50 protein-coding genes (1 of these 50 cut by a window edge) are annotated in these 56,665 nt (G+C 63.9%); 25 read left to right on the top strand and 25 right to left on the bottom strand.

Features of this window, described 5'->3' with window-relative positions; all coding sequences use genetic code 11:
* Window positions 1–149: 149 nt before the first annotated feature.
* Window positions 150–1,025 (top strand): carboxylate/amino acid/amine transporter, encoded by an 876-nt coding sequence (locus tag PPL01S_RS05275; RefSeq protein ID WP_016391846.1) that lies wholly within the window; start codon window positions 150–152, stop codon window positions 1,023–1,025.
* 1 nt (window position 1,026) lies between these two features.
* Entirely contained in the window at window positions 1,027–1,962 is a 936-nt protein-coding gene (locus PPL01S_RS05280) for an AEC family transporter (protein ID WP_016391845.1), read from the top strand.
* Window positions 1,963–2,080: 118 nt separating this feature from the next.
* On the opposite strand, the gene PPL01S_RS05285 is transcribed toward PPL01S_RS05280, so the two are convergent.
* Complete coding sequence (locus PPL01S_RS05285) at window positions 2,081–3,367, bottom strand: mechanosensitive ion channel family protein (protein ID WP_016391844.1); 1,287 nt, start codon at window positions 3,365–3,367, stop codon at window positions 2,081–2,083.
* A 145-nt stretch (window positions 3,368–3,512) separates the two neighbouring features.
* Here PPL01S_RS05285 and PPL01S_RS05290 point away from each other — a divergent pair, with 145 nt between their 5' ends.
* Window positions 3,513–4,835 (top strand): DEAD/DEAH box helicase, encoded by a 1,323-nt coding sequence (locus PPL01S_RS05290; protein ID WP_016391843.1) that lies wholly within the window; start codon window positions 3,513–3,515, stop codon window positions 4,833–4,835.
* An 82-nt stretch (window positions 4,836–4,917) separates the two neighbouring features.
* Here the strand turns inward: PPL01S_RS05290 and PPL01S_RS05295 are convergent, their stop codons facing one another.
* Window positions 4,918–5,190: a hypothetical protein gene (locus PPL01S_RS05295; RefSeq protein WP_016391842.1), complete on the bottom strand. Its 273-nt coding sequence runs from the start codon at window positions 5,188–5,190 to the stop codon at window positions 4,918–4,920.
* 188 nt (window positions 5,191–5,378) lie between these two features.
* Here PPL01S_RS05295 and PPL01S_RS05300 point away from each other — a divergent pair, with 188 nt between their 5' ends.
* The gene (locus tag PPL01S_RS05300) at window positions 5,379–5,774 is read left to right on the top strand and encodes a hypothetical protein (protein WP_016391841.1); all 396 of its coding nucleotides are present in this window, start codon (window positions 5,379–5,381) and stop codon (window positions 5,772–5,774) included.
* A 106-nt stretch (window positions 5,775–5,880) separates the two neighbouring features.
* Entirely contained in the window at window positions 5,881–6,807 is a 927-nt protein-coding gene (locus PPL01S_RS05305; protein WP_016391840.1) for a DMT family transporter, read from the top strand.
* Between the two features lie 110 nt (window positions 6,808–6,917).
* Here PPL01S_RS05305 and PPL01S_RS05310 read toward each other — a convergent pair whose 3' ends face one another.
* Window positions 6,918–8,075 (bottom strand): YbfB/YjiJ family MFS transporter, encoded by a 1,158-nt coding sequence (locus tag PPL01S_RS05310; RefSeq protein ID WP_028625169.1) that lies wholly within the window; start codon window positions 8,073–8,075, stop codon window positions 6,918–6,920.
* 107 nt (window positions 8,076–8,182) lie between these two features.
* On the opposite strand from PPL01S_RS05310, the gene ptrR reads away from it, so the two are divergent.
* Together ptrR and PPL01S_RS25865 are read left to right on the top strand one after the other, a co-directional pair.
* The gene (gene ptrR, locus PPL01S_RS05315; RefSeq protein WP_028625168.1) at window positions 8,183–9,076 is read left to right on the top strand and encodes a putrescine utilization regulator PtrR; all 894 of its coding nucleotides are present in this window, start codon (window positions 8,183–8,185) and stop codon (window positions 9,074–9,076) included.
* A 124-nt stretch (window positions 9,077–9,200) separates the two neighbouring features.
* Complete coding sequence (locus PPL01S_RS25865) at window positions 9,201–9,329, top strand: PA1414 family protein (protein ID WP_008090807.1); 129 nt, start codon at window positions 9,201–9,203, stop codon at window positions 9,327–9,329.
* A gap of 137 nt (window positions 9,330–9,466) precedes the next feature.
* Here PPL01S_RS25865 and PPL01S_RS05320 read toward each other — a convergent pair whose 3' ends face one another.
* Both PPL01S_RS05320 and speB read right to left on the bottom strand, forming a co-directional pair.
* The gene (locus tag PPL01S_RS05320) at window positions 9,467–10,846 is read right to left on the bottom strand and encodes a sodium:solute symporter family protein (protein WP_016391837.1); all 1,380 of its coding nucleotides are present in this window, start codon (window positions 10,844–10,846) and stop codon (window positions 9,467–9,469) included.
* A gap of 187 nt (window positions 10,847–11,033) precedes the next feature.
* Window positions 11,034–11,984, bottom strand: coding sequence for an agmatinase (speB, locus tag PPL01S_RS05325; protein ID WP_016391836.1), 951 nt, complete (start codon window positions 11,982–11,984; stop codon window positions 11,034–11,036).
* 222 nt (window positions 11,985–12,206) lie between these two features.
* Here speB and PPL01S_RS05330 point away from each other — a divergent pair, with 222 nt between their 5' ends.
* From PPL01S_RS05330 to PPL01S_RS05340, 3 genes are all read left to right on the top strand, one after another.
* Window positions 12,207–13,100 carry a LysR family transcriptional regulator gene (locus PPL01S_RS05330; RefSeq protein WP_016391835.1) on the top strand — a complete coding sequence of 298 codons (894 nt, stop codon included), beginning with the start codon at window positions 12,207–12,209 and terminating at the stop codon, window positions 13,098–13,100.
* A 55-nt stretch (window positions 13,101–13,155) separates the two neighbouring features.
* Window positions 13,156–13,755: a tRNA-uridine aminocarboxypropyltransferase gene (locus tag PPL01S_RS05335; protein ID WP_016391834.1), complete on the top strand. Its 600-nt coding sequence runs from the start codon at window positions 13,156–13,158 to the stop codon at window positions 13,753–13,755.
* Between the two features lie 105 nt (window positions 13,756–13,860).
* Window positions 13,861–14,460 (top strand): tRNA-uridine aminocarboxypropyltransferase, encoded by a 600-nt coding sequence (locus PPL01S_RS05340; RefSeq protein ID WP_016391833.1) that lies wholly within the window; start codon window positions 13,861–13,863, stop codon window positions 14,458–14,460.
* Between the two features lie 44 nt (window positions 14,461–14,504).
* On the opposite strand, the gene PPL01S_RS05345 is transcribed toward PPL01S_RS05340, so the two are convergent.
* The 3 genes from PPL01S_RS05345 to PPL01S_RS05355 form a co-directional block, all read right to left on the bottom strand.
* The gene (locus PPL01S_RS05345) at window positions 14,505–15,860 is read right to left on the bottom strand and encodes an HlyD family type I secretion periplasmic adaptor subunit (protein WP_016391832.1); all 1,356 of its coding nucleotides are present in this window, start codon (window positions 15,858–15,860) and stop codon (window positions 14,505–14,507) included.
* Between the two features lie 156 nt (window positions 15,861–16,016).
* Window positions 16,017–18,152 (bottom strand): type I secretion system permease/ATPase, encoded by a 2,136-nt coding sequence (locus PPL01S_RS05350; protein ID WP_156042657.1) that lies wholly within the window; start codon window positions 18,150–18,152, stop codon window positions 16,017–16,019.
* A gap of 75 nt (window positions 18,153–18,227) precedes the next feature.
* Window positions 18,228–19,601, bottom strand: a complete 1,374-nt coding sequence (locus PPL01S_RS05355) for a TolC family outer membrane protein (protein ID WP_016391830.1) — start codon at window positions 19,599–19,601, stop codon at window positions 18,228–18,230.
* A 466-nt stretch (window positions 19,602–20,067) separates the two neighbouring features.
* Between PPL01S_RS05355 and PPL01S_RS05360 the strand changes: the two genes are divergently transcribed.
* On the top strand, window positions 20,068–24,834 hold the full coding sequence (locus PPL01S_RS05360; RefSeq protein WP_028625166.1) for a retention module-containing protein: 4,767 nt from the start codon (window positions 20,068–20,070) through the stop codon (window positions 24,832–24,834).
* A gap of 37 nt (window positions 24,835–24,871) precedes the next feature.
* Here PPL01S_RS05360 and PPL01S_RS05365 read toward each other — a convergent pair whose 3' ends face one another.
* Together PPL01S_RS05365 and PPL01S_RS05370 are read right to left on the bottom strand one after the other, a co-directional pair.
* Window positions 24,872–25,237 carry a YbaN family protein gene (locus PPL01S_RS05365; RefSeq protein WP_016391094.1) on the bottom strand — a complete coding sequence of 122 codons (366 nt, stop codon included), beginning with the start codon at window positions 25,235–25,237 and terminating at the stop codon, window positions 24,872–24,874.
* Between the two features lie 7 nt (window positions 25,238–25,244).
* The gene (locus PPL01S_RS05370) at window positions 25,245–25,832 is read right to left on the bottom strand and encodes a YecA/YgfB family protein (protein WP_016391095.1); all 588 of its coding nucleotides are present in this window, start codon (window positions 25,830–25,832) and stop codon (window positions 25,245–25,247) included.
* Between the two features lie 244 nt (window positions 25,833–26,076).
* Here PPL01S_RS05370 and recQ point away from each other — a divergent pair, with 244 nt between their 5' ends.
* Window positions 26,077–28,221: a DNA helicase RecQ gene (gene recQ, locus PPL01S_RS05375; protein ID WP_016391096.1), complete on the top strand. Its 2,145-nt coding sequence runs from the start codon at window positions 26,077–26,079 to the stop codon at window positions 28,219–28,221.
* A 138-nt stretch (window positions 28,222–28,359) separates the two neighbouring features.
* Window positions 28,360–28,797: a MarR family transcriptional regulator gene (locus PPL01S_RS05380; RefSeq protein ID WP_016391097.1), complete on the top strand. Its 438-nt coding sequence runs from the start codon at window positions 28,360–28,362 to the stop codon at window positions 28,795–28,797.
* A gap of 105 nt (window positions 28,798–28,902) precedes the next feature.
* Here PPL01S_RS05380 and PPL01S_RS05385 read toward each other — a convergent pair whose 3' ends face one another.
* Entirely contained in the window at window positions 28,903–31,089 is a 2,187-nt protein-coding gene (locus PPL01S_RS05385) for a patatin-like phospholipase family protein (protein WP_016391098.1), read from the bottom strand.
* Window positions 31,090–31,156: 67 nt separating this feature from the next.
* On the opposite strand from PPL01S_RS05385, the gene PPL01S_RS05390 reads away from it, so the two are divergent.
* Window positions 31,157–31,438, top strand: coding sequence for an Rdx family protein (locus PPL01S_RS05390; protein WP_028625165.1), 282 nt, complete (start codon window positions 31,157–31,159; stop codon window positions 31,436–31,438).
* On the opposite strand, the gene PPL01S_RS05395 is transcribed toward PPL01S_RS05390, so the two are convergent.
* Both PPL01S_RS05395 and PPL01S_RS05400 read right to left on the bottom strand, forming a co-directional pair.
* On the bottom strand, window positions 31,439–32,329 hold the full coding sequence (locus PPL01S_RS05395) for a DMT family transporter (RefSeq protein ID WP_016391100.1): 891 nt from the start codon (window positions 32,327–32,329) through the stop codon (window positions 31,439–31,441).
* 91 nt (window positions 32,330–32,420) lie between these two features.
* The gene (locus tag PPL01S_RS05400; RefSeq protein ID WP_028625164.1) at window positions 32,421–33,194 is read right to left on the bottom strand and encodes an AraC family transcriptional regulator; all 774 of its coding nucleotides are present in this window, start codon (window positions 33,192–33,194) and stop codon (window positions 32,421–32,423) included.
* 126 nt (window positions 33,195–33,320) lie between these two features.
* On the opposite strand from PPL01S_RS05400, the gene PPL01S_RS05405 reads away from it, so the two are divergent.
* Entirely contained in the window at window positions 33,321–34,127 is an 807-nt protein-coding gene (locus PPL01S_RS05405) for a UDP-2,3-diacylglucosamine diphosphatase (RefSeq protein ID WP_028625163.1), read from the top strand.
* Between the two features lie 3 nt (window positions 34,128–34,130).
* Here PPL01S_RS05405 and PPL01S_RS05410 read toward each other — a convergent pair whose 3' ends face one another.
* Window positions 34,131–34,442 (bottom strand): Mpo1-like protein, encoded by a 312-nt coding sequence (locus PPL01S_RS05410; protein WP_016391103.1) that lies wholly within the window; start codon window positions 34,440–34,442, stop codon window positions 34,131–34,133.
* A gap of 153 nt (window positions 34,443–34,595) precedes the next feature.
* Here PPL01S_RS05410 and PPL01S_RS05415 point away from each other — a divergent pair, with 153 nt between their 5' ends.
* On the top strand, window positions 34,596–35,660 hold the full coding sequence (locus PPL01S_RS05415) for an AraC family transcriptional regulator (RefSeq protein ID WP_028625162.1): 1,065 nt from the start codon (window positions 34,596–34,598) through the stop codon (window positions 35,658–35,660).
* On the opposite strand, the gene PPL01S_RS05420 is transcribed toward PPL01S_RS05415, so the two are convergent.
* Window positions 35,617–37,071 (bottom strand): TrkH family potassium uptake protein, encoded by a 1,455-nt coding sequence (locus tag PPL01S_RS05420; protein WP_016391105.1) that lies wholly within the window; start codon window positions 37,069–37,071, stop codon window positions 35,617–35,619. The two genes, PPL01S_RS05415 and PPL01S_RS05420, sit on opposite strands and share 44 nt — an antisense overlap.
* Window positions 37,072–37,253: 182 nt before the next feature.
* Here PPL01S_RS05420 and PPL01S_RS05425 point away from each other — a divergent pair, with 182 nt between their 5' ends.
* A complete protein-coding gene (locus tag PPL01S_RS05425; protein WP_016391106.1) occupies window positions 37,254–37,811 on the top strand; it encodes an NAD(P)H nitroreductase in 558 nt (185 codons plus the stop codon).
* Window positions 37,812–37,933: 122 nt separating this feature from the next.
* On the opposite strand, the gene PPL01S_RS05430 is transcribed toward PPL01S_RS05425, so the two are convergent.
* The 5 genes from PPL01S_RS05430 to PPL01S_RS05450 all read right to left on the bottom strand — a co-directional run bounded on the left by PPL01S_RS05430 (window position 37,934) and on the right by PPL01S_RS05450 (window position 41,589).
* Complete coding sequence (locus tag PPL01S_RS05430) at window positions 37,934–39,271, bottom strand: sensor histidine kinase (protein ID WP_028625161.1); 1,338 nt, start codon at window positions 39,269–39,271, stop codon at window positions 37,934–37,936.
* Between the two features lie 62 nt (window positions 39,272–39,333).
* Complete coding sequence (locus tag PPL01S_RS05435) at window positions 39,334–39,750, bottom strand: Spy/CpxP family protein refolding chaperone (protein ID WP_016391662.1); 417 nt, start codon at window positions 39,748–39,750, stop codon at window positions 39,334–39,336.
* 188 nt (window positions 39,751–39,938) lie between these two features.
* Window positions 39,939–40,616 (bottom strand): response regulator transcription factor, encoded by a 678-nt coding sequence (locus PPL01S_RS05440; RefSeq protein ID WP_028625160.1) that lies wholly within the window; start codon window positions 40,614–40,616, stop codon window positions 39,939–39,941.
* Between the two features lie 78 nt (window positions 40,617–40,694).
* Entirely contained in the window at window positions 40,695–40,994 is a 300-nt protein-coding gene (locus PPL01S_RS05445) for a YciI family protein (RefSeq protein ID WP_008091826.1), read from the bottom strand.
* Between the two features lies 1 nt (window position 40,995).
* Window positions 40,996–41,589, bottom strand: coding sequence for a septation protein A (locus PPL01S_RS05450; RefSeq protein WP_016391664.1), 594 nt, complete (start codon window positions 41,587–41,589; stop codon window positions 40,996–40,998).
* 67 nt (window positions 41,590–41,656) lie between these two features.
* On the opposite strand from PPL01S_RS05450, the gene PPL01S_RS05455 reads away from it, so the two are divergent.
* The 6 genes from PPL01S_RS05455 (at window position 41,657) to PPL01S_RS05480 (ending at window position 48,177) form a co-directional block, all read left to right on the top strand.
* Window positions 41,657–42,517 carry a PHP domain-containing protein gene (locus tag PPL01S_RS05455; protein ID WP_016391665.1) on the top strand — a complete coding sequence of 287 codons (861 nt, stop codon included), beginning with the start codon at window positions 41,657–41,659 and terminating at the stop codon, window positions 42,515–42,517.
* Between the two features lie 13 nt (window positions 42,518–42,530).
* On the top strand, window positions 42,531–43,160 hold the full coding sequence (locus tag PPL01S_RS05460; RefSeq protein ID WP_016391666.1) for an L-threonylcarbamoyladenylate synthase: 630 nt from the start codon (window positions 42,531–42,533) through the stop codon (window positions 43,158–43,160).
* Window positions 43,157–44,011, top strand: a complete 855-nt coding sequence (locus PPL01S_RS05465; RefSeq protein WP_028625158.1) for a segregation and condensation protein A — start codon at window positions 43,157–43,159, stop codon at window positions 44,009–44,011. The genes PPL01S_RS05460 and PPL01S_RS05465 overlap by 4 nt, the downstream gene beginning before the upstream one ends.
* Window positions 43,998–44,768 carry an SMC-Scp complex subunit ScpB gene (gene scpB, locus PPL01S_RS05470; protein ID WP_016391668.1) on the top strand — a complete coding sequence of 257 codons (771 nt, stop codon included), beginning with the start codon at window positions 43,998–44,000 and terminating at the stop codon, window positions 44,766–44,768. Before PPL01S_RS05465 ends, scpB begins: the two co-directional genes overlap by 14 nt.
* A gap of 253 nt (window positions 44,769–45,021) precedes the next feature.
* A complete protein-coding gene (rluB, locus tag PPL01S_RS05475; protein WP_016391669.1) occupies window positions 45,022–46,086 on the top strand; it encodes a 23S rRNA pseudouridine(2605) synthase RluB in 1,065 nt (354 codons plus the stop codon).
* 672 nt (window positions 46,087–46,758) lie between these two features.
* Complete coding sequence (locus PPL01S_RS05480; protein WP_162176844.1) at window positions 46,759–48,177, top strand: amino acid permease; 1,419 nt, start codon at window positions 46,759–46,761, stop codon at window positions 48,175–48,177.
* A gap of 162 nt (window positions 48,178–48,339) precedes the next feature.
* Here the strand turns inward: PPL01S_RS05480 and PPL01S_RS05485 are convergent, their stop codons facing one another.
* Window positions 48,340–49,224: a LysR substrate-binding domain-containing protein gene (locus PPL01S_RS05485; RefSeq protein ID WP_028625157.1), complete on the bottom strand. Its 885-nt coding sequence runs from the start codon at window positions 49,222–49,224 to the stop codon at window positions 48,340–48,342.
* Window positions 49,225–49,376: 152 nt separating this feature from the next.
* Here PPL01S_RS05485 and ydiJ point away from each other — a divergent pair, with 152 nt between their 5' ends.
* Window positions 49,377–52,397, top strand: a complete 3,021-nt coding sequence (gene ydiJ / locus PPL01S_RS05490; protein WP_028625156.1) for a D-2-hydroxyglutarate dehydrogenase YdiJ — start codon at window positions 49,377–49,379, stop codon at window positions 52,395–52,397.
* A 58-nt stretch (window positions 52,398–52,455) separates the two neighbouring features.
* Here the strand turns inward: ydiJ and PPL01S_RS05495 are convergent, their stop codons facing one another.
* From PPL01S_RS05495 to phhA, 4 genes are all read right to left on the bottom strand, one after another.
* The gene (locus PPL01S_RS05495) at window positions 52,456–53,658 is read right to left on the bottom strand and encodes an MFS transporter (protein WP_028625155.1); all 1,203 of its coding nucleotides are present in this window, start codon (window positions 53,656–53,658) and stop codon (window positions 52,456–52,458) included.
* A gap of 179 nt (window positions 53,659–53,837) precedes the next feature.
* Window positions 53,838–53,963, bottom strand: a complete 126-nt coding sequence (locus PPL01S_RS25600) for a hypothetical protein (protein WP_255212384.1) — start codon at window positions 53,961–53,963, stop codon at window positions 53,838–53,840.
* 199 nt (window positions 53,964–54,162) lie between these two features.
* On the bottom strand, window positions 54,163–54,519 hold the full coding sequence (locus PPL01S_RS05505) for a 4a-hydroxytetrahydrobiopterin dehydratase (protein ID WP_016391573.1): 357 nt from the start codon (window positions 54,517–54,519) through the stop codon (window positions 54,163–54,165).
* Between the two features lie 36 nt (window positions 54,520–54,555).
* On the bottom strand, window positions 54,556–55,344 hold the full coding sequence (phhA, locus tag PPL01S_RS05510; RefSeq protein ID WP_016391574.1) for a phenylalanine 4-monooxygenase: 789 nt from the start codon (window positions 55,342–55,344) through the stop codon (window positions 54,556–54,558).
* A 254-nt stretch (window positions 55,345–55,598) separates the two neighbouring features.
* On the opposite strand from phhA, the gene PPL01S_RS05515 reads away from it, so the two are divergent.
* Window positions 55,599–56,665 carry the 5' portion of a sigma-54-dependent phenylalanine hydroxylase transcriptional regulator PhhR gene (locus PPL01S_RS05515; RefSeq protein WP_028625153.1) on the top strand. Its footprint extends 493 nt past the window's final position, so 1,067 of the gene's 1,560 nt are visible here — the first part of the coding sequence; it begins with the start codon at window positions 55,599–55,601; the stop codon falls past the right edge of the window.

A 56,665-nucleotide genomic window follows, 5' to 3' on the forward strand; every position in this document is an offset into this window, starting at 1 on the left:
GCTCGCGATGCGCCGCGCGGGCGGCGCTCGATCTGCGCACCACCGCAATGCTCAAGACAGGCACCCGGTACCTCACCCCACATTCCCCATGGTTGAACACACCGCCCCCAACCCGCTAAGGTCGCCGCCTTGATTCACGAGAGGCAACCATGGGCTACCTGATTATCGTCGCGCTGATCCAGGCGTTTTCCTTCAGCTTGATCGGCGAGTACCTGGCAGGGCACGTCGACAGCTACTTCGCCGTGCTCGCACGGGTGCTGCTGGCCGGCCTGGTGTTTCTGCCGCTGACCCGCTGGCGCCAGGTGGAGCCACGCTTCATGCGCTCGATGCTGCTGATCGGCGCGCTGCAGTACGGCATCACCTATGTCTGCCTGTACCTGAGCTTCCGCGTGCTGACGGTGCCGGAAGTGCTGCTGTTCACCATCCTCACGCCCTTGCACGTGACGCTGATCGAGGATGCGCTGAACCGGCGCTTCAACCCCTGGGCGCTGCTGGCCGCCCTGGTAGCGGTCGCAGGCGCCGCAGTGATCCGCTTCGACAGCATCAGTGGCGATTTCTTCATCGGCTTCCTGCTGCTGCAACTGGCCAACTTCACCTATGCCGCCGGCCAGGTGTTGTACCGCCATCTGGTCGCTCGCCATCCCAGCGATTTGCCGCACTACAAGCGTTTCGGCTACTTCTACCTGGGGGCCTTGATTGTCGTGCTGCCGGCCTTCCTGCTGTTCGGCAACGCCCAGCACCTGCCGAGCACCGAGGTGCAGTGGCTGGTGCTGTTGTTCCTCGGCCTGTGCCCGACGGCGCTGGGCCTGTACTGGTGGAACAAGGGCGCCTGCATGGTCTCCGGCGGCACGCTGGCGGTGATGAACAACCTGCATGTGCCGGTAGGCTTGTTGCTCAACCTGATGATCTGGAACCAGCACGAGCCACTGGGGCGCCTGTTCATCGGTGGCGCGATCATCCTGGCATCGGTATGGCTGAGCCGAATCGGCAGCCGCGCTGAAGCGTCGCTGATTCGCAAGGCCTGACATGCATACCATTTTCGTCATCGTCGCGCCGATCTTTGCCTTGATCCTCGCCGGTTACCTGTGCCGCAAGAGCAACAAGCTCGGCGACAAGGCCGCCGCCGAAATCAACAAGATGGTGGTCTGGCTGTGCCTGCCGGCCTTGCTGTTCAAGGTCACGGCCACTGCGACCTGGAGCGAGATCTGGCACCCTGGCTTCATCGTGGCGTTCGGTGCGGGGGCGCTGGCGATGTTCGTGGTCACGCTGGCCTGGCGCCTGAAGGGCGGCCACGGTCTGGTCGCGGCGAGCATTGATGGGCTGAGCGCGGGGTATGCCAATACCGGTTACATCGGCATTCCACTGTGCCTGTTGCTGTTCGGTCAGCCGGGCCTGCAGCCGGCGCTGATCTCGTCGTTGCTCGTGGTCTGCCTGGTGTTTGCGATTTCATTGACGCTGATCGAGATCGGCCTGCAGGAGGAGCGTCAGATTGGCCGCGCGATCCTGGTGGTAGGCAAGGCGCTGGCGAAGAACCCGCTGGTGATCTCGCCGCTGGCAGGGGCGGCCTGGGCCGTGTCCGGGCTGGGGCTGGCGGAGCCGGTGATGCATTTTCTCGAGATGCTGGCGTTGGCCACCACGCCTTGCGCGCTGGTGTCGCTGGGGGCATTTCTGGCCGAGAAGCGCACAGGCACGCAGGCCAGCCCGTGGCCGTTGGTGGCATTGAAGCTGGTGGGGCAGCCGGCGTTGACCTGGGTGCTGGCGTTCAAGGTGTTCAGCCTGCCGACGATGTGGGCGGCGTCGGCGGTGTTGCTGGCGGCGCTGCCGACCGGGACCGGGCCGTTCATGTTGGCGGAGTACTACAACCGCGAGGCCGGGCTGATTTCGCGGACGATCCTGTTGTCGACCGTGGCCTCCTTGGTGACCTTGACCGGGTTGTTGTACCTGCTGGGGTATGCGGGGTAGTCGAGGGCCCTATCGCCGGCAAGCCCGCTCCTACAGGTACACCACATTGTTCGAAACTGGTGGTGTACCTGTAGGAGCTGGCTTGCCGGCGATGGGCCGCAAAGCGGCCCCGGCTGTCTCAAGCCTCGCTCAATTCCTCAAGGCGGCGCGGCACCCGCCCCGCCAACCCCACGCGCATGTCATTGCCACTCGGCTGCTGATACAGGCTCAAGCCAAACTCCGGCAACACCGCCAGCAGGTAGTCGAAAATATCCCCCTGGATCCGCTCGTAATCCGCCCACACCGTGGTGGTGGTGAAGCAGTAGATCTCCAGCGGCACCCCTTCGGCGGTGGTCTGCATCTGCCGGACCATGCAGGTCATGCCCGCATGCACATTGGGATGGTTCTTCAGGTAAGCCAGGGCGAAGGCGCGGAAGGTGCCGATATTGGTCAGCTTGCGGCGGTTGGCCGCCAGTTCCGGCAGCGGCCCCAGCGCTTCGTTCCAGGCTTGCAGCTCCTGGCGCTTGGTGGCCAGGTAGTCGCCCAGCAGGCGTACCTGGCCCAGGCGATGTTCCTCTTCCTGGGTCAGGAAACGGATGCCCGCCGCGTCGATGAACAGGCTGCGCTTGATCCGCCGCCCGCCCGACTGCTGCATGCCGCGGTAGTTGCGAAACGACTCGCTCATCAGACGCCAGGTGGGGATGGAGACGATGGTCTTGTCGAAGTTCTGCACCTTCACTGTGTGCAAGGTGATGTCCACCACGTCGCCGTCGGCGCCAACCTGGGGCATCTCGATCCAGTCGCCCACGTGCAGCATGTCGTTGCTGGTCAGCTGCACGCTGGCGACGAACGACAGCAACGTGTCCTTGTACACCAACAGCAGCACCGCCGACATCGCGCCCAGGCCCGACAGCAGCAACAGCGGCGAGCGGTCGATGAGGGTGGCGACGATGACGATGGACGCGAAGATCCACAGCATCATCTTGGCCAGCTGCACGTAGCCCTTGATCGAGCGGGTGCGGGCGTGTTCGGTGCGCGCGTAGATGTCCAGCAGGCCATCGAGCAGGCACGACAGCGCCAGGGTCATGGACAGCAGGGTGAAGGCCAGGGCGACATTGCCGAGGAAGTGCTGGGCGGTATCGGACAGCTCAGGCACCAGTTTCAGGCCGAACTGGATGACCAGCGAGGGCATGGTCTGCGCCAAACGGTGGAAAACCTTGTTGTGACGCAGGTCATCGAACCATTTGAGCGCCGGTTGACGGGCCAGCAGGCGAGTGCCGTGGAGGATCAGAAAGCGCGCCAGGCGGCTGACCAGCAAGGAGATCAGCAGCAGCACGGCCAGGCCGATGGCGGCGTGAAGCATGGGGTGTTGGTCGAGGGTGCCCCACAGGTCGAGGCTGTCACGCCAGATTTTTTGCATATCCATAAGCTTGAAAACAGTCTTTTCTTACGAAACGAAGGGGTATTAGAGCGCGGATGGTGACAAAGTTGCCAAAAGAAATTCGGCTCTTGCGGCAGAAAACGTTACCCTATGCAACTGAATTTCCCCGCACTTGCCTGAGGTTACCTCCGTGTTCTCCCAATTCGCCCTGCATGAACGCCTGCTTAAAGCCGTGGCCGAGCTTAAATTTGTCGAGCCAACCCCGGTGCAGGCCGCGGCCATCCCCTTGGCCCTGCAAGGGCGTGACCTGCGTGTGACGGCCCAGACTGGCAGCGGCAAGACCGCGGCGTTCGTCCTGCCGCTGCTCAACCGCCTGGTCGACCTGAAAGGCGGGCGCGTCGAGATCCGCTCGCTGATCCTGCTGCCGACCCGCGAATTGGCCCAGCAGACCCTCAAGCAAGTGCAGCTGTTCTCGCAGTTCACCTACATCAAGGCGGGCCTGGTCACCGGCGGTGAGGACTTCAAGGAGCAGGCCGCCATGCTGCGCAAGGTGCCGGACGTGCTGATCGGCACACCGGGCCGCCTGCTTGAGCAGCTCAACGCCGGCAACCTCGACCTGTCCCACGTGCAGGTGCTGATCCTCGACGAAGCCGACCGCATGCTCGACATGGGCTTCGCCGAAGACATGGAGCGCCTGTGCAAGGAGTGCGAGAACCGCGAGCAGACCCTGCTGTTCTCCGCCACCACCGGTGGTGCGGCCCTGCGCGACATCATCGGCAAGGTACTGAAAGACCCTGAGCACCTGATGCTCAACAGCGTCTCGCAGCTCGCCGAAGGCACTCGCCAGCAGATCATCACCGCCGACCACGACCAGCATAAAGAAGCCATCGTGCAGTGGCTGCTGGCCAACGAAACCTTCGACAAGGCGATCATCTTCACCAACACCCGCGCGCTGGCCGACCGCATCTACGGTCATCTGGTGGCCAAGGACGTGAAGGCCTTCGTGCTGCACGGCGAGAAGGACCAGAAGGACCGCAAGCTGGCCATCGAGCGCTTCAAGCAGGGCAGCTCCAAGGTGCTGGTGGCAACCGACGTCGCCGCTCGCGGCCTGGATATCGACGGCCTGGACCTGGTGATCAACTTCGACATGCCACGCAGCGGTGACGAGTACGTGCACCGCGTTGGCCGTACTGGCCGTGCGGGCGGTGAAGGCCTGGCCATCTCGCTGATCACCCACAACGACTGGAACCTGATGTCCAGCATCGAACGCTACCTCAAGCAGCAGTTCGAGCGCCGGGTGATCAAGGAAGTCAAAGGCACCTACAACGGGCCGAAGAAGGTCAAGGCGTCGGGCAAGGCTGCCGGCACCAAGAAGAAAAAGGTCGAGAAGAAGGGCGGTGACAAGAAGAGCACCGCCAAGCGCAAACCGACCGCCAAGCCGAAGGCCAATGCACCCCTGGCCAGCTCCGACGGTCTTGCGCCGCTGAAGAAGCGCAAGCCAGCAGCCGAGTAATCAGCTGCCAGGGCCAATCGCCGGCAAGCCGGCTCCTACAAGTACCCTGTGGGAGCCGGCTTGCCGGCGATAGGGCCCCTGCTCAGTCAGCCTTTTTCTCGGCTGTCTTCAATTCCTTGATCCGCTTGTCGATCAGCTGACACTTGTCGGGCAAGTCCTTGCTCGCCGTCCCCAGCTCCATCCCCTGGAACTCATCATTGATCTCCTTGGCTTTCTGCGGGTTCTGCTCGGTCAACTGGCTGACCAGCCCGGCCAGCTCTTCACGTTTCTGGGTGGCCTCTTCCGGCGTGCAGGCCCAGGCGGGCAGGGCACTGAACAAGGCAATGGCACAGGCGATGGGCAGTAGCGGTTTCATCCTTGGTACCTCCGGCAGTGGGTATGCCTGGTGGAGAGGCTTGGAGTCCATCAAGTTCAATAGTGGCGACCGCTGGTGATTGGCCTCCAGCTTGATTACTGCGTTGTTGTGATTTTCTCGGAACGCTCGCGATTACTGTCAGGTCCCAAACTGTGTACCCCATCTGTCCACAGCGAGAGGCCTTCGCCATGAGCATCACCTACGACTGGGACCTGATCGAGCGCTTGCTGCACGAGGTGCAGAACGGTGCCGGACACAACTTCACGCCTCGCCCGTATGCCGAGCAGCACGCAGCAGCGCTGGCGGCCAAGGGGCAGCCGGTCGGTGACATCGACCACCTGAAAACCCGCGCCTGCGAGTACGAGAAGCTGCTGTTCGAGCGCGGCTTCATCGACAGTCGGCCGCCGGAGGATGGCGGCAATGGCGAGAATTTCGTGCTCACCGAGCGCGGTTCGCGGTTGCTGAGCCTGATCGACAGCAGCATTCCTGGCTTCGAGCACCCGCGGCAAGTATTGGACGAACAGGAAGATGGCCTGGATGAAGCCACCTTCGACCGGGTGTCGGCCAAGGCCCAGATCGCTTGAGGTCGTTTTGAGACTGGCAAGGGGAGGGCGGGAAAACCGATAATCGGTCTTTCCTGAAGACTGCCGAGCCTTTGCCCATGCCATCGAACACCCTGGAGGGCCGTCCATGAGTGCGGCCCGCAAGAATCCTGACGCCTTTGCTTTCCAGGTGATGCTGGGCCTGTGCCTGCTCTGGGGCTGCCAGCAGGTATTGATCAAGACCGCTGCAGTCGATATCGCACCCGTGATGCAGGCCGCCTTGCGTAACGGCCTCGCCGCAGTGCTGGTCGGGCTGATGCTCTGCTGGCGCGGTGGCTGGGGGCAGGTGGGCAGCACGTGGCGCGCCGGGCTGCTGGCGGGCGCATTGTTCGGGCTGGAGTTTCTGTTCATCGCCGAAGGACTGAAGCTGACGTCGGCCGCGCACATGTCGGTGTTCCTCTACACCGCGCCGGTGTTCACGGCGCTCGGCCTGCACTTCATGTTGCCCAGCGAGCGCCTGCGCTGGCTGCAGTGGATGGGGATCCTGCTGGCCTTCGCCGGCATTGCCACCGCCTTCGCCGGGGGCGTGTCGTTCGCGCAGATGGACAGTCGCATGCTGCTCGGTGATGCCCTGGGGGTGCTGGCCGGCCTGGCCTGGGGTGCGACCACCGTGGTGGTGCGTGGGTCGAGGCTGTCGGAGGCGCCGGTGACCCTCACGTTGTTCTACCAGTTGGCGGTGGGCTTTGCCGGACTGTTGCTGATCGCCTTGCTCAGCGGGCAGATCGGCAAGGTGGCGATGACGCCGTTGGCGGTGGGCAGCGTGCTGTTCCAGGGGATCATGGTGTCGTTCGTCAGTTACCTGACCTGGTTCTGGTTGTTGCGCAAGTACCTGGCCTCGAACCTGGCGGTGTTTTCGTTCATCACGCCGTTGTTCGGGGTGACGTTCGGTGTGTTGCTGCTGGATGAGCCGCTGAGTGTGAATTTTGTGCTCGGGGCGGTGATGGTGCTGCTCGGGGTGATTCTGGTGAGTGCAGAGCCTTGGGTGAGGCAGCAATTGCGCCGGTTTGTGGGGTAAAGGTCGTCAGTGCTGGCCCTATCGCCGGCAAGCCAGCTCCCACAGGTTCACCGGGGTCCCTGTGGGAGCCGGCTTGCCGGCGATAGGGCCGGTCCTGCTACCTCGTACCATCAAGCTACCCGACTGGCCAGGCAGGCCCGAGGGCTGCGTGCCCCAGCAAGCACCTGCACCCCCGCCAGCCCCAACCCGCTGGCAGCCAAAACCAGCGCCGGCTGCAAGCTCCCGCTGAAATGGTTGCTCAAGGCGGCCAGCAGCGGCCCACTCAACTGCCCCAAGGCAAAACAGGCCGTCAGCAGCCCGGCATTGCGCTGCGTCGAGTGCGGCGCAAGCTCCCGCGAGCGCTGCACCACCAGCTGCATGCAAGCGAGGAAAGGCGTGCCGCAGAGCACTACCCCCAGTGCCAGCCCAAGGCCACCGCCCATCAGGCAGGCAAGCACGCCAAGGCCCTGCAGCCACAGGGTTGCGGCGAGCCAGTCTGAGGTCCGTCCTCCACGCCGGGCGCCGACCAGCACCACGCCCAGTGCCGCCGCTACACCGAATGCTGGCCAGAACAGGTCGGCCTTCCAGTTGCCATGAAACTGCTGATTGGCCATCTGCGACAGGAACGTGGCCGGCAAGATGTAGCCCACGCCATACAGCGCATACACAAGGGCAAGGCGGCCAATGCCCGAGCTGCGCGTCGAGCCTTGTTTCACGCTCGGGGCAGGCTCGATGGCGCGCGGCAACCATGGGCGCACCGCCAGCAACATGACCAGCGCGGCCGCCGCATATACCAGCCAAAGCGCTGCCGAATCCAGCCCGAGCAGATGCGCAGCCAGTGCCAGCAGGCCGGTCAGGGCAATGCCCAGGCCCGGCCCTGCGAACACCAGAGCACCCAGGCGCTGATGGCCATTGGCATTGGCCACCTGCTGGCTGAGGCTGGTGATCATCACCAGCACCCAGGCACTGGCCACGCCGGTGCCAAAGCGCAGCAGCAGGTGCGGCCAGAATCCGTCGGCAAGCCACGAGGCCAGGGTCAGCAGAACACACAACCACAGGCCTCCATGCAGACGCAGCCTGACCTGGTTCGGCCTGCGGGCGAACATGGCGTCAGCCGCGCCAATGAAGTAGCCCAGGTAATTGGCAGCCGCCACTAGGCCGGCCGCGGTCAGGTCGAACTGGCCTTCGGCAATCAGTTGCGGCAGTTGCGGAGTGAGCGCGAAGCGGCCGATACCCATGGCCATCATCAAGGCCACGGCACTGGCCAGCAGTTGTACGAGCGGCGACATGGAAACACTCCTGCGCGAACGTTGATCGATGGATGGCAGGTTAGGGCGGATTGACTTTCAATAAAATTGAATAATGATGATCACGTTATTCTGTTTTGGAGAACATCATGGAGTTCAGCCAACTGCGCATCTTCCAGGCCGTTGCCGAGGAAGGCTCGCTGACGCGGGCTGCCGAGCGCTTGCACCGCGTACCCTCGAACCTGTCGACGCGCCTGCGTCAGCTGGAGGAGCAACTGGGCGTCGAGCTGTTCTTGCGCGAACGTCAACGCCTGCAGTTGTCGCCCGCTGGCAAGGTTTTGCTGGATTACGCCAATCGCCTGGAAGCGCTGCGTGACGAGGCGATGACGGCGGTGCAGGGTGGCCAGCCTGTGGGTAATTTCGCCCTGGGCACCATGTACAGCACGGCAGCCATTCACCTGCCGGCACTGCTGGCCCGCTACCACCAGGCCTACCCGGCGGTGAACCTGCAAGTGCAGGCGGCACCCAGCGGTGAACTCCTCGAAGGCTTGCTCAGCCACCGCCTGGACGCAGCCTTGGTGGATGGCCCGCCGAGCCTGGCCGGGCTCGATGGGGTGCTGCTGTGCGACGAGGTGCTGGTGCTGATCACCAGCCCCGAGCACCCGGCGGTGCACAGTGCCAGGGATGTGGCCGGCAAAGCGGTGTTCACCTTCCGCCAGGGCTGCTCCTACCGGATGCGCCTGGAAGCCTGGTATGCCCACGCACACACGCCGATGGGCCGGGTGATGGAAATCGAGTCGTACCAAAGCATGCTGGCCTGTGTGATCGCCGGCGCGGGGGTGGCCCTGATGGCGCAATCGATGCTCGATAGCCTGCCTGGCCGAGACCGGGTGCGGGCGCATCGCCTGCAAGCGCCGTTCGATCAGGCGCAAACCTGGTTGATGTGGCGTCAGGGGATGTGCGGGGCGAATGTGCAGGCGTGGATCGATTTGCAACAAAGCGAAACGATTAACCAATCGTCGGAATACGCTGTTTCCGCTTGATCCGTATCAAACTCGACCCCATCTGTAGGAACAAGGGCATGCGTAATACAGGACATCGGGCTATGATCTGTATGAAACATCGCAGGATTGATTGACCGTGAGGCTGACCCGTCAAGGGGGCACTATGAAAAACCAAATGTTCAACTGGCTCCATGACTTGGCTGTCGCGCTGGGGCTGATACCACCACCCTTGCAGCCGGTGCCGATCCCGACTGATGAAGAGCAGCGCCGGCGCCAGCCGCGTCGCCGCTGAAAAAGCACAAGGCCGCCGCATCAGTGTTGATGCCGCGGCCTTTTTTTGCTTCGGATAATGTTGCTGCTTTTACCGGCCTCTCGCCGGCAAGCCGGCTCCCACAGGTACAGCGCGGAACCTGTGGGGGCAAGCATCGATCAGGCCAGCTTTACCTCACCCAGCGGCTTGCGCGACAGCAGGCTCACCATGACGAAGCTCACCAGGCCGACCGCCAGGCTGTAGTAGATCGGCGTGTTGGCATCCAGGCCGTCCTTGAACATGAACAACAGCGCGGTGGCGAAGCCCAGCGACATGCTGGCGATGGCCCCTGCGGTGGTCGCGCGCTTCCAGAAGATCGCACCGATCAGCGGGATCAACATGCCGCCGACCAGCAGGTTGTAGGCCAGGGTCAGGGCGTTGATCACATCGTTCACCGCCAGGGCGATGCCCAGCACCACCAGGCCGGTGAGCAGGGTGAACAGGCGGCTGACGCCCAGGCTCGACTGCTTGCCACCACGCAGCTTGGGCAGCAGGTCTTCGGTAATGGTGGTCGAGGCAGCCAGCAGGCCGGCGCTGGCGGTCGACATCATCGCTGCCAGGGCAGCGGCCATCAGCAAGCCGCGGATGCCGTCAGGCAACTGGCTTTTGATCATCTCGGCGAACGCATTGTTCGGGGTGGCCAGATCCGGCATCAGCACGTGCGCGGCCATGCCGATCAGGGCACAGGCCAGGCCGTACAGCACGCAGTACACACCTGCGGTGGTGCCGGCGCGCTGGCAGACCTTCTCGTCACGGGCGGTGAACACCCGCTGCCAGATGTCCTGGCCGATCAGGATGCCGAAGAAGTAGATCAGGAAGTAGGTGATGATGGTGTCCCAGCCGATGGTGGTCCAGCTGAAGCTGGCCGCTGGCAGCTTGGCGACCAGGGTGTCCCAGCCACCGGCCTTGTACAGGCAGATCGGCAGCAGGATGAACATCAGGCCGACGGTCTTGATCACGAACTGGACGATGTCGGTGAGGGTCAGCGACCACATGCCACCGATGGTCGAATAGACCACCACCACGCCGCCGCCGAGCAGCAGCGATGCCCAGAAGGGCAGGTCGAGCAGCACTTGCAGCACGGTCGCCATGGCCAGGGTCGAGGTGACCCCGATCATCAGCGCATAGGCCAGCATGATCGCCGCACTGGCCTGGCGCGCCATGGGGTTGTAGCGACGCTCCAGCACCTGGGTCACGGTGAAGATCTTCAGGCGCAGCAGCGGCTTGGCGAGGAACAGGTTGAGGGCGATGATGCCCAGGCCCAGGGCGGCACAGAGCCAGAAACCGGAGATGCCGTGGACGTAGCCCAGGCGCACGGTGCCGACGGTGGAGGCGCCGCCGAGCACGGTGGTGGCCATGGTGCCCATGTACAGGGTAGGGCCCAGATTGCGCCCGGCCACCAGGTAGTCCTCGTGGGTTTTCGCGCGCCGCATGCCATACCAGCCCAGCCCTAGCATGCCGGCGGTATAGATCATTACAACAATGATGTCCAAGGCCATTGGGGGTCTCCCGATTATCTTTATTATGGCGAGATCGACCGCGCAGGCGTGTTCACGGCGCCTGGCGGTCTTGTCTTGTGTTGGCGGGCCTCAGTGGCCCTCCCAGATGGCTCCTGCCTGGGTGTTTCTTCTGCCGCAGCGCGGTGGCTGCATCGCCGGCAAGCCGGCTCCCACAGGGTTTGTGGGGTCAGCGGCGCACCACGCCCGGCAGCACGCAGAGCATTTCGAACAACAGGTTGGCACCGAGCAGCGAGGTGTTGCCGGTGGTGTCGTAAGGCGGGGAGACTTCGACCAGGTCACAACCGATCAGGTCCAGGCCGTGGCAGCCGCGAATGATCTCCATCGCCTGGATGGTGGTCAAGCCGCCGATTTCCGGAGTGCCGGTGCCCGGCGCCCAGGCAGGGTCGATACCGTCGATGTCGAACGAGAGGTACACCGGGCCGCCACCGACTTTCTCGCGCACTTCGGCCATCAGCGGCTCCAGCGACTTGTGCCAGCATTCCTCGGCCTGGACCACGCGGAAGCCCTGGCGACGGCTCCAGTTGAAGTCGTCGGCGGTGTAGCCCTGGGCGCGCAGGCCGATCTGGACCACGCGGTCGCAATCGAGCAGGCCTTCTTCCACGGCGCGACGGAAGGTGGTGCCGTGGGCGATCTTCTCGCCGAACATGTGGTCGTTGACGTCGGCGTGGGCGTCGATGTGCACCAGGCCGATCTTGCCGTGCTTCTTGTGCAGGGCGCGCAGGATCGGCAGGGTGATGGTGTGGTCGCCACCCAGGGTCAGGGGGATGACGTTGTGCTCGACGATCTCGTCGTAGGCTTCTTCGATGATGCGCACGGCGTCGAGCAGGTTGAAGGTGTTGATCGCCACGTCACCGATGTCGGCGACCGACAGCGAATCGAACGGGGCGGCACCGGTGGCCATGTTGTACGGGCGGATCATCACCGATTCGGCGCGGATCTGGCGTGGGCCGAAGCGGGTGCCGGAGCGCAGCGAGGTGCCGATATCCAGAGGCACGCCGATGAACGCGGCGTCCAGGCCTTGGGCACTTTGCAGGTGGGGAAGACGGAGCATGGTGGCGATGCCGCCGAAACGCGGCATTTCGTTGCCGCCCAGTGGTTGGTGGAGAACTTTGTCCACGGTGGGCCTCATCAGTCGGTCGATTGTTTTGTTTGTTCGAACCTGTGCCGCCGCGCGCCTTGAATGGGGTTTTGCCGGCGGGCAGGGACATTTCGGCCAAGTCTGCGCAAGGTAGTACCTGCGACAAATCGCTACAGGCAAATACTTACTTCAGGAATTTCTAAACTAAAGCCGGTGCAGCGGTTAGACTGCTCGCCAATTCTCCTGCGGAACCGTTGCACCATGGCCTCGACCCTGCCCGACCTGAAACTGCTGCGCATCTTCGTCAGCGTGGTGCGCCACCAGGGCTTCGCCAATGCCCAGCGCGAGCTCAACCTGTCGACATCGGCCATCAGTACCTACATGAGCCAGCTCGAAGGTGCGCTGGGCATCGTCCTGTGCCACCGTGGACGCGGTGGTTTCAGCCTGACCAGCAAGGGCGAGCTGTTCCATCAGGAGACGTTGCGCCTGCTGGCGGAGCTCGATGGCTTCGAGCAGTACGCTGCTGCGCTCAAGGGCGAACTGCGCGGTACGCTCAACCTCGGGGTGATCGACTCGACGGTCGGCGACCGGGCGCTGCCCTTGGCCGAGGCCATCGGGGCCTACAGCCAGGAACACCCGGCGGTGCACTTGCATTTGTCGGTGTCGAGCCCCTATGAGCTGCAACTGGGGGTGCAGGACAACCGTCTCGACCTGGCCATCGGGGCGTTTTCCTCGCGCATGAGTGGCCTGGTGTACCAGCCGTTGTACCGGGAGCAGCACTGGCTGTACTGCAGCAGCCGCCACCCGTTGTTCACCGAACGGCGCATTCCCGAGCCGGTGGTGACCCAGCAGCGCATGGTCGGGCGTGGGTACTGGAGCCAGGCGGAGCTGGCCCGGCATGGTTTCAAGCACAGCGCCGCTACGGTGGAAAGCATGGAGGCGCAGTTGATCCTGATCTTGTCAGGTGCCTACATCGGCTACCTGCCCGAGCATTACGCCCAGGCCTGGGTCGACAAGGGCGACCTTCGCGTGCTTTCTCCGGCCACCTTCGGTTATCAGGCGCCATTTTCATTGATCGTCCGTCGAGGGCGCAGTCGTGAGCCGTTGATCCAGACCTTCCGCGACCTGCTGAAAAGCCAGCTCAATGTTGGCTGATTTTGCGGCCCAATCGCCGGCCTATGGCAAAATCCTTGCGCTAACGGAGGACCCCATGCCAAGACCCCGCTGCGAGCGCTGCCATCGCCCGCTCGACCATTGCCTGTGCGCACTGATTCCCTCGCTCGACAGCCGTACCCGTGTCGTCCTGCTGCAGCACCCCAGTGAAACCGCCCATGCCCTGAATACCGCCCGCCTGGCCGCACTTGGCCTGGTGAGTGCCGAGTTGCGCATCGGCGAAGTGTTCGAAGACCTCGGCGAACTGCTGGCCACCCCAGGTTATCGGCCTGCACTACTGTTCCCGGGCGATCAAGCCCAGGTGCTGACAGCCTATGGCCAAGCGGACGACACACCGTTGCTGCTGATCGTGCCGGACGGCACCTGGCGCAAGGCGCGCAAGCTGCTGTACCTGAACCCGCTGCTGGCGGCACTACCCAGGGTGACCCTGGCGCAGGTGACACCGTCACGCTACCGACTGCGCAAGGCACCGGAGCCGGGAGCAGTGTCGACAATCGAGGCGGTGGTGCAGGCGTTGAACGTGTTGGAACAACCGGTGAATTTCGACCTGTTGCTGCGGCCGTTCGAAGCGCTGATCGAGGCGCAGATTGCTGCGATGGGGGCTGAGACATTCAAGCGTAACCATGGCGAACGCTGACCCCAGAAGCGTCAGTTTGTCCCAGCGTCATGCAGGGCTTTTCCGGCAGATAGGTAGCTGTAGCAGCAGTAGGTTCGGCTCTTTGACCCAGCCCCGGAAGAGCCGATGTCCAATGCCCGTTGTGAACGCTGCACGCGCCCGCATGCCTACTGTGTGTGTGCCCATGTCCCTTGCCTGAACAGCCGCACCCGTGTGTTGATCCTGCAACATGTCAGGGAAAAATCCCATGCCATGAATACCGCTCGCCTGGTGGCCTTGGGCCTCGCCAACGCCGAGTTGCACGTCGGGGTGGTGTTCGACCAGCTTGACCATTGGCTGGCAACGCCCGACTACCGGCCGGTTGTACTGTTTCCAGGCGAGCAGGCGCAGGTGCTGAGCGGCACTGCGTCTGTCCAGGAGCTGCCGCTGCTGCTCATCGTGCCTGACGGCACCTGGCGTACTGCGGGCAAACTGTTGCAGTTGAATCCGCAGTTGCAGGCATTGCCCAGAATGATGCTGCACGTCACGCAGCCGTCACGCTATCGCTTGCGCAAGGCGCCGGCGCCTGAGGCGCTTTCAACCATCGAGGCGGTGGTGCAAGCGTTGAATGTGCTGGAGCACCCGGCGTGTTTCGATGAGTTGCTGCGGCCGTTCGAAGCGTTGGTCGAGGGTCAGATCAGGGCAATGGGGGTTGAAACCTTCGAACGTAATCATGGCGAGGACTGAATCCAGGGTTGCTCTGTTCCGGCCCTATCGCCGGTGATGACAACTCAGCGCTCGCGCAGTGCTTCTGTTCGCGCCTTCAGCACCGGCTTGAGCAGATAGTCCAGCACGCTCTTCTGCCCGGTGATGATATCCACCGTGGCCACCATCCCCGGAATGATCAGCAGCGGTTTGTTATCCCCACCCAGGTGGTTCTTTTCGGTCCGCACCTGGATCAGGTAGAACGCATTGCCCTTGTCATCGGTGACGGTATCGGCACTGATCAATTCCAGCTTGGCCTTCAGGCCGCCATAGATGGTGTAGTCGTAGGCGCTGAACTTGACCATCGCCGGCTGCCCCGGATGCAGGAATGCCACATCCTGCGGCCGGACCTTGGCTTCGATCAGCAGGTTGTCCTCGATCGGCACGATCTCCACCAGGTCGCTGCCCGGCTGCACCACGCCGCCGATGGTGTTGACCTTGAGCAGCTTGACGATGCCGCGTACCGGCGACACCACCGTGGTGCGGTTGACCCGGTCGTCGATGGCGATGCTGGTGGCGGTGATCTTCGACAGCTCTGTGCGCTTGTCGTTGAGTTCCTTGGCCGCGTCGGAGCGGAAACTGGCGTCGGACTCCTGGATCTTGCTGCGGATCTCCGCCACTGCCGCCTCGGCACGGGGGATGGCCAGGCTGGTGGCGTTGAGCTGGCCACGGGCTTCCACCGTACGCTGCTTCAGGCGCAGGATTTCCACCGGTGAGATGGCCCCCTTGCTCACCAGCGGCGATGACATGTCCAGCTCTTGCTGCAACAGGCCCACGGCAGAACGGTACTGCTCGACCTTGGAGCGAAACTCGGCCAGCTCCTGGGTCTTCTGCCGTAGCTGCTCATTGAGGGTCTGCTTTTCACTGGCCAGGCGGCGCTGGCGCGAGTCGTACAGGGCCGTCTCGTCTTCGGCCACCTGGGGGGCCTTGGCGCGGACTTCGTCGGACAGCATGAAAGGTCGACCTTCGGCCTCCGCCGACAGCCGCTCCACCTGCGCGGTCAGGGCGTAACGGTCGGCTTCGCTTTCGCCCTTGTTGGACTTGAACCGCGTGTCGTCCAAGCGCAGCAGCGTGGCGCCTTTCTCGACCATCTGCCCCTCGCGCACGAAGATCTCGGTGACGATGCCACCTTCGAGGTTCTGCACCACCTGAATCTTGCTCGACGGGATCGCCTTGCCTTCGCCGACGGTCACCTCGTCAAGCACTGCAAGGCTCGCCCAGAGCAGTGCCACCAGCAGCAGCGCCGCCGTCAGCCACACGGTCAGGCGCGACAGGCGCGGCGAGTCCTGCAGGGTGGCGCCGGCCAGCTCGGGCATGTAGTCGCGCTCGGCGCGCTTGTCGGAGCCTGTATGGGAACTGCGCACGCTATGGCTTGGGTTCATGGCCTGACTCTCGTAGAACAGCACATAACTGAAAGATTCGCCGGGCCCTTGTGGGAGCCGGCTTGCCGGCGATCACCGGCGAAGCCGGTGCCATGCACTGAGGTGTCTGCATCGCCGGCAAGCCGGCTCCCACAGGGAAGTCTCAAGTCTCCTGGGTTAGAGCGCGGCGCCGATGCGGCCCTTGCGCAGGGCGTCGATGACCGCATCCTTCGGCCCGTCGGCGACGATCTTGCCGTTGTCCAGCACCAGCAGGCGGTCGACCAGGCTGAGCATCGAGGTGCGGTGGGTGACCAGCAGCAGCGTCTTGCCCGGCACCCAGGCCGACAGGCGCTGGCGCAGTTGCTCCTCGCTGCTGTTGTCCATGTGGCTGGTGGGTTCGTCGAGGATCAGGATCGGCGGCTCCAGCAGCAGTGCTCGGGCCAGCAGCACGGCTTGGCGCTGGCCACCGGAAAGCAGCTGGCCGCGTTCGCCCACCGGGCGCTCGAAACCGTGCGGGTGCTGCCGGGCCAGCTCGCTGACGCCGGTCAGCTCGGCCACTTCGAGCATGCGTGCATCGCTGATGTGGCGCGCCCCCAGGGTCAGGTTGTCGCGCAGGCTGCCGGCCAGCAGCGGCAGATCGTGGGCGACGTAGCCGAGCTGGCTGCGCAGGTCGGCGATGTCCAGTTGGCGAAGGTCGAGGTTGTCCAGCAATACCTGGCCTTCATCCGGGTGATGGAAACCCATCAGCATGCGGCCCAGGGTGCTCTTGCCCGAACCGCTGCGGCCGATGATGCCGATCCGCTCGCCAGGCTTGACCGCCAGGGTCACGTCCTGCAGCGCCGGGCCGGTTTGCCCTGGGTAGCGGAAGCTGACATGGCTCAGGGCCAGGCCACCCTTGAGCGTGGTGTGTTCCAGCGCCTGCTGTTCGGCCTGGCGTTCCTGGGGCAGGGCCATCAGCGCATCGGTACTGCGCATGGTCAGTTGTGCCTGCTGGTAGCGGGTGATCAGCCCGGCGATCTGGCCAAGCGGTGCCAGTACGCGGCTGCCCAGCATGTAGCTGGCCACCAGGGCGCCGACGCTGAGGTTGCCGGCGATGATGCTGTACACCCCGGCGACGATGGTGGCCATGCCGCAGAACTGCTGAATGAACAAGGTCCCGTTGCTGGCCAGCGACGACAGGTTGCGGGCATGCGCGTCGAGCCGGGCGATGGCGCCGTTGGTGTGTTCCCACTGGTACTGGCGCTCGCTTTCGGCGCCGCAGGCCTTGAGGGTTTCCAGGCCGCCGAGGGTTTCGATCAGCAGCGCCTGGCGCACTGCGCCAAGGCTCAGGCTCTTCTGCACGGTGTCGCGCAGGCGCGCCTGGATCAGCAAGGCGAAGCCCACGGCCAGGGGGAAGGCAATCAGCGGGATCAGTACCAGCCAACCACCCAGCAGGCCGATTACCAGCAGCATCAGGGCGACGAAAGGCAGGTCGATGATGCTGGTCAGGGTCACGGCGGTGAGGAATTCGCGCAGGCCCTGGAAGTCGTGGATGCTCTGGGCGAAGCCGCCGATGGTGGCGGGCTTGGCCTTCATGGACATGCCGGTGATGCGTTCGAACAGGGTGGCAGAGAGGATCAGGTCGGTCTTCTTGCCGGCCTGGTCCAGCAGATGGGCGCGGACCATGCGCAGCACCAGTTCGAAGGCGGTGCCGATGAACAGGCCGGCGACCAGCATCCACAAGGTCGACAACGCCTGGTTGGGCACCACGCGGTCATAGGTCTGCATGACGAACAGCGGCACCATCAGGCCCAGCAGGTTGATCAGCAGACTGGCCAGCAGGGCATCGCCGTAAAGCCAGCGGGAATGGCGCAGGGTATCGCGGAACCAGGCGTCGACCCGCGGCAGCAGCGGCGAACGCAGGTTTTCAAGGGTGTGCCGTGGCCGCGCGAACAGGGCGTGCCCGCTGTAGGCCTGGGCCAGCGCCTCGCGCTCGATCCACTGCTCACCGCCGTCGGCTTCGCACGGCAGGATCAGCGCCCGGCCATCATCGCCCCAGCGCTGCAGCACGGCGCTGCGGCCATCGTTGAGCAGCAGCAGCACGGGCAGGTTGAGCGAGGAGATGGCCTGCAGCTCACGCGCCAGCACCCGTCCTTGCAGGCCGGCGCGCGCCGCCGCCCGCGGCAGCAGCTCCGGGCCCAGGCGTTGCTGGGCCAGGGGCAGGCCGCTGCTGAGGCTGGCACGACTGGCCGGGCAGCCGTGCAGGCGGCACAGGATCAGCAAGCCATCGAGCAACGGGTCATCGACATCGGGGCGCGGCTGCGCACTTTGCATACTGGTCACGATGAACTACTCCCGCCTCGGTGGATGGGTGTGACGCCTGGCCTGCGTGCCAGCTGCGCAGGGCGCTCAGCGCATGTCAGGCAGCTTCGCCTGGTTGCGCACTTCACTCTGGGCGATGGCTTCCGGCGGCAACGAAATGCGCTGTTTGCTCAGCAGTTCGCCCATGGTCGCCAACACCCGGTACATCGAGTACTCCTCCGTGTAGCGTACTTCGGTGTAGCGGCGGTTGGCGTTGTACAGCTCGTTTTCGCTGTCGAGCACGTCGAGCAGGGTGCGCTGGCCAAGGCCGAACTGGTCCTGGTAGGCGGCGCGCACACGCTGGGTGGTTTCGGCGTATTCACGGGCGGTCGGGGTCTGCTTGCGCGCGTTGTTCATGGCGTTCCAGGCCAGGCTGAGGTTTTCGGTCAGCTCGCGCAGGGCGTTGTTGCGGATGTCCATGGCCTGGTTGATCTTGTGCGCGTCGGACTGCAGGCGGGCCTTGTCGCTACCGCCGCGGAACAGGTTGTAGCTGAGCTCGACGCCGGCTTGCCAATCGTTGTTGCTGTGGCCTTTCTCGCCGGCGATGTTGTTGTTGGCACCCGTGGCCAGCACGGCATCCAGGCGCGGGTAGAAGGGCGACTTGGCGACTTCGTACTGCTGCTCGGCAGCGTTGACGTCAGCTTGTGCCGATTTCAGGTAAGGGTTGTTTTCCAGCATGCCCTGGCGCGCCAGGTCGAGCCCGGTGGGCACTTCGCCCTTGATGGTAACCGGGGTTTCCAGCTCGTCCGGCAAGCGCCCGACGACGCTGTAGAAGTTGGCTTCGGCATCGGCCAGGTCGACTTCGGCGGTATCCAGGTTGTTTTCCGCCAGCGCGCGACGGGCACGGGACTGGTCGAGGTCGGCGGTGCTGCCTACCCCACGCTCGCTGCGCAGGCCGATCTGGTCGTTGACTCGCAGGTGAGCTTGCAGGTTGTTCTTGGCCAGGGTCACCAGCTCGCGGCGCTTGAGCACTTCCAGATACACCTCGATCGCGCGCAGGGCCACGGTTTCGGCAGTGGCCTGGGTGTAGTAGGCGCGTGAGTTGACCACGGCTTCGGTGCGGCCGACTTCATTGGGGGTGTTGAAGCCGTCGAACAGCATCTGCCGCAGACGCAGCTCCGACTGGGTGTAGTTGAGGGTTTCCTTGTTGTGGTCGTTGGAGCCGTCCGGTTGCAGTCTGCGGGTGTTGATGTTGTCCGAGCGCTGGCGGCCGTAACCCGCCACCAGGTCGACCGACGGGTAGTAACCACCACGCGCGAATTTCACATCTTCGTCTGCCGAAAGCCGGCTGTTACGGCTGGCGCTGATCTCGGGGTGATGATCCACGGCGTTCTGAACGGCTTCGTTGAGTGACATCGCCTGAGCGTTGGCGCATGCCATGGCCAACAGAATTGCGCTGGTAATGGGGTTGAACATGCGCATGGGGTACTTCTCCCTGGTCTCAAAATGTTCCTGCTATTCGCCAAAAAAATGACGATTTTTATTGTTCAAACCGTTTCATGTTTGTAACAACAGAGCTAAGAACATTTATCGCGCGAGCTAAGAAGATTTTTTCATAAGTCATATGCGAAAAAAAACTTATGCGGTCTATCGAAACCAAGACATTGTTTCATCCAGGCAAATTTGAAAGTCGCTGGAACACGCGGTTTTCAAGCTTCCGAGAGAGTTCCAGAATTTTTACGGCTAAGGACGCGGGATGAAGTGGTGAAAGCGGAATTTGGCGACAAAAATTTGGCATAAAATGATGGCCAAATTACATTAGTACTATCGCCAAAGTACTGGCTTGAGAGAACGATTCTCACCCTAGAGACAGTCGCACTCCAAGCGCCGAAGCCCACCCGCGATGTCATTGGCTGAACAAGCCAATTGGGAAGGGGAGGCGTGGGTGATGGCTAAGCTAGTCGGTGTGGTCAGCAAGGTGATTGGTCAGGTTTTTGCCGTCGGCAGTGACGGCAGCCGCCGCCCCTTGATCGAAGGCGACCGCCTGTTCGCGGGCGAGCAGTTGCAGACAGGTGCCGCCGGTGCGGTGGCCGTGCACTTGCAAAGCGGCGCGGAGCTGACCTTGGGACGCGACAGCAGCCTGCAGATGACCCCGGACCTGCTCGCCAGCACGGCCTCTCAGGAACAGGGGCATGACGCACCGCCAAGCCAGGCGCAACTGAGTGATGTCGAACGTATCCAGCAAGCGATTGCCGCAGGCGCCGACCCCAGCGACGCCGGCGAAGCGACCGCAGCCGGGCCGGGTGGCAGCGGTGCAGCGGGTGCAATGGGGGGCGGGCACAGTTTCGTGATGTTGAGCGAAGTCGCGGCCCGGGTCGATCCGGTGGTGGGCTTCCCGACGGCGGGTTTCAATGGCATCCCCGAGCTTGCCAATCGCTATGTCGGAGACCTGCGAAACGACGCCAGTGACCTGACAGGCCAGCCCAATCCAGGCGACCCTAACTCGCCTGTGGACCCCAACCCGCCTGTGGACCCCAATCCACCTGTAGATCCCAACCCGCCTGTGGATCCCAATCCACCTGTAGATCCCAAACCACCGGTGGACCCCAATCCACCTGTTGATCCCAAGCCACCGGTCGACCCCAACCCGCCTGTCGACGAAGACCATCCGGTCCAACTGCAGCTCACGCCCGGGGGCCTGGAGCTGAACGAGGCCAACCTGCCTCTGGGGTCGGCGGGCGATCCTGCAGCCCTGACCCAGCACGGCAGCTTCACCGTGCTGGCGCCGGACGGCGTGTTCAACCTCAGCGTGGGTGGCATCAACGTGGTGACTGCCGGCGTCGTCACCGGTGTCGGCCAGTCGATCACCACAGGGCTTGGCAACACCCTGACCATTACCGGCTACAACCCGGCGACCGGTGTCGTGACCTACAGCTACACCCTGACCGGTGCCGAGCAGCATGCCGACGGTGCGGGCACCAACGCGCTGAACGAACATCTTCCGGTCCTGGTCAGCGACAGCGATGGCGATGTGGCCCAAGGCACCTTGGAAATCACCATTCGCGACGACGTGCCCAAGGCTGTGGATGACAGCAACCCTGCCAGCGCCAGCGAGCAGCACATCGAGTTGACCGGCAATGTGCTGGGCAATGACATTCAGGGGGCCGACCGGGTACCGGCAGGGCCGGTGATCGCCGGCACCTATGTCGGCACCTACGGCACGCTTGTGCTGGCCGCGGACGGTTCCTACACCTACACCCTGAACACCAGCGATCCGGACTTCAAGAACCTGGGCGGTGGCGGTCATGGCGTGGAAACCTTCACCTACACCATCAAGGACGCCGACGGCGACACCAGCAGCGCGACCCTGACCCTGAACATCAGCAACCTCGACGACCCGGTGCAACTCGACGGTCTGGACGCGCAGGGTGGCCGCCTTGTCGTCTACGAGAAGAACCTGCACGACGGCAGCGCACCCGATGCCAGCGCCCTGACCCAGCAAGGCACGTTCAAGGTCACCGCAGCGGACGGCTTGCAGAGCCTGACCGTGGGCGGCATCAGTGTGGTCAGTGGTGGCGTGGTGGCAGGCTTCCCACAGTCGATCGTCACCGCCGAAGGCAATACCCTGACAATCACCGGCTACGATTCCAGCACTGGCGTGGTGAGCTACAGCTACACCCTGCTGGACAATGAACAGCACCCGGCCGGCCAGGGCAGCAACAGCATCACCGAACAGTTCCAGGTGGTCGCCAAGGATATCGACGGCAGCACCGCCACCGGCAACGTGCAAGTGACTATCGTCGACGATGTACCGCAGGCCCATGACGATCAAACCAGCGTGGCCAAGGGCGACGTGGTGCGCGGCAACGTGATGGGCAACGACGTGGTCGGCGCCGATGTGCGCGCCGACGGCCAGTACGTGGTCGGCGTGCGCGCCGGCAGCGACACCTCGAGCTCGGCCATCGGCCAGCTGAACATGCAGGTCGTCGGTAAGTATGGCTACCTGACCATCGATGCCCAGGGCAACGCCGAGTACCACTCCAACCCCGACATCGCCTCGCCACGCGATGCCGTCGACACCTTCGTCTACACCATCCGCGATGCCGACGGTGACGAGAGCACCACCACCATCACCATCAACGTGCACAACTCATTGATGGCCTGCGAAGACCGCGATGTCACGGTCTACGAAAAAGCGCTGGACCTGCACAAGGACGGCAACGACCTGGCCGCCGGCAGTGTTACCGGCAGCGACCCCGGCTCCAGCCAGGAAACCGCTTCCGGCACCTTGGCTGGTTCGACCAGTGGCGGTGTCGGCGCGCTGACCTACAGCCTGGTCGGCAATGCCGTGGGCCAGTATGGGCAAATTCACCTGAATGCCGATGGCACCTACACCTATACCCTGACCTCGCCGGCCGACTCGCCGACCCATGCCAACGACGGTGCCAATACCGTTACCGAAACCTTCACCTACCAGGTGCAGGATGCGCAGGGCCACTCGACCACCAGCACCATCGTCATCACCATCGTCGACGACGTACCGACAGCCAACAGCGATTTCGTCAGTGTCGGCAAGGGCGATGTGGTGCGTGGCAATGTGATGTACAACGATGTGGTCGGTGCCGACGTTCGCCATGACGGCCAGTACGTGGTCGGCGTGCGTGCCGGCAGCGACACTTCGACCTCGGCCATCGGCCAGCTGAACATGCAGGTCAAGGGCCAGTACGGCTACCTGACCATCGATGCCCAGGGCAACGCCGAGTACCACTCCAACCCCAATGCCGTGGCGCCGCGGGATGCGCTCGACACCTTCGTCTACACCATCCGTGATGCCGACGGCGACGAAAGCACCACGACCGTCACCATCAATGTCCATGACCACTCGCTGAACCCCTGCGGCGATGGGGGCGTGGCGGTGTACGAAAAAGCCCTGGACCTGAATCAGGACGGCCATGACCTGGCTGCTGGCAGCGTCACTGGCAGCAACCCTTGCTCGACCGCTGAAACCGCTTCCGGAAGCCTGGTCGGCCAGGTGGGTGGCGGTGTGGGGGCGCTGACCTACAGCTTGGTCGGCAACGCCATTGGCCAGTATGGCCAGATCCACCTGAATGCCGATGGCTCCTACACCTACACGCTGACCTCGCCGGCGAATTCACCGGTGCATGCCAACGACGGCGCCAACGTGGTCAGCGAATCCTTCACCTACCGGGTTGAAGACACGGTCGGCAACTGGACCACCAGTACCGTCAACATCACCATCGTCGACGATGTGCCGCAAGCCCATTGCGATTACGTCAGTGTCGGCAAGGGCGACGAGGTGCGGGGCAACGTACTGCACAACGACGTGATCGGCGCTGACGTGCCGAGTGACTGCGGTTATGTGGTCGGTGTGCGCGCCGGCAGCGATACCTCCACGTCTGCCATCGGCCAACTCGGTGCGCACGTGCAGGGGCAGTACGGCTACCTGACCCTGGATGCCAGGGGCAACGCCGTCTACCACTCCGACCCGAACGTCGCCGCGCCGCGCGATGCGATCGACAAGTTCGTCTACACCCTTCGCGATGCCGATGGCGACGAAAGCACCACGACTATCACCATCAACGTGCACGACAACTCGATCTCGGCGTGTGGCGATGGCTATGGCCGTGCGCAGGAACAGCGGGTGATCAACCGAGGCGCGTTCAGTTTCGATGCCAGCAGCATGACCGCGGCGCTGGTGGTGGGTTACCTGGGCGCGATGGGCAGTGCCCAGGGCAGCGAACAGGTGATCGACGTCAGCCTGCGCAAAGGTGAAACCCTGCAGCTCAACCATGACCCGCACGACGGCAACCTGGCGATGCAATGGAAGGACGCGGGTGGCAGCTACCAGGCAATTGCCGCAGGTGACAGCATTACCGCCAGCCATGACGGGGTGTACAGCATCCAGCTAAGCAACCCGAGCGGCGATGGCAAGGCGGCAGAGAGCTACAAGCTGGGCATGGTCCTCGATTACGCCAATGCGCAACAGCCGGCTGCCCATGACAGTGCTGCCAGTGACCCTGCCACAGCCAGCCTTTGGGCCTCGACGGACGCCGCTTCGCTGGAAAGCCATGGGGCTGCGGGGCATGGGGCCCAGGACACCGCCAGCTTTGCTCAGGCCAAGGGCGGAGTCATCGTCGACCTGAGCCACGACGGGGCGCAGGATACCGGTGGTGCGGGCATCCATACCTTGAACGGCTTCCATAACCTGGTCGGGTCGGATTACGGCGACATCTTGATCGGCGACAGCGGCAACAACGTGATCGATGGCGGCAAGGGCAACGATATCCTGATCGGCGGGCAAGGCAACGACACCCTGACCGGGGGCAGTGGCAACGACACCTTCATCTGGCAGAAGGGTGACAGCGGCCATGACACGGTCACCGACTTCACGCCGGGCAGCGACAAGCTCGACCTGTCGCAACTGCTGCAGGGCGAGCACGCCACGCCGGCCTCGCTGGATGACTTCCTGCACTTCAAGGTCAGCGGCACCGGCACCAATGTGGTGTCGACCATCGAAGTCAGTAACCAGGCGGGCGCGGCGCCGGTGCAGACCATCGACCTTGCGGGTGTCGACCTGGCCCAGCATTACGGCGTGACGGCGGGGGCGGGCGGGGTGATATCGGCAGGGCATGACACCGCGACCATCATCAACGGGATGCTCAATGATCATTCGTTGAAGGTGGATACGGTGTGAAGGCTGTTGGCTTCATCGCCGGCGCTGACGATCCAGCTCAACCAGGCTTGCGCAGGGTCTTCTGCTTGAGGATGTACAGGCTCACCAGCACCGCACTGGTGAGCATGAACGCGCGCGCCCAGAACAGCGGCACCAGGTAGCAGGACAGGCTGATGCTCGCCCACATCAGCCCGATGGCGTAGACCTTGCCCTTGAGCGGAATGCCCTCACCGCTCAGGTAGTCGCGTATCCACGGCCCGAGTTTCGGATGGTTGACCAGCCAGTGGTGAAAGCGGGGCGAGCTGCGGGCGAAGCAGGCGGCGGCCAGCAGCAGGAAAGGGGTGGTGGGCAACACCGGCAGGAAGATCCCCAGCACCCCCAGCGCGACGCTGAGCCAGCCGATGGCCAGCAACAGGTAGCGCACGGCCGACTCAGTGGTGGCGTGGCTTGAGCAGCGCCGGCTTCTCGTCAGGAGCGTGCAGCAGCAGGAACAGTGCACTCAGCGCCTCGGGGATCTGCACGATCATGTCGTCCTGCAGGTTGGCGTTGCTGGCGATGTCGGCGAACTCTGGCTGCTCGTCGAACAGGCCCGAGCCGACCATGATCGGCAGCAGCATCTCGCTGACTTCCTCTTCGGCGTTCTCGAACCAGGCTTCCTCGCGCAGGAACACGCCCTCCATGAAGCCGATGCACCAGCCGCGCAGGTCGGAATCGTCCGGTTCGTCGGTCAGGTCCAGGTCGCACGGCAGGTCGAATTCTTCGTCGCTGGCCAGCTGGCGGGCGATGTGGCCCTTCAGTGCCACCAGGGTCGCTTCGATTTCGGTGCGCTGGGCATCGCTGGCGTAATGGGGCTCTTCGGCGAACAACGCGTCGATCCATTCACGCTCGGGGACTTCTTCCGAGCAGATCGACAGCGCGGTCAGGTAGCCGTGGGCGGCGACGTAGTCCAGCGCTTCTTCGTGCAGCTCATCGGCGTCGAGGAAGGCTTGCAGGCGGGTCAGTTGCTCGGCGAAGGACATTAAGGGCTACCTTGGGGGAATAAACGATAGTGAATTCTAGCACCTTGCGGTGATGGCGGTGCAAAGGGAACGTCTGTCACCCGGGCATCCTGCCGGGAGCGGCACTGCGGTATACTCCGCGATTTTTCATGCAGAGGCGGGGTTTCCCGGCCGTCTGGCAAAAGCCGCTTACGCATTCGGCGTGTGCGGAGCGGGTTTTTCGTCCAGCCTGTGTCCAGGATGGTACGGCGATTTGGAGTTGCACATGCTCGAACAGGCTCAGCGCGTTCTCAAGGATATCTTCGGCTACGACAGTTTCCGCGGGCGCCAGGCAGCGATCATCGAATGCGTGGCCAGCGGCGGCGATGCGCTGGTGCTGATGCCCACCGGTGGCGGCAAGTCGTTGTGCTTCCAGGTGCCGGGGTTGCTGCGCCCGGGCTTGACGGTGGTGGTGTCGCCGTTGATCGCGCTGATGGACGACCAGGTCGCCACGCTGGACGAGCTGGGCGTCGCCGCCGCGGCGCTGAACTCCACCCTGAGCGCGGAGCAGCAGCGCGACCTGGCCGGGCGCCTGCGCCGTGGCGAAGTGAAGATGCTGTACCTGGCGCCGGAGCGCCTGGTACAGCCGCGCATGCTGGAGTTCCTGCGCGGGCTGGACATCGCCCTGTTCGCCATCGACGAGGCCCACTGCGTGTCGCAATGGGGCCATGACTTCCGCCCCGAATACCTGCAGCTCGGCCAGCTGGCCGAACTTTTCCCGCACGTGCCGCGTATCGCCCTGACCGCCACCGCCGACATGCGAACCCGCGAGGAGATCGTCCAGCGCCTGCACCTGCAGGGCGCCGAACGCTTCCTGTCGAGCTTCGACCGGCCGAACATCTTCTACCGCATCGTGCCCAAGGAGTCGCCGCGCAAGCAGCTGATGGCCTTCCTTGGCGAGCGCCGTGGCAATGCCGGCATCGTCTACTGCCTCTCTCGCAAAAAGGTCGACGAGACCGCGGCGTTCCTGTGCGAGCAAGGCTTCCCGGCGCTGCCTTACCATGCCGGCCTTGCTGCCGAAACACGGGCCGCCAACCAGCACCGCTTCCTCAATGAGGAAGGGCTGATCATGGTCGCCACCATTGCCTTCGGCATGGGCATCGACAAGCCCAACGTGCGCTTTGTCGCCCACCTCGACCTGCCCAAGTCCCTCGAGGCCTATTACCAGGAAACCGGTCGTGCCGGCCGCGATGGCCTGCCGTCCGACGCCTGGATGGCCTACGGCCTGCAGGACATGGTGATGCTCAAGCAGATGCTGCAGAACTCCGAGGGTGACGAACGCCACAAGCGCGTCGAGCAGCACAAGCTCGATGCCATGCTGGCCCTCTGCGAAGAGACCCGCTGCCGTCGCCAGTCGCTGCTGGCCTACTTCGACGAAGTGCTCGAGCAGCCGTGCGGGCATTGCGACAACTGCGTCGACCAGATCCAGACCTGGGACGCCACCGAGCCTGCGCGACAAGCCTTGTCGGCGGTATTCCGCACCGGCCAGCGCTACGGGGTAGGTCATCTGGTCGATGTGTTGCTGGGCAAGGACACCGAGAAGGTGCGTAATTTCGGCCACGAGAAGCTTGCGGTGTTCGGCGTCGGCAAGGCACTGGCCGAGGCCGAATGGCGTTCGCTGTTCCGCCAGCTGGTGGCCCGTGGCCTGGTCGACATCGACCTGGAAGGCTACGGTGGCCTGCGCCTGGCCGACAGTTGCCGGCCACTGCTGCGTGGCGAGGTCACCTTGCAGCTGCGCCGCGACCTCAAGCCGCAGACCGTGGCCAAGGCTTCTTCCAGCGGCGGCAGCCCGGCCAGCCAGCTGGTGCGGACCGAGGAGCGGGAGCTGTGGGAGGCCCTGCGTACCTTGCGGCGCAAACTGGCCGAGGAGCACAGCGTGCCGCCCTATGTCATCTTCCCCGACTCCACGCTGCTGGAGATGCTGCGCAGCCAGCCGACCAGCCTCAGCGACATGGCCCAAGTCAGCGGTGTGGGCGCGCGCAAGCTGGAGCGCTATGGCCAGGCCTTCCTCGAAGTGCTCAACGGCGCAGGTGGCACCGAGGAGGCGCCGAAAGTGGTGCTCGACCTGCGCCACGAACTGGTCAGCCTGGCCCGTGCCGGCATGACCCCGGCGCAGATCGCCGGCCAGCTCAACTGCAGCGAGAAGAACGTCTACAGCCTGCTGGCCGAGGCCCTCGGTCGCCAGGAACTGAGCCTGGACCAGGCGCTCGACCTGCCGGAAGACCTGCTGATGGAGATACAGGATGCCTTCCTCGATGGTGAAGGGGAGCTGCCACCGGTGTCAGTCATTGCACCCTTGTTCGGTGCCCGGGTACCGGAAGGAGTGCTGTACTGCGTACGCGCAGCATTGGCGGCAGAATTCGAGTTGTGATTGAAGACATTTCGGACATCTACTGACCTGTGGCATCCTTTTTGACGATTATCGGCCCCTGGTGTGGCGGTCAGTCTTGCTTGAAGGCACAGGGCATGGTTAGCTGCCTAATAATTAGTTCCAGTCCATGAGTTCTTTATGCCCCTGACCGACAATCAACACCGCTTTGGCATGCAGCTGGCCCAGATGTCCAGGGGTTGGCGTGCCGAACTGGATCGCCGCCTGGCCGGGCTCAACCTGTCCCAGGCGCGTTGGCTGGTGTTGCTGCACCTTGCACGATTCGAAGAAGCGCCAACCCAGCGCGAACTGGCCCAGAGTGTCGGCGTCGAAGGCCCGACTTTGGCGCGCCTGCTCGACAGTTTGGAGAACCAGGGCCTGGTGCGCCGCCAGGCGGTGCTGGAAGATCGCCGGGCCAAGAAGATCCAGCTGTGCCCGCCGGCCAAGCCGTTGATCGACCAGATCGAGACCATTGCCAATGCCTTGCGCCTGGAGCTGTTCACCGGGGTGGACGAGGCGGACCTGCAAGTGTGCATGCGGGTGCATGCGAAGATTCTGGCCAATCTGGAAAAATCCTGAGTTGCTGGGGCCGCTTCGCGACACAAGGCCGCTCCTACAGAAAACGGCGATCTCTTGTAGGAGCGGCCTTGTGTCGCGAAAGGGCTGCAAAGCAGCCCCAGCAATCTAGAAGGTATGCCCCAGGTTCAGATACACCGCCTGCTCATGGGCACTGTTGGCCCCATAGCTCAGGTTCAACGGCCCCAGCGGCGTCTCCAGCCCGAGGAAGATGCTTGCTGCGTTGATGTACCCACTGTCGAACTCATTGTCATTGTTCCAGGCCCGGCCGCGCTCCAGCGAGCCGCCGATGTACAGCGGGAATTCCAGCGGCAGGTAGGCCCGCGGCGTCAGGCGGCGGTAGTAGACCACGCGCATCAGGCTCAGGTTCTGCCCTGACACCGAGTCCTGGCGGAACCCCGACAACTCTCGTGCGCCACCGATCACGAAGCTCGATGTCACCACTTCGGTGGCATCCAGCGTACGCCCGTAGCGGCCCCCCAGTACCCAGGTATCAGGCCCGCTGCTGAAGGCCTTGTCCAGGTTGAACAACCATTGGCGGTACGATTCGTCGGAGTCCAGCGACTTGTCGTACTTGCGCAAGGTCAGGCCGATGTCCTCGCCACTGTGCGGGAAGTAGACGTTGTCGAGGGTGTCGAACGAGTACTTGAGCTCATAGAAGCCTTCGTTGAAGCTGACCGTAGGCAGGTCCTGGTCACCGATGCGGACCTCGGCTTCGCCCCAGGCCTTGCCTGCCCCCAGACGCACTTCGCCATAGGTACCGATCTGCCGGCCGAAATTGAGGCCGAAACCATAGCGTTCAAGTCGATACTCGGCGATCGGGTCGTTATCCAGGGTGGCTTCGATGTTCTGCGAGCTGAAGTCCAGGTAAGGCGCGATGAAATACCTCGAACCCACATCCAGCGGCTGGTAGAACTCGCTGTACAGCTCCTGCTGGTCACCGATCTGTGCGCGCGTGAGCCATTCCGCGCCGAGCTGGTTGATGCCGTTGACCCGGTAGCTGGCGCCCAGGTTGAAGGCGCTGTCACCGCGCAGGTCATCCGAAAGGTTCAAGCCCAGGCGCAAGTAATCGGTGCCGCCGCGCTTGCCACGGGCATTGATCACCAGGGTGTTTTGCTCGCCCTTGTGCACCACGCGGTATTGCACCCGGTCGAAGTAGTCCAGGCCATACAGGGTGCCCATGTCGGTCTGCAGGCGGTCGAGCTCCAGCGGCTCGCCAATCGGCTGGCGGATGTAGTAGCGGATCACATCGTCGCTGACCTTGGAGTCGTTCTCCACGCGAATCGCTGTGATCACGGGGGTCCGCTGGCGCGGTGAACGGGCCACCGCCAGCTGCGCATCGCCTTCGGATTGGCGCAGCGCGGCAAGGCGCGGTTCGAGCAGTTGCGCGGCTCGGTAGCCCGCTTCGATCATGTCGCGCGCGCGGCCGAAATCGGTGACGCCGAACGCGGCCAGCTGCGGTTGGATGAGGATGTCGTCGCGGTGAAGGCTGGCCAGTTGCTCCTCGGAATTGCGCCGGGTCATGAGGGTGATCGACTGGTTGAGCACATCGACTACCGTGGCCAGTTGCTTGCGGTCACGCAGCGGGGTGCCGATATCGACCACGATGGCCAGGTCGACCCCCATCTCGCGGGCCACGTCCACGGGAATGTTATCGACCATGCCGCCGTCCACCAGCAGCCGGCCGTCCAGCTCCACCGGCGCGAACACCGCCGGGATCGACATGCTGGCGCGGATCACCTGGGGCAGGTGACCCTTGCTGAACACCACTTTCTCGCCACTGGCGATGTCGGTGGCCACGGCGCGAAAAGGGATCGGCAATTTGTCGAAGTCGCGGGTGTCGGCGGTGTGGGCCAACTTGCTTTCCAGCAGCAGGGCCAGGTTCTGGCCCTGGATCACGCCCAGCGGCAGGCCGAGGCTGCCGTCATCGCGAAAGCTCAGCTTCTGCTTGACCAGGAAGTCGCGGTCATCCTGCTTGCGCCTGAACGGTACGTCCTTGCGCGGCGGAGCATCGGACAGCGCCTGCTGCCAGTCGAGCGTGGTGGCCAGTTTCTCCAGTTCCTCGACGCTGTAGCCCGAGGCATACAACCCGCCAACCACCGCCCCCATGCTGGTACCGGCAATGGCATCGATGCGCACGCCCTGTTCTTCCAGCGCCTTGAGCACGCCGATGTGCGCCAGGCCCCTGGCGGCGCCACCGGAGAGCACCAGCCCGACCTTGGGCCGGGCCGCTTCGGCGGCGAGCGCGGAAATGCAAGTGAGCATCAGCAAAAGGCAGAACAGCAGGCGGCGCATCGTGAGTCTCAAACCCGGGGCTAAAGACCGCTAGTATAAGCGGCCCCTTACCTCGAGAGACTTGACCATGGCCGATACCAAGCCGGAAATTGTCATCACCTATTGCACCCAGTGCCAGTGGCTGTTGCGCGCAGCCTGGCTGGCCCAGGAGCTGCTCAGCACCTTCTCCGACGACCTTGCCCGGGTGGCGCTCGAGCCGGGCACTGGCGGTGTGTTCCGGATTACCTGCCAAGGCGTGCAGATCTGGGAGCGCAAGGCCGATGGCGGGTTCCCCGAAGCCAAGGTGCTGAAGCAGCGGGTTCGCGACCAGATCGACCCGCAGCGCGACCTGGGCCACAACGATCGCTGATCAGGCGCCTTCGGCCACTGCGCGCGGTTTGCCGGGCTGCTCGGCCGCCAAGCGGCTGGACAGCACGATGGCGAAGATGATCAGTGCACCGCCCAGCAGCATGCGCAGGGTAGGCGTTTCGGCGAACACCACCCAGGCCACGGCAATGCCGTAGACCGGCTCCATGCCGAATACCACGGCCGCCGTGCGTGCCTTGATCACCGCCAGGCTGGCGACGAACAGGCTGTGGGCGACGCCGGTGCAGAAGATGCCGAGCAGGGCGATCCACAGCCAGTCTCCGGGTGCGACCGTCGCCAAGCCTGGTGCGGCCACCGGCAACAGGCAGAGGCCGACCACCAGGTTCTGCCACAGCGCTGCCTGCACCGCGGGCAAGCGGCCGGAACCTGCGCGGTTGGTCAGCGACAGCAGCGAGAACAGCAGGCCCGAGAGCAGGGCCCAGAGCAGGCCGCCGGTGGCCTCGCTGGCCAGGTCGAAGGACGGTGTCACCAGGACCAGGCCGATGCTTACCAGTACCACCAGCACCGCTTCGTTTCGGCGGATGCGTTCACGGAACAGCAGCCCTTCGAGGATCACCGTGAACGCCGGGAAGCTGGCGAAGCCGAGGGTGGCGATGGCTACGCCGGCGACCTTGACGGCAATGAAGAAGCTGACCCAGTGACCGGCCAGCAGCACCCCGCCGAGCAGCAGGCGGCGCATGTCGCGTCCGCTCAGGCGTTGCCAACCCGGGCCGGTGAGGCTGGCGAACAGGGTCAGGGCGAGCACGGCGAATGCGGCACGGCCGAAGACGATGATCGCCGGGCTGGCGCTGGCGGCGAGTTTGCCGAAGACGCCGGTCAGGCCGAAGAACAGCGCGCCGATGTGCAGGGCGCCGAGGGCGGTGCGGTGGTTCATGGTGGTCCTTGGGATCATCGTTGTCTTTGCCGGCGATAGCGCCGGTACAGACACAGTGTAAAACGTCGAGAAACCAGAATCTGTCGCCAGGCTAGCGCCGGTTGTCGCCAGACTCTCGCCGCAAGACCCTGGGTGTACACCCGAACGCCCGCAATATCGCCGCCGAAAACGCGCTCTGCGAGCTGTATCCCACCTGCACGGCAACTTCACCAACGGGCAGCGCCGTTTCTCGCAGCAACCGCCGCGCCTTGAGCAAGCGCCGTTGGCGGATATATTCCATCGGCGTCATCCCGCACTCGAGTGCGAAGCGCGCATGCAGCCGCGCGCTGGACAGCCCGGCGATGCGCGCCAGGTCGGCGACCTGCAATGGGTGCGCCGCATGCTGTTCGACATGGCTGTCGAACGCGGCATAAGGCAGGCGATGACTGGGCGTGATGACGGCTGAAGCCGTGGGGTTGAGACTGGCCAACAGCAGCGCTGCACCTTGCCGGGCAAACAGCGGGTCATCCACCGGGCTGGCTGCCAGCCAGTCCACCAGTTGCTGCTGGCGGCTGTCCAGGTCCAGCGCGGCCGGGCGGTCGAGCAGGCGCCGGCTGGCATCGGTGTGTTCACCCAGTTGCTCGCGCAACCAATGCTCGCCCGGTACATCGAGCACCAGGCAGTGGCTGCCGCTCTCACTGCCACAGCTGTGATGGGCCCCGGCAGGTACCACCATCAGGCCCTGGCGGTCGAGCCGCGCACCGTGCCCTTGCACCTCGAAATCCAGGCTACCCCGCAGTCCGAACACCAGTTGCGGGTGTTCGTGACTGTGAGCGATCAGGTCGTCGCGGTAATGGCGCAGGGAAAGAATCGGGCCGGCGGTCATGGGGCGTCCTCGCGGGGCAGGCAACCATTGTGCCCCATTCCCCGCAGGTCATCACCCGCCCCATCGCTGCCACCAACCTGTCATCTGCGCCTGCCAGTCTCCAGCAAACAGCGCCGGAGCCCGTCCATGACTCACGCCGAACTTTCTCGCCCTTCACGCAAGCAACGCGTGCGCACACTGTGGATTTCCGATGTGCACCTGGGTACCCGCGATTGCCAGGCCGAACACCTGTCGCAGTTCCTCAAGGGCTATCAGGCTGATCGCGTCTACCTGGTCGGCGATATCATCGACGGCTGGAAGCTGCGCAGCGGCATCTTCTGGCCTCAGGCACACACCAATGTCATCCGCCGTTTGCTGACCATGAGCAAGCGTGGCACCGAGGTGATCTACGTCACCGGCAACCATGACGAATTCCTGCGCCGCTATTCGAAACTGATGCTCGGCAACATTCAGTTGGTGGACGAGGCCGAGCACTTGACGGCGGACGGGCGCCGTCTGCTGGTGATCCATGGCGACCAGTTCGACGTGATTACCCGCTACCACCGTTGGCTGGCGTTTCTTGGCGACCGTGCCTACGAGCTCACCCTGGTACTCAACCGCTGGCTCAACCGTTGGCGGGCGCGCTATGGCTACGGCTACTGGTCGCTGTCGGCCTACCTCAAGCACAAGGTCAAGGGCGCGGTGAACTTCATCAGCGATTTCGAGGACGCCATTGCCCACGAATGCACTCGCCGGGGTTTTCACGGAGTGGTGTGCGGGCATATCCACCATGCCGAGATCCGCACGGTGGGCGAGGTCGAATACTTCAATTGTGGCGATTGGGTAGAGTCTTGCACGGCGCTGATCGAGCACTGGGACGGCAGCATCGAGTTGTATCGGCTGGCCGAGGCGCAGCAAACCGTGCAGGCCGCCGCGCTGCGCGAACCTGCCTGAGCCCTAGAGGCTGATCTTGCCCAGCAGGATGTCGCGGAACATGGCGAAATCGCCGATCAGGCTGTACAGCGGATGCTTGAAGGTGGCCGGTCGGTTCTTCTCGAAAAAGAAGTGCCCGACCCAGGCAAAGCCATAGCCGAACAGCGGCACGGCCAGCAGCAGCATCCACTTGCCGCTGCCGATGGTATAGGCCAGCAGGGCAATGACCAGGCTGGTGCCGACAAAGTGCAGGCGCCTGCACGTGGGGTTGCTGTGTTCGCCCAGGTAGTAAGGGTAGAACTCGGCAAAACTGCGAAACTGCGCTGTGGTGGTCATCGCAATGCTCCGGGATTATCACTTTTTGACAGGATACACGGCGTGGAGCCTGAAACGAGTCTAGAGTCATTGGCGGAGCCGGCCAGTGACAATAGGCGCCAATTGAGTATCCTTAGGTTCACCGCATGAAGCGGTCAGCATAAGAAGCCTGTCATGAGTGAGAGAACCACGTCAGCCAGCTGGGCATCAGGGATCGTCAAGGCACTCGAGCTGGAAGGGCTCGACTGCCGTGCCATGTTCAAGCAACTGGGGCTCGATTTTGCCGCTCTCGACGACCCGGATGCGCGGTTTCCACAAGACTCCATGACCCGCCTGTGGCAGTTGGCGGTGGAGCTGTCCGGCAATGAAGCGATCGGCCTGAACATGGCGCGGGTGGTGCGGCCGGCATCGTTCCACGTGGTGGGCTATGCGTTGATGTCCAGCCGCACACTGGCCGAAGGTTTCGAGCGGCTGGTGCGCTACCAGCGCATCATCGCCGAAAGCTCCGACCTGAGCTTCCGCCTGGGGCCTGAAGGCTACTCCCTGATCCTCACCGTGCACGGCGATCACCTGCCGCCGACCCGGCACAGCTCCGAGGCGTCGCTGGCATGCGCACTGGCGCTGAGCACGTGGCTCAGTGGCCGGCCCATACAGCCCAGACGGGTGTTGATCCAGGGGCCGCAGCCGAAGAATATCGAACCCTACAAGGTGGCGTTTCACTCACCCCTGGTGTTCGGCGCACCACACGATGCGCTGGTGTTCGAGCGCGCCGACATGGAAGCCCCACTGCCGACCGCCAACGAAGCCATGGCGGTGCTGCATGACCGGTTCGCCGGCGAGTACCTGGCGCGCTTTTCCGAAAGCCGGGTCACCCACCGGGTACGCCAGGTGCTGTGCCGCATCCTGCCCCAGGGCGAGCCCAAGCGGGAGACCCTGGCCCAGGCCCTGCACCTGTCCCAGCGCACCCTGCAACGCCGTCTGCAGGAAGAGGGCACCAGCTTCCAGACGCTGCTGGACGACACCCGGCGCGAGCTGGCCGAGCAATACCTTGCCCAGCCGGGCATGACCTTGTTGGAGGCCGCCTACCTGCTGGGCTTTGCCGACCCCAGCAACTTCTACCGGGCGTTCCGCCGCTGGTTCGACGTCACCCCCACCGAGTACCGCGCCCGCCTGGGCGGTGCGCAACCCATCGTGATCAATGACGCCAGAACGCCGGCATACATAGCACCAGCACCGTGATGATCTCCAGGCGCCCGAGCAGCATGCCGCTGGCGAGGATCCACTTGGCGGCATCCGGCAGCGAGGCATAGTTGCCCGATGGGCCGATCACTTCACCCAGGCCCGGGCCAACGCCCGAGACGGTGCCGGCGGCGCCGGTCAGTGCAGTCATCCAGTCCACGCCCAGCAGTGACAGCAGCAATGCCATCACGCAGATGGTGATGGCGAAGAAGAACGAGAACGTCAGGATCGAACGCACGATCTCTTCGTCGAGGCGGTGGCCGTTGTACTTCTGCTTGATCACCGCGCGTGGGTGGATCAGCTGGTTCAAGCTGGCCTTGAGCAGGATATAGGCCACCTGGAAGCGGAAGATCTTGATGCCGCCAGCGGTCGATCCGGAGCAGCCGCCGACGAAGCCCAGGTAGAAGAACAGCATCAGCGAGAAATTGCCCCACAGGCTGTAGTCACCCAGCGCGAAGCCGGTGGTGGTGACCACCGAGGTCACGTTGAGCGCCACGTGGCGCAAGGCGTCCAGCCAGTGCAGTTTGGTCGTGGCCCAGTACCAGGTGCCCAGCACCAGCCAGGTGACCACCAACATGCCGAGCAGCCCCTGCACCTGTTGGTCGCGGATCAGCGCCTTGCGGTTGCCGCGCAGGGTCGCCACGTAGAGGGTGAACGGCAGGCTGCCGAGGATCATGACCACCACGGCTACCCAGTGCACCGCCGGGATGTCCCATTTCGCCAGGGACTGGTCCGAGGTCGAGAAACCCCCGGTGGAAATCGCCGACATGGCGTGGTTGATCGCATCGAAGGGGCTCATGCCGGCCCACCAGAAGGCCACGGCGCCGAGTACCGAGAAGCCGACGTAGACCCCCACGATCGACTTGGCGACCATGTGCGAGCGCGGCATGACCTTTTCCGAGCGGTCGGAGGATTCGGTCTGGAACAGGCGCATGCCACCGATGCGCAGCAGCGGCAGGATCGCCACCGCCATGGCGATGAAGCCGATGCCGCCGAGCCAGTGCAGCATCGAGCGCCACATCAGGATGCCCGGCGACATGCTGTCCAGCCCGCTGAGCACCGTGGCGCCGGTGGCGGTGATGCCGGACATGCTCTCGAAGAAGGCGTCGGTGTAGCTGATGTGCTGGGTCAGCAGGAAGGGCAGGGCGGCGAACACGCACACCACCAGCCAGCTGCTGACGGTGAGCAGGTACATGTCGCGCGGACGCAGGTGCACATGTTCGGGGCGGCCCTGCAGGACCATGGCCAGGCCGGCGACGAAGGTGATAAGGCTGGACCAGAGGAACGACGGCATGTCGCCGGTGCGTTCGAAGATCACCAGGGTCGCCATGGGCACGACCATGCTGACCGCCAGGGTGATGAGGAAGATGCCGATGATGAAACCAATGATCCTTAAGGTCGGCAAGGCCATGTGATCTGCTCTGACTCTGAACGGAAGGGCGCCATTCTACCTATGGGTCTGGCAGCTGCAAGCCGCGAGCTACAAGCTGCAAGAAAAAGGCTTGTGCACCGGGTCGGCGCCCTCTTGGCGCTTGCAGCTTGTAGCTTGCAGCTTGAGAATGGCCGCACATTCACCTGCCAGGAGGGTAGCCGATGGAGGCTCTCGACGCATTGCTCAACCGTGTTTCCGTGCCACGCCTGACTGATCCTGCGCCCAATGACGCCCAGCGCGAGGCGCTGTTCCAGGCGGCGCTGCGCGCGCCTGACCACGGCCAGCTGCGGCCCTGGCGCTTCCTGACCATCGAGGGCGAGGGGCGGGAGAAGCTCGGTGAGCTGTTTGCCCAGGCGCTGCAGCACAAGGGCGATGCGAGCCAGGCTGCGCTGGACAAGGCGCGCGCCATGCCGTTGCGCGCGCCGTTGCTGATCGTGGTGATCGCCAAGCTGCAGGACCACTTCAAGGTGCCCAAGTCCGAGCAGCGCCTGGCGGCGGGCTGCGCGGCCCACGGCATCCTGATCGCGGCGCATGCCCAGGGCATCGGCGCGGTGTGGCGCACCGGCGACATGGCCTTCGATGGTTTCGTGCACAAGGGATTGGGGATGGCCGAGAACGAGGAGTTGATCGGTTACCTGTATGTGGGGACGCCGATGGCAGAGCCGCGTACGGCGCCGATTCTGGAGACAGCCGAGTTCGTCAGCGCCTGGGGCGAGTGATGCATTGCTGCCCATCGCCGGCAAGCCGGCTCCCACAGGTACAGCGCTGGCCGTAAGGCTTGTGCCATACCTGTAGGAGCTGGCTTGCCGGCGATGGGCTGCGCAGCAGCCCCTGTCCCCCATCAGATGCTCGAAACAGCCTCAGGCAACTCCAGGCGGGCGACAAAACCACCTTGCGGATGATTCTCCAGCACCAGGCTGCCGCCGTGGCGCTCCGCCGCCTTGCGCGCAATCGCCAACCCTAGCCCATGGCCTGCCGCATCCTGCCCCGGCGCCCTGAAGAATGGCTCACCCAGTTGCGCCAGATGCTCCGCAGCCACCCCCGGCCCATGGTCGCGCACGCTCACCACGATCAGCTCCTGCTCACGCCCGGCGCGAATTTCGATCGGCTGCCCCACCGGATTGAAGCGCAAGGCATTGCGCAGCAAGTTGTCCACGGCACGCTCGATCAACGTCGGCCAACCCTGCAGGGTCAACCCCGGCTGGGCCTCCAGCTTCACTTCCTGCTCCGGTGCGCTGAGCTGGGCATCCTTGCGCACGCTGCCGAGCAACATGTTGAGGTCGACGGTTTCGGCATGTGCCTGCTCGGCATCGACCCGGGCCAATGTCAGGATTTCGCTGATCAGGTCTTCCAGGCGGTCGCACTCACGGGTCAGGCGTGGCCACAGCGCCTGGCGCTGATCCGCCTCGGCGCGCTCGGCCAAGGCCAGGGCGATACGCAGGCGAGCCAGGGGCGAACGCAGTTCGTGGGAAACGTCGCGCAGCAGCTGACGCTGGCTGCCGATCAGGCTCTGCAGGCGAGCGCCCATCTTGTTGAAGTCCTTGGCCAGCACGCCGAATTCATCGCGTCGCGCCGACAGGCGGGCCAGGCTGTTCTGTTGGTAGGTGGTCTGGCCGAGGTCGTGTACGGCGCCGCGCAGGCGGCTCAGCGGGCGGGTGATCGACAGGGTCACCAGCAGGCTGAACAGGGTCAGCACCACCAGGGCAATGCCCAGGGCGCTCAGCGGCCACAGCAGGCTCTCGCGGTGCCAGGCGTCCAGCTCGGGGTGCGGAATACGGTAGATCAGCAGGTAGGTTTCACCGCTTTCGGGGCTGGTGTATTCCTCGGTCAGGCGGCGCCACGGCAAGCGGCGCTGGTCGTTGTGCTGGCGTGCCTCGAAGGCTGCGGCGCGGCGCGGGAAGGTGCCGGGCACCACGGCCGCGCCGCTGTCGTCGAGCACCTGCACATCGATCTTGTAACGTTCTCTGCGCCGTTCCAGGAACATCTGCGCAGCCTCCACGCCTTCTTGCTCGTAGTGCTTGGCCCAATGGCTGGCCAGGGTGTTGAGGCCGGGGTGGCGGCTGAGGATCCAAGCGTCCTGGTTGAGCATGTGGCCCAGCAGGATCGACAGGCCGGCAACCAGCGTGATAGCCAGCCAGAAGCTGGCCAGGATGCGCCAGAACAGAGAACGCAAGAGCACCTCCTGTAAACGGGAAAAGCCCGGCCCGCGGGTGGGCGCGGGCCGGGCATCGGTGGGATAGCTTACTGGGCCTTGTTGCCTTTTTCAGCTTTCCAGGCCTGGAACTCCTTCCATTCGGCCTTGCGTGCTTCACGCTCTTTCTGCAGTTCGTCGAACTTCTTCTGCTGGTCAGGCTTGAGCAACGCGCGGATCTGGCTTTCGGACTTGTCGTGGCTGGCCTTGAGCTCATCTTTCATGGCCTTCTGCTCGGCGGCTGGCAGTTTGGCCATGTAGCGTTCGGTGATGTCGTGGCGGTTTTTCATCTGCTCGCCCATCAGCTTGCGGATCTCCTGGCGCTGTTCACGGCTCAGGTCCAGTTGGGCGAAAGGCGCATCACCGCGATGATGCGGGCCGTCGTGACGCTGGCCGCCTTCAGGCATGGCCATGGCCACGGTCGGCAGGGCGGCGGCGAACATCAGGGCGATAAGGGTCTTGCGCATGGTGTCTCTCCTTTCATGGGCCGGTGGTTACCGGATGAGCACAGTCTAGGGAGATCAAGGTCAAGCGCAGTCAGCGAAGCGTAAAGGCTAGGTAAAGAAGCAGCGGCAAGTTGCAAGCTGCAAGCGACAAGAAACAGCGTGCGAGTGGATACTTTTCTTGTGGCTTGAAGCTAGAAGCTTGTGGCTGATCAAAGGCTGTAGTAGTACCCACGGCTGCGCAGGGCGACGATGCGCGGGCGGCCGTCGGCATGCGGGCCGATCTTCTTGCGCAGATTGCTCACGTGCATGTCCAGGCTGCGGTCATACAGGGTCAGCTTGCGGCCCAGGCCGATCTGTGCGAGCTCCTGCTTGTCCAGCGGCTCGCCGGGTTGGCGCAGCAGGGCTTCGAGGATGCGGCTTTCGGACAAGGTGAGGCTCATCTCCCGGCCGTCGATGCTGACCACGCCACGGACCGGGCTGAAGGCCAGGTCACCGATCTCCAGTTGCGTGCTGGCGGCGGTCGGGTGGCTGCGGCGCAGCACGGCCCGCAGGCGCGCGGTGAGCTCACGGGGGTCGCAAGGCTTGGCCAGGTAGTCGTCGGCGCCCAGTTCCAGTCCGAGGATGCGGTCCAGCGGTTCGCCGCGGGCCGAGAGCATCAGCACCGGCAACTCGGTATGTTCGCTGCGCAGCTGCTTGAGCAGCTCCAGGCCACTGCCGTCGGGCAGCATCACGTCCAGCACGACCGCTGCAGGCTCGTGCTCGGCCAGGGCCTGGCGCGCGCTCTGGCCGTCGTGGCAGGCGCGCACGGCAAAACCTTCCTGGATCAGCCAGCTGCCGAGCAGCTCGCAGAGTTCCTGGTCGTCATCAATCAGTAACAGCTCGCTCATGACTCACTCAATTCAAATCGACGGCGTCTGACGTGTCCGCCAGTGGCAAAGATACAGCAGACACCGCCAATTTGTCGGTTATGGCAAGACTTGCTTGAAGGGCTTGACGATCACCTTGTCGTACACGCCCGCGGCGATGTACGGGTCGGCATCGGCCCAGGCCTGTGCGGCAGCGAGCGAGTCGAACTCGGCGACGATCAGGCTGCCGCTGAAGCCGGCTTCACCCGGGTCGTTGCTGTCGATGGCCGGGTGCGGGCCGGCCAGTACCACGCGGCCTTCGGCCTTGAGTTGCTGCAGGCGCTCGATGTGCGCCGGACGTGCGGCCAGGCGCTTTTCCAGGGAGTTCGCGACGTCGCTGGCGATGATGGCGTAGAGCATGTCAATCCTTGGTCTTGGAGGTGGAGGGGTCGTCGTGCAGGTGGCGCGACAGGTACACACCCTGCGCCACCAGGAAGATCACGGTCATGCCCAGGCTGCCGAACACCTTGAAGTCGACCCAGAAGTCCTGGAAGGTGAAGGCGACGAACAGGTTGGCCGCGCCGCAGAACAGGAAGAACACGATCCAGGCCAGGTTCAGGCGAGCCCACACGGCGTCGGGCAGGGTCAGGGCGTGGCCCATGATGCGCTTGATCAGGACTCGGTCGCCGATGAAGTGGCTGCCGGCAAAACCCAGGGCGAACAGCCAGTTGACCACCGGCGCTTTCCATTTGAGGAAGGTTTCGCTGTGGAAGGTCAAGGTCAGGCCGCCGAACACCAGGCAGGCGACCAAGGTCAGCCACTGGCCCTTTTCCAGCTTGCGCTGGCGCAGGAACAGGGCGCCGTACACCACCAGCGAGCTGATGATCAGCATTGCCGTGGCGCTGTAGATGCCGCCGAATTCGAAGCTGTGGCCAGCGACTTCCATCGGGCGTGGGTCGAGCTTGTAGACGATGAAGAACAGCAGCAGCGGGATGAAATCGATGAATTGTTTCACAATGGCAGCCAGAATCGGGATGTGACGGCATAATAACAAACATCGATTCCAGCGAAAGCGCTCCTCCATGAATGTTGATCTGCACTGTCACAGCACGGCCTCCGATGGCGCCCTGTCGCCTGCGGTCCTGGTCGCCCGGGCCCATGAGCACGGGGTGCAGACCTTGGCCCTGACCGACCATGACACCCTCGAAGGCCTGCCAGAAGCACGCCAGGCCTGCGCCGAGCTTGGCCTGCGCTGGGTCAGCGGCGTAGAGCTGTCGTGCACCTGGGGCGGGGCGACCATTCATGTGCTGGGCTATGATTTCCCCCTCGATGCCCCGCCCCTGGCCGAGGCTATCGAAGCCTTGCACCGTGGCCGCTGGCTGCGCGCGGAGGAAATCGACAAACGGTTGGCCGCCAAAGGCATGCCGGGCGCCCTCGATGGCGCTCGCGCCATGCAGCAGGAGCTGGGCGACAGCGGCAACGCGCCGGCGCGGCCGCATTTCGCCGAGTTCCTGGTGCGCGCGGGGCACGTCAAGGACCGCGGCGAGGCGTTTCGCAAGTGGCTGGGGGCGGGCAAGCTCGGTGACGTCAAGCAGCACTGGCCGACCCTTGAAGAAACTGTTGCCACCCTGCGTCAGTCCAATGCGTGGGTGAGCCTGGCCCATCCCATGCACTACGATCTGACCCGCAGCAAGCGCAGGCGGCTGATTGCCGACTATATTCAGGCAGGCGGGCAGGCACTTGAGGTAGTCAACGGGATGATGCCGGCCGAGCAGGTGGGCACGATGTCCATCCTCACCCGTGAGTTCGGCCTGCTGGCAAGCGCCGGTAGCGATTTCCACGGCCCCGGCACCTGGGGCGAGATCGGTGCCTACCGGCCATTGCCCGAGGACCTGCCACCTCTGTGGCGCCGATTCAGCCATGAACAGCCTTTGGCGGTATGAACAGGACGACTACGTGAGCCAATTTTTCCAGATTCATGCGGAAAACCCGCAGGCGCGCCTGATCAAACAGGCTGTCGAGATCATTCGCAAGGGCGGTGTGGTGGTGTATCCCACCGACTCGGCCTACGCGTTGGGTTGCCAGATCGGCGACAAGAACGCGATCGAACGGGTTCGCCGCTTGCGCCAGCTGGACAAGCAACACAATTTCACCCTGCTGTGCTGCGACCTGTCGCAAATGGGGTTGTTCGCCAAGATCGATACCTCCACTTTCCGCCTGCTCAAGGCGCACATTCCCGGTCCCTATACCTTCATCCTCAATGCCACCCGGGAAGTGCCGCGGCTGCTGATGCACGAGAAGCGCCGTACCATCGGCCTGCGCGTGCCGTCCAACCCGATTGTCCTGGCGCTGCTCGAAGAGCTGGGCGAGCCGTTGATGAGCGTGAGCCTGATCTTACCGGGCGACGAAGAACCCATGACCGACCCGTACGAGATCCGTCAACGCCTGGAGCACCATGTCGACCTGATCATCGATGGCGGCTTCGGTGACCTCAAGGCCTCGACCATCATCGACCTGACCGGCGATGAACCGGCTTTGATCCGCGAAGGTTGCGGCGATCCCACACCGTTCCTGGTCAACGCGTGAGCATGTTGGAAACCCCTGAGGCACCTGGCATCGCAGCCGAATCGCCACAACAATTGCAGCTGGCCCTGGTCTACGGCGAAGCCCTCACCGAAATGCCGCTGGACCTGTACATCCCGCCGGACGCCCTGGAAGTCATCCTCGAGGCGTTCGAAGGCCCGCTGGACCTGCTGCTGTACCTGATCCGCAAGCAGAACATCGACATCCTCGACATCCCCGTGGCGGAGATCACCCGCCAGTACATGGGCTATGTCGAGCTGATGAAGAGCGTGCGCCTGGAGCTGGCCGCCGAATACCTGGTGATGGCCGCGATGCTGGCCGAGATCAAGTCACGCATGCTGCTGCCACGCTCGGTCGAGATCGAGGAAGAGGAGGGCGACCCGCGTGCCGAACTGATCCGCCGGCTGCAGGAATACGAACGGTTCAAGGCCGCCGCCGAGGGCATCGACGCGCTGCCCCGGGTCGGTCGCGATGTCGTCGTGCCGCGCCTGGAAGCGCCGCAGGCCAAGGTGCGCAAGCTGTTGCCGCAAGTCAGCCTGGAAGAGCTGCTGGTGTCCATGGCCGAGGTCATGCGCCGCAACGACCTGTTCGAGAGCCACCAGATCACCCGTGAGACCCTGTCGACCCGTGAGCGCATGGGCGATGTGCTCGAGCGCCTCAAGGGTGGCGGCTTCGTGCCCTTCGTCGAGCTGTTCGGCGTCGAGGAGGGCAAGCTGGGCGTAGTGGTGACCTTCATGGCGATTCTCGAGTTGGTCAAGGAATCGCTGATCGAACTGGTGCAGAATGAGGCATTTGCGCCGATCCATGTGCGGCTGCGCGCCGAGTCTGTCGAAGAAACCGATGAACCTGAATGAACCCCGCGACCTGGCGTCGCTGATCGAGGCGTTTCTGCTCGCCTCGGGCAAGCCGCAATCGCTCGAACGCCTGTACGAGCTGTTCGAGGAGGCCGAGCGCCCCGAGCCGAAGGTCTTCAAGAAGGCCCTTGAAGTGCTGGGCAAGTCCTGCGCGGGCCGTGCCTTCGAGCTCAAGGAGGTCGCCAGCGGCTATCGCCTGCAGATTCGTGAAGATTTCGCGCCCTGGGTGGGGCGGCTGTGGGAGGAGCGCCCGCAGCGATATTCCCGTGCGCTGCTGGAAACCATGGCCCTGATCGCCTACCGCCAGCCGATCACCCGCGGTGAAATCGAGGATGTGCGTGGCGTGGCGGTCAACAGCAATATCATCAAGACCCTGATGGAGCGCGAGTGGATTCGCGTGGTCGGCTACCGCGAGGTGCCCGGGCGGCCGGCGATGTTCGCCACCACCAAGGCGTTTCTCGATCACTTCAACCTCAAGAGCCTGGACGAATTGCCGGCGTTGGCGGAGCTTCGCGAGATGGAGCCGGAGCCGCTGCTCGATCCGGATGACGCGCCGGTGCCGGCGCACATTCAGGCGTTGGCCGATGCCAGTCTGGGTGAGCCAGAAGCAGCGGTCGAGCCGAAGGAGGAGACCAGTTTCCGCAGCCTGCTGGTGGAACTGGATGCCATGGAAGAGGGGCTGAAGACCGATTTCGATGATTTGCGCGAAGAAGAGCCGCAGGCACCGGCGGAAGAAGAGGGCAAGGGGCAGCACTGAGCCTTCGCTGGCCTCATCGCTGGCAAGCCAGCTCCTACAGGATTTGCAGCCTGCGCGGTATCTGTGGGAGCCGGCTTGCCGGCGATAGGGCCGGTCCAGGCACCATCAACCACCGGGCAGAAATAACTTCCACCCCGCACAAAACGTTCTACCCTCCAGTGCGTTCCCCCACCGAACCGCGTATGATGCGCGGCCTTTTGGCGCGTCCGTCGCCAAGACCTGAGTTTTCATTCCTACACCGGGAGGTGCCCAGATGAGTGAGCAAGACCTGCAATCTACCGAAATTACCCCGCCATCCGGCGAAAAGCTGCAGAAAGTGCTGGCGCGTATCGGCGTGGGCTCGCGCCGTGACGTCGAGGCCTGGATCAGCCAGGGCCGCATCAAGGTCAACGGCGTCGAGGCTACCCTCGGCCAGCGTGTCGACCTGCACGACGCCATCGCCGTCGACGGCAAGCTGATCAAGCGTGAAGAGGCTGCCGAAGCCACTCGCCGGGTAATCATGTACAACAAGCCAGACGGCGAAATCTGCACCCGCGACGACCCGGAAGGCCGCCCGACCGTGTTCGACCGCCTGCCACGGCCGAAGGAAGGCCGCTGGATCAACATCGGCCGCCTGGACATCAACACCACCGGCCTGCTGCTGTTCACCACCGACGGTGAGTTGGCCAATCGCCTGATGCACCCGTCCTACGAGATGGACCGCGAATACGCGGTGCGTGTGCGTGGTGAAGTCGACGACGAGATGATCGATCGCCTGAAGGCGGGCGTGATGCTCGAAGACGGCCCGGCCAAGTTCACCGACATCCAGAAGGCACCGGGCGGCGAAGGCTTCAACCACTGGTACCACTGCGTGGTGATGGAAGGCCGCAACCGCGAAGTGCGTCGGCTGTGGGAATCCCAGGGCATGGTGGTCAGCCGCCTCAAGCGCGTGCGTTTCGGCCCGGTGTTCCTCAACTCCGACCTGCCGATGGGTCGCTGGCGTGAAATGAGCCAGGGCGAAATCGACATCCTGGCCGCCGAAGTGGGCCTGCAGCCGGTTGCGCTGCCTGCCATGAACCTCAAGGCCAAGGACAAGATGGAGCGCCTGCAGCGCAAGTCGTCGCGTCCGATGGGCCGTGGCGAGCGCGTGCGCAACCTGCGCCCGGCGCATGAAGGCGGTGCTGCTGCCGAGCGCCCGGCACGCCAGCCGCGCGAGGAAGCACCCCGCAAGAGCCGCGGCAGCGCCGTTGCCGAGCGCCCAAGCGAAATGCGCAAGCGCCCGTCCAAGCCCGAAGGTGACAAGCCGGCCGGCCGCGGTCGCGGCAAGCCGCGCGGCTGACTGCCCTCGCGGTGCGCAGAAAGCCAGCCCTCGGGCTGGCTTTTTTGTGCCTGTTTTCCAGGGACGACTGCGGTCTCTGTGGGAGCCGGCTTGCCGGCGATTGGCCGCAAAGCGGCCCAAGATACTGAGGGCAAACAATTTTTCGGACGGCTGGCAAGTTTTCAAACCGCTCTGTAAAGAAAATTGTACAAATTTCCCGGGCTTCCTTGGCTGGGCTGATTTTCTGTAAACAGAACTTGCCGCGCGCGCGCTCGGCAAACCCTGTCCCGCCCCGCCCCCCTATTGCCCAAACCCCCGTCCCCACGCTGTTATAGCCGCCATTGCCGTGTGCACTAGCCCGTCCTCAGCGTCGGGCAGACAAAACAACAAATGGAGGCGCCATGTACGCCGATCACTTCGCCCAAGATGGCTCTCACCACAGGATCGCTGCGTTTTTCCCCGGGGAATTGACGCAACGCGTTGACGCCTGCGCGCTCGCGGGGGTATACAGTGCGCCGCGTTTTACCTGTGACCCTTTTGCGTACCGCGCACTCTTGCCGACACCTGGTTGATCCGCCCTGACGGCACCCGTCGGCAAGAAACCCAAGGTAACCACCTTGCCCATTCCGCTGCGCCACGAGCGCGGTGGGTCCGATTCCGTCACAGATAAAAACAATGCAGGTGACTTCGTTCATGAGTGGACAAAACATGCATTCAGGCGAGCTCAAGCGGGGCCTGAAGAACCGCCACATCCAATTGATCGCTTTGGGCGGCGCAATTGGCACCGGCCTGTTCCTTGGCTCGGCAGGCGTGATGAAATCCGCCGGCCCGTCGATGATCCTCGGCTACGCCATCTGCGGCTTCATCGCCTTCATGATCATGCGCCAGTTGGGTGAAATGATCGTCGAAGAGCCGGTAGCCGGTTCGTTCAGCCATTTTGCCCACAAGTACTGGGGTGGTTTCGCCGGCTTCCTGTCGGGTTGGAACTGCTGGGTGCTGTATATCCTGGTGGGCATGTCGGAGCTCACGGCGGTTGGCAAGTACATCCACTACTGGTGGCCTGAGATCCCGACCTGGGTGACGGCGGCCGGTTTCTTCCTGCTGATCAACGCCATCAACCTGATGAACGTGAAGGTCTTCGGCGAAGCCGAGTTCTGGTTCGCCATCATCAAGGTGGCAGCCATCGTCGGCATGATCGGCCTGGGTGCCTACCTGCTGACCAGTGGCAGCGGCGGCCCTGATGCCTCGGTGACCAACCTGTGGGCCCATGGCGGCTTCTTCCCGCATGGCGTCAGTGGTCTGGTCATGGCCTTGGCGTTCATCATGTTCTCCTTCGGCGGCCTGGAAATGCTCGGGTTCACCGCAGCTGAAGCCGACAAGCCGAAAACCGTGATCCCCAAGGCGATCAACCAGGTCATCTATCGCATCCTGATCTTCTACATCGGTGCGCTGGTGGTGCTGCTGTCGCTGACCCCATGGGACAACCTGGTCGCCAGCATCGACGCGTCCGGCGGCAGCTACGGCAGCAGCCCGTTCGTCCAGGTGTTCTCGCTGCTGGGCAGCGATGTGGCGGCGCATCTGCTGAACTTCGTGGTCCTGACTGCAGCGCTGTCGGTGTACAACAGCGGCACCTACTGCAACGCACGCATGCTGCTGGGCATGGCCGAACAGGGTGACGCTCCGGCGGCCCTGGCCAAGGTCGACAAGCGTGGTGTGCCGGTGCGTTCGATCCTGGTATCGGCGGCCGTGACCCTGATCGCCGTGCTGCTCAACTACTTCATCCCGCAGAATGCGCTGGAGTTGCTGATGTCGTTGGTGGTGGCGACCCTGGTGATCAACTGGGCGATGATCAGCTATTCGCACCTCAAGTTCCGCCAGCACCTCGATCGCACCGGTCAGAAGCCGCTGTTCAAGGCACTGTGGTATCCATATGGCAACTACATCTGCCTGGCCTTCGTGGTGTTGATTCTGGGCATCATGCTGCTGATCCCGGGCATCCAGGTGTCGGTGTATGCGATTCCGGTGTGGCTGCTGGTGATGTACGTGGCTTACCTGCTCAAGGGCAAGCAACGGCCGCAGGCCAATGGGGCTGCCGGTACTGTGGCCAAGTAAGGGCTGCGTTGGGTAACTGAAAACCCGATGCCAGGTGACTGGCATCGGGTTTTTTGTTGGCTGTACCGGCCCTATCGCTGGCAAGCCAGCTCCCACAGGTACAGCGCGGACTCTGTAGGAGCCGGCTTGCCGGCGATAGGGCCGGTACAGGCAGGAAAACGTTCAGATCTGTTCGAGCAACCAGCTGCGAAACGCCCGCAACGAAGGCAGCGCCTCGTTCCTCGGCGGATAGATCAGGTAGTAGCTGCGCTGGCTGGCAAACGCCGCCCCCGGGCTGAACAGCTCGCCCTTGGCCAGCTCCTCTTCCACCAGGATCCGCGGCACCAGCCCGATACCAATCCCGGCGCGCACGGCCTGGATCAGGTGCGAGGTCAGTTCGAAGCTAGGCCCCAGGCGCATCGCCCGGTGCGGCAAGCCATGGTGCGAGAACCATTCGCCCCAGGCGTGGGGGTTGTTGGCAACGTTCAGTAGCACTTCCTCGCTGATCCGCGAGGGCGGCCAATTCGGGGTTTCAACGCCGGCCTGCGGCGGCAGGATCACCACCAGTTCCTCGGCATGCAGGCGATGGCAGATCAGCCCGGGCAGGTCATGGCTGGCCACGCCGATGGCGGCATCGATCTCGCTGGTATCGAAGTTGATCGCTTCGATCCGTGAATGAATATGCACCAGCATCCCCGGGTGGGCACTGTAGAACGCGTGCAGGCGCGGCAGCAGCCACTTGGAACCGAACGTGGGCAAGGTGGCAAGGCGCAGGGTGCCGACCCCGGATTGATAGGCCAAGGCCTGCAAGGTGGCACTGCGAATGCGCCCCAGTGCCTCGCTGAGTTCACGCTGGTACAGCCGGCCGACATCGGTCAGTTGCACCTGGCGGCCTTCACGGCGGAACAGGGTCAGGCCCAGTTGCTGTTCCAGCGCCTGAACCTGGCGACTCACCGCGCTCTGGGTCAGGGACCGCTCGGCGGCGGCGCGGGTATAGCTTTCATGCCGAGCAGCAGCCTCGAAAGCCAGCAGTAGCGACATGGAGGGCGTCAGGTGGCGGTAATTCATTCACAAAAGTCATCGATAGCGGCAGGATTATCCGTTTGCCCCTGAGGCCAAACTACAGGAACATTGGCTTGCACGTCATCCCTGCCTGCATTGACCTATGCCGGGATGACAGGATTTCCGTGAATTAGCCCATATCAAGAGGCCATCCTTCGATGATCGCCCAGCTGTCGACCCTTGCGCCGAGCGCCGCATATCCCGAATTCCTCGAAGCCCTGCGCAACAGTGGCTTCCGTGGCCAGATCAGCGCCGACTACGGCACCCGCACGGTGTTGGCCACCGACAACTCGATCTATCAGCGCCTGCCCCAGGCCGCGGTGTTCCCGCTGGACGCCGATGACGTGGCGCGGGTCGCCAGACTGATGGGTGAGTCGCGGTTCCAGCAGGTCAAGCTGACCCCGCGCGGCGGTGGCACAGGTACCAACGGCCAGTCGCTGACCGATGGCATCGTGGTCGACCTGTCGCGGCACATGAACAAGATCCTCGAGATCAACGTCGAGGAACGCTGGGTGCGGGTCGAGGCCGGTACGGTCAAGGACCAGCTCAATGCCGCGCTCAAGCCGCACGGGCTGTTCTTTGCCCCTGAACTGTCCACCTCCAACCGCGCCACCGTCGGCGGCATGATCAACACCGACGCCAGCGGCCAGGGCAGTTGCACCTATGGCAAGACCCGCGACCACGTCCTCGAACTGCACAGCGTGCTGCTCGGTGGCGAACGCCTGCACAGCCTGCCGATCGACGATGCCGCACTGGAGCGGGCCTGTGCTGCCGACGGCCGGGTCGGTGAGGTGTACCGCATGGCGCGGGACATCCAGGAAACCCAGGCCGAGCTGATCGAGACCACCTTCCCCAAGCTCAACCGTTGCCTGACCGGTTACGACCTGGCCCACCTGCGCGACGAGCAGGGCCGGTTCAATCTCAACAGCGTGCTGTGTGGTGCCGAAGGGTCGTTGGGCTATGTGGTGGAAGCCAAGCTCAATGTGCTGCCCATCCCGAAGTATGCGGTGCTGGTGAACGTGCGCTATGGCAGCTTCATGGACGCCCTGCGCGATGCCAATGCGTTGATGGCGCACAAGCCGCTGTCGATCGAGACGGTGGATTCCAAGGTGCTGATGCTGGCGATGAAGGACATCGTCTGGCACAGCGTGGCCGAATACTTCCCGGCCGACCCCGAGCGCCCGACCCTGGGTATCAACCTGGTGGAGTTCTGTGGTGACGAGCCGGGCGAGGTCAATGCCCGGGTCCTGGCGTTCATCGACCACCTGCAGAACGACACCAGCGTCGAGCGCCTGGGCCACACCCTGGCCGAGGGCGCCGAGGCGGTGACCCGCGTCTACACCATGCGCAAGCGCTCGGTGGGCCTGCTCGGCAACGTCGAGGGCGAGGTGCGCCCGCAGCCGTTCGTGGAAGATACCGCCGTGCCGCCGGAGCAATTGGCCGACTACATCGCCGACTTCCGTGCGCTGCTCGACGGCTACGGCCTGGCCTATGGCATGTTCGGTCACGTCGATGCCGGCGTGCTGCACGTGCGCCCAGCGCTGGACATGAAAGACCCGGCCCAGGCCGCGCTGGTCAAGCCGATCTCCGACGCCGTGGCGGCGCTGACCAAAAGCTACGGCGGCCTGCTGTGGGGCGAGCACGGTAAAGGCCTGCGCTCGGAATACGTGCCGGAGTATTTCGGGGCACTGTACCCGGCGCTGCAGCGCCTGAAGGGCGCCTTCGACCCGCACAACCAGCTCAACCCGGGCAAGATCTGTACTCCGCCGGACAGTGCCGAGGGCCTGACCCCGGTCGATGGCGTGACCCTGCGCGGCGACCTCGACCGTACCATCGACGAGCGCGTGTGGCAGGACTTCCCCAGCGCCGTGCACTGCAACGGCAACGGTGCTTGCTACAACTACGACCCCAACGACGCCATGTGCCCGTCGTGGAAGGCCACGCGCGAACGCCAGCATTCGCCCAAGGGCCGCGCCTCGCTGATGCGCGAGTGGCTGCGCCTGCAGGGCGAAGCGAACATCGACGTACTGGCGGCGGCGCGCAACAAGGTGTCGTGGCTCAAGGGCCTGCCGGCGCGCCTGCGCAACAACCGTGCACGTAGCCAGGGGCAGGAGGACTTCTCCCATGAAGTGTACGACGCCATGGCCGGCTGCCTGGCGTGCAAGTCCTGCGCGGGGCAGTGCCCGATCAAGGTCAATGTGCCGGACTTCCGCTCGCGCTTCCTCGAGCTGTACCACGGCCGCTACCAGCGTCCGCTGCGCGACTATCTGATAGGGTCGCTCGAGTTCACCATCCCTTACCTGGCCCATGCGCCGGGGCTGTACAACGCGGTGATGGGCTCGAAGTGGGTGAGCAAGTTGCTGGCGGACCAGGTAGGGATGGTCGACAGCCCGCTGATCAGCCGCTTCAACTTCCAGTCCACCCTGACCCGCTGCCGGGTCGGCGTGGCCAGCGTGCCTGCGCTGCGCGAACTGACGCCTGCCCAGCGCGAGCGCAGCATCGTGCTGGTGCAGGATGCCTTCACCCGTTACTTCGAGACGCCGCTGCTGGCCGCGTTCATCGAGCTGGCGCACCGCTTGGGCCACAAGGTGTTCCTTGCGCCCTACAGTGCCAACGGCAAGCCGCTGCATGTGCAAGGTTTCCTCGGCGCCTTCGCCAAGGCGGCCATTCGCAATGCCACCCAGCTCAAGGCCCTGGCCGACTGCGGCGTACCGTTGGTGGGCCTGGACCCTGCGATGACGTTGGTCTACCGCCAGGAATACCAGAAGGTGCCAGGGCTTGCGGGCAGCCCGAACGTGCTGCTGCCCCAGGAATGGCTGATGAATGTCTTGCCGGAACAGGCGCCGACTGCACCGGGCAACTTCCGCCTGATGGCGCACTGCACCGAGAAGACCAACGTGCCGGCCAGTACCAGGCAATGGGAGCAGGTATTTGCCCGCCTGGGTCTGAAGCTGGTGACCGAGGCTACGGGGTGCTGCGGCATGTCCGGTACCTACGGCCACGAGGCGCGCAACCAGGACACTTCGCGGACCATTTTCGAGCAGTCGTGGGCGACCAGGCTGGACAAGGACGGTGAGCCGCTGGCGACCGGTTACTCGTGCCGCAGCCAGGTCAAGCGCATGACCGAGCGGCAGATGCGTCATCCGCTGGAGGTGGTGTTGCAATACGCCCAGCGCTGACCTTCAGGGCCCTATCGCCGGCTTGCCGGCGATAGGGCCGGTACAGCCACTGCAAGCCTTACGCCTCGTGCACCTTGCCGCGCCCCGTTCGCGCCTGCCGATACAGATACAGACTCAACACCAGCCCGCAACACGCCGCCGCTGCCGCAAACAGAAACATCGAAGCAAACCCGAACCCCGAAGCCACAGCCCCCACCAGCGGCCCGGTTATCCCCAGCGACAAGTCGATGAACAGCGAATACGCCCCCACCGCCGCCCCGCGGTTGGCCGCCGAAACCTGGTTCACCGCTTCCACTCCCAGCGCCGGGAACACCAGCGAGAAACCGAACCCGCTCAGCGCCGCGCCGGCCAGTGCCATCTGCGCACTGGGCGCGAGCCACAGCATCAGCAGGCCCAGCGTCTCCACCGACAGGCAGGCGATGGCCACGCGAAACCCGCCTATCCGGTTGATCAGGTTGCCGAACAGCAGCCGTGCACTGATGAAGCTGGCGCCGAACAGGCTCAGTGTCAGTGCCGCGTTCGTCCAGCCTTGGCTGGCGTAGTAGAGGGTAATGAACGTGGCGATGGTGCCGAAGCCGATCGAGCCCAGGGCCAGTCCCGAGCCATGCGGGAACACCTTGCCCAGCACCCGCAGGAACGGCAGGCGCACGCCGCTGACGATGGGGGCGGCGCGTTTCGGCCAGGCCAGCAGCAGGCCGACGGCGCCCAGCACGATGATGCTCGCGCCCATGCTCCACAGGCCCAGGCCCTTGACCATCAGCACACCCAGTGGCGCGCCGACGGCCAGGGCGCCATAGCTGGCGATGCCGTTCCAGGAAATGACCTTGGCGGTGTTATCGGTGCCGACCCGGCCGATGCCCCAGCCAATCGAGCCAGAACCCACCAGGCTCTCGGCACTCCCCAACACCAGCCGACCGACCAGCAGGCAGGCCAGGCTGACCCACGGCAAGTGGGTAAGGAAGGCGCAGGCCAGCATGAACACGCCACTCAGGCCGCAGCCGAACAGCCCGTACATGACCGCCTTCTTGCTGCCCAGGTTGTCGATGATGCGGCTGGCGGTGGGGCGGCTGAGCAGGGTGGCCAGGTACTGCACGCTGATCACCAGGCCCGCGACCACGGCGCTGAAGCCCAGGTCGTTGTGCACGTAGCCGGGCAGCACGGCCAGGGGGATGCCGATGTTCAGGTAGCCGATGAAGGTGAACAGGACGATGGAAACCACTTGCGCGGTAATTGCAAGTTGGGACGGCGCGGGCGCGGACATGGCGAATCCAGTGGATGACGAGGCAGGGACAAGCCTTGCCATGATAGCGATCCAGGAAAATGAGTTGAATGAAAAATGCTTGTCTCGGGCAAGCCAGGGAGGCTGGACGGTGTGAAAACTCAGATGACGGAGGTGACCCGCAGGTCAGCCGTTTTCACACAGTCGATGAGCGTGCGCGGTTATTCCTGATCAGCGCTGGATTGATCGTCGCCATCCTCGACGGCAGGCGTCGGTTCGGAGTGGGCGGCAACGGTTGGCTCTTCGGGGTTCAGGCTTGGGAAGGGAAGATTCGGGATTTCATGCATCTCGTCGTTCCTCGCAAGTGTGAGTGAAAAGTCTGCGCCAGGCGCGGTTCGAGCTTCGGAAAGCTGGGGCAGGATACACAAGTCTGGATGACAATTTGTAACTAATTCCCCCTCGCTTGTCGGTTTTGCGTGCGGATACCGGACATTTTCCCAATGAAAAAGGGGCCGACATGCGGCCCCTTTTCGACTTGCCAGCCGTTTACTTGCGGCCTTCAGCTGTCTCGGCAAGCTTGTCGGTGCGGGCGCACATGATGAAATCGTTGCGGTGCAGGCCCTTGATCGAGTGGCTCCACCAGGTCACGGTGACCTTGCCCCATTCGGTCAGCAGGCCCGGGTGGTGGCCTTCGGCTTCAGCGATCTCGCCCACGGCATTGGTGAACGCCAGGGCGTGCTTGAAGTTCTTGAACAGGAACACGCGCTCCAGCTCCATGTGGCCGTCGCGTACTTCGATGTTCCAGTCCGGGATCTCGCGGATCAGCTCGGCCAGTTCGTCGTCGGTGACTTTCGGCGCATCGGCGCGGCAGGCTTCGCAATGGGCTTGGTTCAAGGCATTCATGGTTACTTATCCGGTTCGAGTTGTTATCGGGAGGGCTCAGGCAGCCTGCCGGGGTGGGAACTTCGGCGTGTGCAACCCCAGCTGCATGGCTTGCTGGACCATGCCCATGATGTCTTCGTGGGCCAGGTCGAACAGGCGCTTGAGGTTTGGCAGCACGAAGTACAGCGGCTGCAGGATGTCGATGCGGTACGGTGTGCGCATGGCTTCGATCGGGTCGAAAGCCTGGTGCTCCGGCTCGCCAGAAAGACTGTAGACGGTCTCCTTGGGCGAGGAGAGGATGCCGCCGCCGTAGATCTTGCGACCTTGCGGGGTCTCCATCAGGCCGAACTCGATGGTCATCCAGTACAGCCGTGCCAGGTACACGCGCTGTTCCTTGGTCGCGGCCAGGCCCAGCTTGCCGTAGGTGTGGGTAAATTCGGCGAACCAGGGGTTGGTCAGCAACGGGCAGTGGCCGAAGATCTCGTGGAAGATGTCCGGTTCCTGCAGGTAGTCCAGTTCTTCGGGGGTGCGGATGAACGTGGCGACCGGGAAGCGTTTGCTGGCCAGCAGCTCGAAGAAGGTCTGGAAGGGGATCAGCGCCGGCACCCGGGCAACCTGCCAGCCGGTGGTGGCGCCCAGCACCTTGTTGATCTCGCCCAGTTGCGGAATGCGGTCATGGGGCAGCTTGAGCTGCTCGATGCCGTCCAGGTATTCCTGGCACGCACGGCCTTCGATCACTTTCAACTGACGGGTGATCAGGGTGTTCCACACCGCATGCTCTTGCTGCGGGTAGTCGATAAAACCATTCGCATCGGGCTCGCGTGCCACGTATTGCGTTTGTTTCATGTGGCTCTCCTGGTGAGGGCATTTCTTGTTATGTCCAGACATGCATCAGGAATATCCCCTCGCCAGATGATTTGCACGGGGGTTGTCAGGTGGCGGTGCCGCCTGTTGACCTCAATTCGTAACGATTATTTTACAAATCGTCTGGAATGTCGGAAAATCCGGCACATCAAGCCGGCGAACACCTCGTTTTTGTCAGCTTATCTTTACGACTTTTCCGAGCGAGGTTGAAAAACTTCGCCGCTTCGAGAGCACTCATGCGTATCAAAGTGCATTGCCAGAACCGCATCGGCATCCTTCGCGACATTCTCAACCTGCTGGTGGAGTACGGCATCAACGTGCTGCGCGGCGAGGTGGGAGGGGACCACGGCAATGCCATCTACCTGCACTGCCCGAACCTCATCAACCTGCAGTTCCAGGCTTTGCGGCCCAAGTTCGAGTCGATCGCCGGGGTGTTCGGGGTCAAGCGTGTCGGCCTGATGCCCAGTGAGCGGCGGCACATGGAACTCAATGCCTTGCTGGGGGCCCTGGACTTCCCGGTACTGTCGGTGGACATGGGGGGCAGCATCGTTGCCGCCAACCGCACCGCCGCGCAGCTGCTCGGCGTGCGCGTCGACGAAGTGCCCGGCATGCCGTTGGCCCGCTACGTGGAAGATTTCGACCTGCCGGAGCTGGTGCGGGCCAACAAGTCGCGGATCAATGGCCTGCGCATCAAGGTCAAGGGCGATGTGTTCCTGGCTGACATCGCGCCGTTGCAATCCGAGCACGACGACAGCGAAGCCCTGGCCGGTGCGGTGCTCACCCTGCACCGTGCCGACCGCATCGGCGAACGCATCTACAATGTGCGCAAGCAGGAGCTGCGAGGCTTCGACAGCATCTTCCAGAGTTCGCGAGTGATGGCGGCGGTGGTACGCGAGGCGCGGCGCATGGCGCCGCTGGACGCGCCGTTGCTGATCGAAGGCGAAACCGGTACGGGCAAGGAGCTGCTGGCCCGTGCCTGCCACCTGGCCAGCCCGCGCGGACAGGCACCGCTGATGGCACTCAACTGTGCCGGGCTGCCGGAGTCGATGGCCGAGACCGAGTTGTTCGGCTATGGCCCGGGGGCATTCGAGGGCGCGCGGGCAGAAGGCAAGCTAGGGCTTCTGGAACTGACTGCCGGCGGCACATTGTTCCTCGACGGGGTAGGGGAAATGAGCCCGCGCCTGCAGGTGAAACTGCTGCGTTTCCTGCAGGATGGCTGTTTCCGCCGGGTCGGTAGCGATGAAGAGGTGTACCTCGATGTGCGGGTGATCTGCGCGACCCAGGTCGACCTGTCCGAACTGTG

The organism is Pseudomonas plecoglossicida NBRC 103162 = DSM 15088 (genome assembly GCF_000730665.1).
Taxonomy (GTDB): Bacteria; Pseudomonadota; Gammaproteobacteria; order Pseudomonadales; family Pseudomonadaceae; genus Aquipseudomonas; species Aquipseudomonas plecoglossicida.

Excerpts from the sequence above, each read along its gene's own strand:
- recQ (WP_016391096.1), top strand. The coding sequence starts at position 26,077 with ATGCTCGAACAGGCTCAGCGCGTTCTCAAGGATATCTTCGGCTACGAC.
- scpB (WP_016391668.1), top strand. The coding sequence starts at position 43,998 with ATGAACCTGAATGAACCCCGCGACCTGGCGTCGCTGATCGAGGCGTTT.
- PPL01S_RS05335 (WP_016391834.1), top strand. The coding sequence starts at position 13,156 with ATGCCAAGACCCCGCTGCGAGCGCTGCCATCGCCCGCTCGACCATTGC.
- PPL01S_RS05380 (WP_016391097.1), top strand. The coding sequence starts at position 28,360 with ATGCCCCTGACCGACAATCAACACCGCTTTGGCATGCAGCTGGCCCAG.
- PPL01S_RS05295 (WP_016391842.1), bottom strand. The coding sequence starts at position 5,190 with ATGAAACCGCTACTGCCCATCGCCTGTGCCATTGCCTTGTTCAGTGCC.
- PPL01S_RS05440 (WP_028625160.1), bottom strand. The coding sequence starts at position 40,616 with ATGAGCGAGCTGTTACTGATTGATGACGACCAGGAACTCTGCGAGCTG.
- PPL01S_RS05280 (WP_016391845.1), top strand. The coding sequence starts at position 1,027 with ATGCATACCATTTTCGTCATCGTCGCGCCGATCTTTGCCTTGATCCTC.
- PPL01S_RS05360 (WP_028625166.1), top strand. The coding sequence starts at position 20,068 with ATGGCTAAGCTAGTCGGTGTGGTCAGCAAGGTGATTGGTCAGGTTTTT.
- PPL01S_RS05390 (WP_028625165.1), top strand. The coding sequence starts at position 31,157 with ATGGCCGATACCAAGCCGGAAATTGTCATCACCTATTGCACCCAGTGC.
- PPL01S_RS05385 (WP_016391098.1), bottom strand. The coding sequence starts at position 31,089 with ATGCGCCGCCTGCTGTTCTGCCTTTTGCTGATGCTCACTTGCATTTCC.
- PPL01S_RS05350 (WP_156042657.1), bottom strand. The coding sequence starts at position 18,152 with ATGCAAAGTGCGCAGCCGCGCCCCGATGTCGATGACCCGTTGCTCGAT.
- PPL01S_RS05285 (WP_016391844.1), bottom strand. The coding sequence starts at position 3,367 with ATGGATATGCAAAAAATCTGGCGTGACAGCCTCGACCTGTGGGGCACC.
- PPL01S_RS05455 (WP_016391665.1), top strand. The coding sequence starts at position 41,657 with ATGAATGTTGATCTGCACTGTCACAGCACGGCCTCCGATGGCGCCCTG.
- PPL01S_RS05330 (WP_016391835.1), top strand. The coding sequence starts at position 12,207 with ATGGCCTCGACCCTGCCCGACCTGAAACTGCTGCGCATCTTCGTCAGC.
- PPL01S_RS05320 (WP_016391837.1), bottom strand. The coding sequence starts at position 10,846 with ATGGCCTTGGACATCATTGTTGTAATGATCTATACCGCCGGCATGCTA.
- rluB (WP_016391669.1), top strand. The coding sequence starts at position 45,022 with ATGAGTGAGCAAGACCTGCAATCTACCGAAATTACCCCGCCATCCGGC.
- PPL01S_RS05340 (WP_016391833.1), top strand. The coding sequence starts at position 13,861 with ATGTCCAATGCCCGTTGTGAACGCTGCACGCGCCCGCATGCCTACTGT.
- PPL01S_RS05485 (WP_028625157.1), bottom strand. The coding sequence starts at position 49,224 with ATGAATTACCGCCACCTGACGCCCTCCATGTCGCTACTGCTGGCTTTC.
- PPL01S_RS05415 (WP_028625162.1), top strand. The coding sequence starts at position 34,596 with ATGAGTGAGAGAACCACGTCAGCCAGCTGGGCATCAGGGATCGTCAAG.
- PPL01S_RS25865 (WP_008090807.1), top strand. The coding sequence starts at position 9,201 with ATGAAAAACCAAATGTTCAACTGGCTCCATGACTTGGCTGTCGCGCTG.
- PPL01S_RS05345 (WP_016391832.1), bottom strand. The coding sequence starts at position 15,860 with ATGAACCCAAGCCATAGCGTGCGCAGTTCCCATACAGGCTCCGACAAG.
- PPL01S_RS05395 (WP_016391100.1), bottom strand. The coding sequence starts at position 32,329 with ATGAACCACCGCACCGCCCTCGGCGCCCTGCACATCGGCGCGCTGTTC.
- ydiJ (WP_028625156.1), top strand. The coding sequence starts at position 49,377 with ATGATCGCCCAGCTGTCGACCCTTGCGCCGAGCGCCGCATATCCCGAA.
- PPL01S_RS05275 (WP_016391846.1), top strand. The coding sequence starts at position 150 with ATGGGCTACCTGATTATCGTCGCGCTGATCCAGGCGTTTTCCTTCAGC.
- PPL01S_RS05505 (WP_016391573.1), bottom strand. The coding sequence starts at position 54,519 with ATGAATGCCTTGAACCAAGCCCATTGCGAAGCCTGCCGCGCCGATGCG.
- PPL01S_RS05400 (WP_028625164.1), bottom strand. The coding sequence starts at position 33,194 with ATGACCGCCGGCCCGATTCTTTCCCTGCGCCATTACCGCGACGACCTG.
- PPL01S_RS05300 (WP_016391841.1), top strand. The coding sequence starts at position 5,379 with ATGAGCATCACCTACGACTGGGACCTGATCGAGCGCTTGCTGCACGAG.
- ptrR (WP_028625168.1), top strand. The coding sequence starts at position 8,183 with ATGGAGTTCAGCCAACTGCGCATCTTCCAGGCCGTTGCCGAGGAAGGC.
- PPL01S_RS25600 (WP_255212384.1), bottom strand. The coding sequence starts at position 53,963 with ATGCATGAAATCCCGAATCTTCCCTTCCCAAGCCTGAACCCCGAAGAG.
- PPL01S_RS05420 (WP_016391105.1), bottom strand. The coding sequence starts at position 37,071 with ATGGCCTTGCCGACCTTAAGGATCATTGGTTTCATCATCGGCATCTTC.
- PPL01S_RS05410 (WP_016391103.1), bottom strand. The coding sequence starts at position 34,442 with ATGACCACCACAGCGCAGTTTCGCAGTTTTGCCGAGTTCTACCCTTAC.
- PPL01S_RS05305 (WP_016391840.1), top strand. The coding sequence starts at position 5,881 with ATGAGTGCGGCCCGCAAGAATCCTGACGCCTTTGCTTTCCAGGTGATG.
- PPL01S_RS05310 (WP_028625169.1), bottom strand. The coding sequence starts at position 8,075 with ATGTCGCCGCTCGTACAACTGCTGGCCAGTGCCGTGGCCTTGATGATG.
- PPL01S_RS05445 (WP_008091826.1), bottom strand. The coding sequence starts at position 40,994 with ATGCTCTACGCCATCATCGCCAGCGACGTCGCGAACTCCCTGGAAAAG.
- PPL01S_RS05405 (WP_028625163.1), top strand. The coding sequence starts at position 33,321 with ATGACTCACGCCGAACTTTCTCGCCCTTCACGCAAGCAACGCGTGCGC.
- PPL01S_RS05355 (WP_016391830.1), bottom strand. The coding sequence starts at position 19,601 with ATGCGCATGTTCAACCCCATTACCAGCGCAATTCTGTTGGCCATGGCA.
- phhA (WP_016391574.1), bottom strand. The coding sequence starts at position 55,344 with ATGAAACAAACGCAATACGTGGCACGCGAGCCCGATGCGAATGGTTTT.
- PPL01S_RS05435 (WP_016391662.1), bottom strand. The coding sequence starts at position 39,750 with ATGCGCAAGACCCTTATCGCCCTGATGTTCGCCGCCGCCCTGCCGACC.
- PPL01S_RS05370 (WP_016391095.1), bottom strand. The coding sequence starts at position 25,832 with ATGTCCTTCGCCGAGCAACTGACCCGCCTGCAAGCCTTCCTCGACGCC.
- PPL01S_RS05480 (WP_162176844.1), top strand. The coding sequence starts at position 46,759 with ATGAGTGGACAAAACATGCATTCAGGCGAGCTCAAGCGGGGCCTGAAG.
- PPL01S_RS05495 (WP_028625155.1), bottom strand. The coding sequence starts at position 53,658 with ATGTCCGCGCCCGCGCCGTCCCAACTTGCAATTACCGCGCAAGTGGTT.
- PPL01S_RS05425 (WP_016391106.1), top strand. The coding sequence starts at position 37,254 with ATGGAGGCTCTCGACGCATTGCTCAACCGTGTTTCCGTGCCACGCCTG.